Annotated in this window: 51 protein-coding genes and 1 tRNA gene (1 of these 52 running past the window's edge); 27 read left to right on the plus strand and 25 right to left on the minus strand. The window is 35.0% G+C overall.

The window, feature by feature from the left end:
* Window positions 1-3,432 (minus strand): Ig-like domain-containing protein (locus BUC23_RS09610; protein ID WP_139259821.1); only part of this gene is annotated, 3,432 nt, incomplete at its 3' end.
* A gap of 1,026 nt (window positions 3,433-4,458) precedes the next feature.
* On the opposite strand from BUC23_RS09610, the gene BUC23_RS09620 reads away from it, so the two are divergent.
* A complete protein-coding gene (locus BUC23_RS09620; RefSeq protein ID WP_073208919.1) occupies window positions 4,459-5,529 on the plus strand; it encodes a glycosyltransferase in 1,071 nt (356 codons plus the stop codon).
* A gap of 131 nt (window positions 5,530-5,660) precedes the next feature.
* Here the strand turns inward: BUC23_RS09620 and phoU are convergent, their stop codons facing one another.
* The 9 genes from phoU to BUC23_RS09665 all read right to left on the minus strand — a co-directional run bounded on the left by phoU (window position 5,661) and on the right by BUC23_RS09665 (window position 14,734).
* Complete coding sequence (gene phoU, locus BUC23_RS09625; RefSeq protein ID WP_073208921.1) at window positions 5,661-6,338, minus strand: phosphate signaling complex protein PhoU; 678 nt, start codon at window positions 6,336-6,338, stop codon at window positions 5,661-5,663.
* A gap of 116 nt (window positions 6,339-6,454) precedes the next feature.
* Window positions 6,455-7,213, minus strand: coding sequence for a phosphate ABC transporter ATP-binding protein PstB (gene pstB / locus BUC23_RS09630; protein WP_073208923.1), 759 nt, complete (start codon window positions 7,211-7,213; stop codon window positions 6,455-6,457).
* A gap of 48 nt (window positions 7,214-7,261) precedes the next feature.
* Window positions 7,262-8,206 (minus strand): phosphate ABC transporter permease PstA, encoded by a 945-nt coding sequence (pstA, locus tag BUC23_RS09635; RefSeq protein ID WP_084538327.1) that lies wholly within the window; start codon window positions 8,204-8,206, stop codon window positions 7,262-7,264.
* Between the two features lie 2 nt (window positions 8,207-8,208).
* On the minus strand, window positions 8,209-9,471 hold the full coding sequence (gene pstC / locus BUC23_RS09640; protein WP_073208924.1) for a phosphate ABC transporter permease subunit PstC: 1,263 nt from the start codon (window positions 9,469-9,471) through the stop codon (window positions 8,209-8,211).
* A gap of 77 nt (window positions 9,472-9,548) precedes the next feature.
* Window positions 9,549-10,382: a phosphate ABC transporter substrate-binding protein gene (locus BUC23_RS09645; RefSeq protein ID WP_073208926.1), complete on the minus strand. Its 834-nt coding sequence runs from the start codon at window positions 10,380-10,382 to the stop codon at window positions 9,549-9,551.
* 99 nt (window positions 10,383-10,481) lie between these two features.
* The gene (locus BUC23_RS09650; protein ID WP_073208927.1) at window positions 10,482-11,315 is read right to left on the minus strand and encodes a phosphate ABC transporter substrate-binding protein; all 834 of its coding nucleotides are present in this window, start codon (window positions 11,313-11,315) and stop codon (window positions 10,482-10,484) included.
* A gap of 38 nt (window positions 11,316-11,353) precedes the next feature.
* Window positions 11,354-12,709: a porin family protein gene (locus BUC23_RS09655; RefSeq protein WP_073208929.1), complete on the minus strand. Its 1,356-nt coding sequence runs from the start codon at window positions 12,707-12,709 to the stop codon at window positions 11,354-11,356.
* A 143-nt stretch (window positions 12,710-12,852) separates the two neighbouring features.
* The gene (locus BUC23_RS09660) at window positions 12,853-13,980 is read right to left on the minus strand and encodes a sensor histidine kinase (RefSeq protein ID WP_073208931.1); all 1,128 of its coding nucleotides are present in this window, start codon (window positions 13,978-13,980) and stop codon (window positions 12,853-12,855) included.
* A 70-nt stretch (window positions 13,981-14,050) separates the two neighbouring features.
* Window positions 14,051-14,734, minus strand: a complete 684-nt coding sequence (locus BUC23_RS09665; protein ID WP_073208933.1) for a response regulator transcription factor — start codon at window positions 14,732-14,734, stop codon at window positions 14,051-14,053.
* A 224-nt stretch (window positions 14,735-14,958) separates the two neighbouring features.
* Here BUC23_RS09665 and BUC23_RS09670 point away from each other — a divergent pair, with 224 nt between their 5' ends.
* The 5 genes from BUC23_RS09670 to BUC23_RS09690 all read left to right on the plus strand — a co-directional run bounded on the left by BUC23_RS09670 (window position 14,959) and on the right by BUC23_RS09690 (window position 21,450).
* Complete coding sequence (locus BUC23_RS09670) at window positions 14,959-17,760, plus strand: TonB-dependent receptor (RefSeq protein ID WP_073208935.1); 2,802 nt, start codon at window positions 14,959-14,961, stop codon at window positions 17,758-17,760.
* Window positions 17,761-17,958: 198 nt separating this feature from the next.
* Window positions 17,959-19,149: a hypothetical protein gene (locus BUC23_RS09675; protein WP_073208937.1), complete on the plus strand. Its 1,191-nt coding sequence runs from the start codon at window positions 17,959-17,961 to the stop codon at window positions 19,147-19,149.
* A 115-nt stretch (window positions 19,150-19,264) separates the two neighbouring features.
* Window positions 19,265-19,603 (plus strand): T9SS type A sorting domain-containing protein, encoded by a 339-nt coding sequence (locus BUC23_RS09680; RefSeq protein ID WP_073208939.1) that lies wholly within the window; start codon window positions 19,265-19,267, stop codon window positions 19,601-19,603.
* A 124-nt stretch (window positions 19,604-19,727) separates the two neighbouring features.
* Window positions 19,728-20,708, plus strand: coding sequence for a LuxE/PaaK family acyltransferase (locus BUC23_RS09685; RefSeq protein ID WP_073208948.1), 981 nt, complete (start codon window positions 19,728-19,730; stop codon window positions 20,706-20,708).
* Between the two features lie 55 nt (window positions 20,709-20,763).
* Window positions 20,764-21,450, plus strand: a complete 687-nt coding sequence (locus BUC23_RS09690; protein ID WP_139259823.1) for a hypothetical protein — start codon at window positions 20,764-20,766, stop codon at window positions 21,448-21,450.
* 54 nt (window positions 21,451-21,504) lie between these two features.
* Here the strand turns inward: BUC23_RS09690 and tyrS are convergent, their stop codons facing one another.
* Complete coding sequence (gene tyrS, locus BUC23_RS09695) at window positions 21,505-22,797, minus strand: tyrosine--tRNA ligase (RefSeq protein ID WP_073208952.1); 1,293 nt, start codon at window positions 22,795-22,797, stop codon at window positions 21,505-21,507.
* 128 nt (window positions 22,798-22,925) lie between these two features.
* Here tyrS and BUC23_RS09700 point away from each other — a divergent pair, with 128 nt between their 5' ends.
* Window positions 22,926-23,927 (plus strand): NAD-dependent epimerase/dehydratase family protein, encoded by a 1,002-nt coding sequence (locus BUC23_RS09700; protein WP_073208954.1) that lies wholly within the window; start codon window positions 22,926-22,928, stop codon window positions 23,925-23,927.
* 15 nt (window positions 23,928-23,942) lie between these two features.
* Here the strand turns inward: BUC23_RS09700 and BUC23_RS09705 are convergent, their stop codons facing one another.
* From BUC23_RS09705 to BUC23_RS09715, 3 genes are read right to left on the minus strand one after another with little or no spacing between them, the layout of a single operon-like run.
* Window positions 23,943-24,365 (minus strand): DUF4296 domain-containing protein, encoded by a 423-nt coding sequence (locus BUC23_RS09705; RefSeq protein WP_073208956.1) that lies wholly within the window; start codon window positions 24,363-24,365, stop codon window positions 23,943-23,945.
* Between the two features lie 6 nt (window positions 24,366-24,371).
* Window positions 24,372-25,712 carry a dihydroorotase gene (locus BUC23_RS09710; protein ID WP_073208958.1) on the minus strand — a complete coding sequence of 447 codons (1,341 nt, stop codon included), beginning with the start codon at window positions 25,710-25,712 and terminating at the stop codon, window positions 24,372-24,374.
* Window positions 25,713-25,724: 12 nt separating this feature from the next.
* The gene (locus BUC23_RS09715) at window positions 25,725-26,450 is read right to left on the minus strand and encodes a polyprenol monophosphomannose synthase (protein ID WP_073208960.1); all 726 of its coding nucleotides are present in this window, start codon (window positions 26,448-26,450) and stop codon (window positions 25,725-25,727) included.
* Window positions 26,451-26,555: 105 nt separating this feature from the next.
* On the opposite strand from BUC23_RS09715, the gene BUC23_RS09720 reads away from it, so the two are divergent.
* The 3 genes from BUC23_RS09720 to BUC23_RS09730 all read left to right on the plus strand — a co-directional run bounded on the left by BUC23_RS09720 (window position 26,556) and on the right by BUC23_RS09730 (window position 28,626).
* Window positions 26,556-27,227: a DUF4271 domain-containing protein gene (locus BUC23_RS09720; protein WP_073208962.1), complete on the plus strand. Its 672-nt coding sequence runs from the start codon at window positions 26,556-26,558 to the stop codon at window positions 27,225-27,227.
* Window positions 27,228-27,241: 14 nt separating this feature from the next.
* On the plus strand, window positions 27,242-27,991 hold the full coding sequence (locus BUC23_RS09725; protein WP_073208964.1) for a uroporphyrinogen-III synthase: 750 nt from the start codon (window positions 27,242-27,244) through the stop codon (window positions 27,989-27,991).
* 164 nt (window positions 27,992-28,155) lie between these two features.
* The gene (locus BUC23_RS09730) at window positions 28,156-28,626 is read left to right on the plus strand and encodes an Lrp/AsnC family transcriptional regulator (protein WP_073208966.1); all 471 of its coding nucleotides are present in this window, start codon (window positions 28,156-28,158) and stop codon (window positions 28,624-28,626) included.
* Window positions 28,627-28,706: 80 nt separating this feature from the next.
* Here the strand turns inward: BUC23_RS09730 and BUC23_RS09735 are convergent, their stop codons facing one another.
* Together BUC23_RS09735 and leuS are read right to left on the minus strand one after the other, a co-directional pair.
* Window positions 28,707-29,396: a zinc metallopeptidase gene (locus tag BUC23_RS09735; protein WP_139259825.1), complete on the minus strand. Its 690-nt coding sequence runs from the start codon at window positions 29,394-29,396 to the stop codon at window positions 28,707-28,709.
* A 181-nt stretch (window positions 29,397-29,577) separates the two neighbouring features.
* A complete protein-coding gene (gene leuS / locus BUC23_RS09740) occupies window positions 29,578-32,439 on the minus strand; it encodes a leucine--tRNA ligase (RefSeq protein WP_073208968.1) in 2,862 nt (953 codons plus the stop codon).
* Between the two features lie 231 nt (window positions 32,440-32,670).
* Here leuS and BUC23_RS09745 point away from each other — a divergent pair, with 231 nt between their 5' ends.
* The 4 genes from BUC23_RS09745 to truB are packed head-to-tail and all read left to right on the plus strand — an operon-like array spanning window position 32,671 to window position 35,337.
* The gene (locus BUC23_RS09745) at window positions 32,671-33,546 is read left to right on the plus strand and encodes a cell division protein FtsX (RefSeq protein ID WP_073208970.1); all 876 of its coding nucleotides are present in this window, start codon (window positions 32,671-32,673) and stop codon (window positions 33,544-33,546) included.
* 49 nt (window positions 33,547-33,595) lie between these two features.
* Window positions 33,596-33,838 carry a DUF3098 domain-containing protein gene (locus tag BUC23_RS09750; protein WP_073208972.1) on the plus strand — a complete coding sequence of 81 codons (243 nt, stop codon included), beginning with the start codon at window positions 33,596-33,598 and terminating at the stop codon, window positions 33,836-33,838.
* Window positions 33,839-34,639 (plus strand): undecaprenyl-diphosphate phosphatase, encoded by an 801-nt coding sequence (locus BUC23_RS09755; protein WP_073208974.1) that lies wholly within the window; start codon window positions 33,839-33,841, stop codon window positions 34,637-34,639. It abuts the gene before it with no gap.
* Window positions 34,639-35,337: a tRNA pseudouridine(55) synthase TruB gene (gene truB / locus BUC23_RS09760; RefSeq protein ID WP_073208976.1), complete on the plus strand. Its 699-nt coding sequence runs from the start codon at window positions 34,639-34,641 to the stop codon at window positions 35,335-35,337. The genes BUC23_RS09755 and truB overlap by 1 nt, the downstream gene beginning before the upstream one ends.
* Before the next feature lie 946 nt (window positions 35,338-36,283).
* Here truB and BUC23_RS09770 read toward each other — a convergent pair.
* Complete coding sequence (locus tag BUC23_RS09770) at window positions 36,284-36,883, minus strand: thioredoxin family protein (protein ID WP_073208977.1); 600 nt, start codon at window positions 36,881-36,883, stop codon at window positions 36,284-36,286.
* Between the two features lie 105 nt (window positions 36,884-36,988).
* Here BUC23_RS09770 and BUC23_RS09775 point away from each other — a divergent pair, with 105 nt between their 5' ends.
* The 3 genes from BUC23_RS09775 (at window position 36,989) to frr (ending at window position 39,173) form a co-directional block, all read left to right on the plus strand.
* Window positions 36,989-37,768 carry a patatin-like phospholipase family protein gene (locus tag BUC23_RS09775; protein ID WP_073208979.1) on the plus strand — a complete coding sequence of 260 codons (780 nt, stop codon included), beginning with the start codon at window positions 36,989-36,991 and terminating at the stop codon, window positions 37,766-37,768.
* 68 nt (window positions 37,769-37,836) lie between these two features.
* Window positions 37,837-38,544 (plus strand): UMP kinase, encoded by a 708-nt coding sequence (gene pyrH / locus BUC23_RS09780; protein WP_073208981.1) that lies wholly within the window; start codon window positions 37,837-37,839, stop codon window positions 38,542-38,544.
* A 65-nt stretch (window positions 38,545-38,609) separates the two neighbouring features.
* Window positions 38,610-39,173 (plus strand): ribosome recycling factor, encoded by a 564-nt coding sequence (frr, locus tag BUC23_RS09785; RefSeq protein ID WP_073208983.1) that lies wholly within the window; start codon window positions 38,610-38,612, stop codon window positions 39,171-39,173.
* Between the two features lie 83 nt (window positions 39,174-39,256).
* Here frr and BUC23_RS09790 read toward each other — a convergent pair whose 3' ends face one another.
* Both BUC23_RS09790 and BUC23_RS09795 read right to left on the minus strand, forming a co-directional pair.
* Complete coding sequence (locus BUC23_RS09790; protein WP_073208985.1) at window positions 39,257-39,586, minus strand: DMT family transporter; 330 nt, start codon at window positions 39,584-39,586, stop codon at window positions 39,257-39,259.
* Window positions 39,587-39,588: 2 nt separating this feature from the next.
* On the minus strand, window positions 39,589-41,859 hold the full coding sequence (locus BUC23_RS09795; protein WP_073208987.1) for a cation:proton antiporter: 2,271 nt from the start codon (window positions 41,857-41,859) through the stop codon (window positions 39,589-39,591).
* Window positions 41,860-42,054: 195 nt separating this feature from the next.
* Here BUC23_RS09795 and BUC23_RS09800 point away from each other — a divergent pair, with 195 nt between their 5' ends.
* The 3 genes from BUC23_RS09800 to rpoN all read left to right on the plus strand — a co-directional run bounded on the left by BUC23_RS09800 (window position 42,055) and on the right by rpoN (window position 47,795).
* Window positions 42,055-44,421 (plus strand): efflux RND transporter permease subunit, encoded by a 2,367-nt coding sequence (locus BUC23_RS09800; RefSeq protein ID WP_073208989.1) that lies wholly within the window; start codon window positions 42,055-42,057, stop codon window positions 44,419-44,421.
* A gap of 387 nt (window positions 44,422-44,808) precedes the next feature.
* Window positions 44,809-46,245, plus strand: a complete 1,437-nt coding sequence (asnS, locus tag BUC23_RS09805) for an asparagine--tRNA ligase (protein WP_073208991.1) — start codon at window positions 44,809-44,811, stop codon at window positions 46,243-46,245.
* Between the two features lie 83 nt (window positions 46,246-46,328).
* Entirely contained in the window at window positions 46,329-47,795 is a 1,467-nt protein-coding gene (gene rpoN / locus BUC23_RS09810; RefSeq protein WP_073208993.1) for an RNA polymerase factor sigma-54, read from the plus strand.
* Between the two features lie 79 nt (window positions 47,796-47,874).
* Here rpoN and BUC23_RS09815 read toward each other — a convergent pair whose 3' ends face one another.
* On the minus strand, window positions 47,875-48,465 hold the full coding sequence (locus BUC23_RS09815; RefSeq protein WP_073208995.1) for a thymidine kinase: 591 nt from the start codon (window positions 48,463-48,465) through the stop codon (window positions 47,875-47,877).
* A gap of 246 nt (window positions 48,466-48,711) precedes the next feature.
* Here BUC23_RS09815 and BUC23_RS09820 point away from each other — a divergent pair, with 246 nt between their 5' ends.
* The 6 genes from BUC23_RS09820 to BUC23_RS09845 all read left to right on the plus strand — a co-directional run bounded on the left by BUC23_RS09820 (window position 48,712) and on the right by BUC23_RS09845 (window position 54,991).
* A complete protein-coding gene (locus tag BUC23_RS09820; RefSeq protein ID WP_073208997.1) occupies window positions 48,712-49,713 on the plus strand; it encodes a hypothetical protein in 1,002 nt (333 codons plus the stop codon).
* Between the two features lie 58 nt (window positions 49,714-49,771).
* Window positions 49,772-50,485: a 16S rRNA (cytidine(1402)-2'-O)-methyltransferase gene (rsmI, locus tag BUC23_RS09825; RefSeq protein WP_073208999.1), complete on the plus strand. Its 714-nt coding sequence runs from the start codon at window positions 49,772-49,774 to the stop codon at window positions 50,483-50,485.
* A 2-nt stretch (window positions 50,486-50,487) separates the two neighbouring features.
* Window positions 50,488-51,540, plus strand: a complete 1,053-nt coding sequence (locus tag BUC23_RS09830; RefSeq protein ID WP_073209001.1) for a flavin monoamine oxidase family protein — start codon at window positions 50,488-50,490, stop codon at window positions 51,538-51,540.
* Between the two features lie 15 nt (window positions 51,541-51,555).
* Complete coding sequence (locus BUC23_RS09835; RefSeq protein WP_073209003.1) at window positions 51,556-51,900, plus strand: HopJ type III effector protein; 345 nt, start codon at window positions 51,556-51,558, stop codon at window positions 51,898-51,900.
* 116 nt (window positions 51,901-52,016) lie between these two features.
* Entirely contained in the window at window positions 52,017-53,705 is a 1,689-nt protein-coding gene (gene recJ / locus BUC23_RS09840) for a single-stranded-DNA-specific exonuclease RecJ (protein WP_073209005.1), read from the plus strand.
* 14 nt (window positions 53,706-53,719) lie between these two features.
* Entirely contained in the window at window positions 53,720-54,991 is a 1,272-nt protein-coding gene (locus tag BUC23_RS09845) for an MFS transporter (RefSeq protein WP_073209006.1), read from the plus strand.
* On the opposite strand, the gene BUC23_RS09850 is transcribed toward BUC23_RS09845, so the two are convergent.
* The 4 genes from BUC23_RS09850 to BUC23_RS09860 are packed head-to-tail and all read right to left on the minus strand — an operon-like array spanning window position 54,992 to window position 57,195.
* Complete coding sequence (locus tag BUC23_RS09850) at window positions 54,992-55,744, minus strand: UDP-2,3-diacylglucosamine diphosphatase (protein ID WP_073209248.1); 753 nt, start codon at window positions 55,742-55,744, stop codon at window positions 54,992-54,994.
* Between the two features lie 4 nt (window positions 55,745-55,748).
* On the minus strand, window positions 55,749-56,213 hold the full coding sequence (locus BUC23_RS09855) for a 6-pyruvoyl trahydropterin synthase family protein (RefSeq protein WP_073209008.1): 465 nt from the start codon (window positions 56,211-56,213) through the stop codon (window positions 55,749-55,751).
* A gap of 34 nt (window positions 56,214-56,247) precedes the next feature.
* On the minus strand, window positions 56,248-56,421 hold the full coding sequence (locus tag BUC23_RS17505; protein WP_167365571.1) for a hypothetical protein: 174 nt from the start codon (window positions 56,419-56,421) through the stop codon (window positions 56,248-56,250).
* A gap of 6 nt (window positions 56,422-56,427) precedes the next feature.
* Window positions 56,428-57,195 (minus strand): enoyl-CoA hydratase/isomerase family protein, encoded by a 768-nt coding sequence (locus BUC23_RS09860; RefSeq protein ID WP_073209010.1) that lies wholly within the window; start codon window positions 57,193-57,195, stop codon window positions 56,428-56,430.
* 127 nt (window positions 57,196-57,322) lie between these two features.
* Between BUC23_RS09860 and BUC23_RS09865 the strand changes: the two genes are divergently transcribed.
* Window positions 57,323-57,396: transfer RNA gene (locus BUC23_RS09865), tRNA-Ala, on the plus strand.
* A gap of 74 nt (window positions 57,397-57,470) precedes the next feature.
* Here BUC23_RS09865 and mtgA read toward each other — a convergent pair.
* Window positions 57,471-57,671, minus strand: partial view of a monofunctional biosynthetic peptidoglycan transglycosylase gene (gene mtgA / locus BUC23_RS09870; protein ID WP_073209012.1) — the final stretch only. The gene runs 540 nt beyond the window's last position; 201 of the gene's 741 nt are visible here — the last part of the coding sequence; its start codon lies beyond the right edge, outside the window — the gene reads right to left on this strand; its stop codon occupies window positions 57,471-57,473.

Here is a 57,671-nt window from a genome sequence, read left to right on the forward strand (position 1 = left end):
ACCGCCTGTTACCGTTGAACTGTATGTGGTGTTCCCAGAGATGCAAATGTTTTGGGTTCCCGAAAGCGTTCCTGCACTTGCTGGAGCCGTTACCGTTACCGTTCTTGTCGCCGTTGCGTCTGAACATCCGCCCGTTCCTGTTACGGTATACGTGATGGTGGCCGTTCCTGAAGCAACTCCTGTTATTACGCCAGTTGATGGATGAACTGTCGCTTTTGAAGTATCGCTACTTGTAAATGCACCGCCTGTTACCGTTGAACTGTATGTGGTGTTCCCCGAGATGCAAATACTTTGAGTTCCAGAAAGCGTCCCTGCACTTGCCGGAGCCGTTACCGTTACCGTAACATCTTGGCATGCTGAATAACATAATCCATCCTCCCAACGCGCATAATAAGTTGTTGTTACAGCAGGTGAGGCAATAATCAAAGGATTTCCTGTTCCTACGGCCGTTCCGCCGCAACTTGATGTAAACCAGGTAACTAACGAGCCAGAACCTCCAGTCACGCTTAAATTAATTGTTCCCGCATCATCCGAACAGAAAGTATTTCTACTACTATTTGCAGATGTTGCCACTGTAGGTGCTGCTATCACATTAATTGTTTTAGTAGCGGTTAATTGCCCTGTACAATTGGAGGGCGCAATTCCTGTAGCCGTAATATTGAATGTCGTTGTTGTTGAAAGTATTCCTGTTGGTAAACTAATGGTGCCCCCTATTCCTGCAATTACAGAACCAACATTGGAGTTATCAGAATTATTTCTTAATTGATAATTAAAACCTACCTGAGAAAGAGCTACCCTAATATTTGTCGAAGTGTTACCGCAAATTGAAGTGGCATCAGAACCTACTGTTAAGGACAAGTTTGGAACGGCATTTACGGTAACGGTTACCGTTTCATCAAGCGTTTCTGTACAAGAACCAAAAGGAGTCTTTATAGCTCTTACTGATAATGTTGCATTTGCAGTAAGTACGGCTGAACTCAAAGTTATGGTTCCTCCTGTTCCCAAAACTGAAGATCCTGAATTAGCAGAAAGCGTGTTGTTAAATATTTGGTATATCACGCCCGCTTGAGAAGATACAACTTGAACATTTGCAACAATGCTTCCTGAACAAACAGTCGTATTATCTGGATTTACAGTTAAATTTTTTAACGGAAGCAAACAAACTATAGGTGTTGGATCAGACAATACCCCTTCACAATTTGTACCACTTGTAGCAGTTGCAGTTAAGGTTCCTCCAGCATATAATGATTTATTGAAAATCGTAGAAATTGTCCAGTCTCCAGAACCATCAACGGTCCCAGTGGCTAAAATTGTTTCTGCTAGATCCTGAAATACCGGATAGCCATCGATGTATAATTTAATCGTATTTCCGGCTGTCCCCTTACCGGAAACAGATGTTGTGTTTTCTATTATTGGATTTGGTGTTATTGTGACCGCATTCGTAGTTAGCGTACCAACCAAAACAGAATTGGAAGCATCACTTAATGAAAGGCATGTTCCCAGCGCTTTTGCCGAAATTGTACTACCTATAGCAATACTGATCCCTGATGATACGGACCATGTACTGTTTGCGGCAACGGTAGTAGAACCTTCTAATATTCCGTTTTCAAATACTTGAATTGTTGTCCCAGCAACTTCATTTGAAGACCCTGAAACACTAGTAATGGCAACAGTAGAGCAAATTGGTCCGTTAATTACAGGAGCATATGCCTTTCTAGTTATAGTAGCATTTACGACCCCTGTAGAAACACATTTACCAGTAGCTACTGCAGTTACAGATAAAGTTTGGCATTCACGGCTTGATAAAGACAGACCACTTATAGTCCAGTTTCCACCTGTTGTAGTTGTTGCAGTTCCAATTTGTGTTCCATTTGAATTAAGATAAATTGCAATCCCTGATACGTTATCTGGCGAAGCTACTGTTCCAGAAATTGAAGTTGTAGCTGTTGTTATAGTACTTGAAGTAAAACTTGGGTTGCCTGTAGTTCCACTTACAGCATACAAACATGAGGAAAGATAACTGGAAACACATTTATTAGGCTCTTTGAAAGTAAAATAATACATCCCGCTATTAAAACATTGCCCCGTTTTACATTCAAAAGAAACCAATTGATTCGCGGTAGTAATTGTCACTGGATTTGGAATGTTGCCTCCGAAGCCACTTGCTATTTGTGCTACTGTAAAATCTGAATTATACCATGTAAATATTGTCCCTATTGGAAAACTATTTACAATGTCAAATCCCTTACCGCCTGAAATTTTAGAAATAGTTACTGTTGTACTTGTTTGCGAAGTACAGCTAGGAGCAACGGTAATTGGGTTACAATTAGCTATAGAGACTCCTTTTCCAGGAGCAGTTGCAGTAGCACTTATAACTTGACCTGAAGCAAGAGCAGGAGCTATTCCAGATAAGGTCCAAACCCCGGCACTAACCGCAGTCGTTCCGATAGAAACCCCATCTTTATATACGGTTATCACCGTTCCATTAGCTTCTGTTGAAGTACCAGATACCGATGTAGCTCCAATATTAACACTGGAGATTCCAGGGCAAAGCGAACGATCTGGACATATTACACCAGGTGCACAAGGAGTGTAGTTATCAATAATATCTCCAAAGCAATTCTCTAGGTTATTCCCACAACTGGCATCATCTATACCTGCCAGATCCGAAGCAGAATTAAAATTACATATGGTAGATTTATTGGCGGCCATATTATCTACAATAGCCATACGAACCGGAGTTGTATTGGTTATTGAAAATTGGGATGCTAAATCGCTAAAATTCACATAGAAATCATAAAAATAATCTGGATCGCCGCAATTTGTTGTAAGTGCAATCGATTTCTGGTAATGCAAATTTAAAGGGTCATTATACGAAATAACCGGACTACAATTCATATTGTTCACATCATAAACAAAAACTCCAAACTTGGTAGCCAGCACAATTTCAATTTCAAAACCTGGATTAGAACTTGAATACTGTGGATCCTTATTTGGCCCCGTTCCACCAAATTTGCCATCGGTATCAATCAAAATACTATAACTTTTTGCATTGGGTGCAGTTTTCCCCATTCTCATTCTAAAAAGCCAATTATTCCCATTTAAATACGCCTGGACTGGATCTTCATCGCCCTGATCAACAAAATCGGTAAATCCGCAATCCGGACCAGGTCCGAGATCACTTGTAGGCTCCACCATAGGAAAAACTAAAGATTTATATGGAATTTCACTTTGAGCCTGATCATCAGTTGCAAAACCAGCTGTTGTAGCAGAAGTAAAACCGTCACCATTAGGATCTAGCACTGTAATTCCAGCCCCTGTTGCAGGTTCATATATTAGTCCTGGAGTTTGCCCATTGACATTGTTGAAAGCCAGAATAAAAAGTAGTGTAAGAAAAGAAATGCTTTTGGTTATAGAGAATTTTGTTTTCATGCAGGTGGTATTTCGGAAAGAAGTTTTTGGGGACAAATCAAAAAAATAAGGGGCTTGTTTATAATAAATAAGCGCAAATCAAGGAAGATAAAAATAACTAACCTTCTGGATGGAATATCTCTCTAAAGAAGAAACACTCATTTTGTTTTGTGCTTCTGAGAAATTATAAAAAACCATTTCATTCCAGTTTAGAACTTTAGTAAAACTTGAAATTACAAATAGGTGAGATTTGCCAAACTTGGCTTTGAGTGGAGATGTTATCATTAAATAAATACCTTGTAGCATCCTACCAAAAGGCATCAAAAAGAAAGATAATATTTTGCAACAAATTAGTATTAATTCCATGTGTTTTTACATTCAAGACCTGACTACATAGTTGCAGCAAAAATTACCTTATTCAGTTTGCAAAATATATAAATTTGTAGGAACAAAAAACCGTAACCTCGCTTAATTTTAATTACTCGATTAAATACGCTTTTCATAGATTAAGTGCATTTTAGTTTCCAATAAAAAAAAAATTGTAAGATGTTCGCTTCTAATATATTCAAAAAAAACTACCCTGTTATTAAGTGTTATCGAAATAATTGTGAAAAAAAAGAGAAAAATGCCGATAAACCGCTTTTTAAATTGACATCCGTTGTTGTATTTGTTAAAAAAAAAGGAAATAAATTCAAAAAAAATAACAGTGCAAAATCTGACTAAAAAAATTTGGTTGAATTTCCTTCAAAAAATAAAGAATTATATTTCGAAGGATCTTACAAAATATTTTATAAATTTCACCATCAAACATATTTGCGAAGAAATCTTTTTTCGGCATTTAAAACTTCCCGAATTTTGATATTTAATGGTTAAAGTGTAATTAAAAACCACTAATTTTTTATCAAGAAAAGACTTTATAATAAGCGGTGACGTTCAAACCACTAAAACATTGCATAATAATTTAATAGTATGGTAATACAATGAAAACATCAATAACGAACCAGTTAATGTATCTTTCAGAATAAAAAACAATTAGAATTACCAAATATGGATTTAGATGTTACCAATAAGACGATTCTGATTGCACCATTAAATTGGGGTTTGGGACATGCTACGAGATGTATTCCAATTATTAAGGCTTTACAGGAGAATAACTACATCCCCATAATTGCTTCTGATGGGATTGCCTTAGAAATATTACGAAAAGAATTTCCATATATACAGTTCCTTGAATTACCGTCCTATCATATTGAATATGCCAAAAATGCAAAGAATTTTAGATGGAAACTATTGAAAAATTCTCCAAAAATGATGGAAGCGATTTGGAACGAGAAAAAATTGGTCAAAGAATGGATTAAGAAATATGGTATTGAAGGAATTATATCTGATAATCGTTTGGGCGTTTTTAGTAGAAAAATACCTTCTGTTTTTATTACCCATCAGTTGAAAGTGATGACCGGAAATACGACATGGATTACTAGTAAATTACATCAGCATATTATAAAAAAGTATACCGCTTGCTGGGTTCCTGACTTTGAGAAAAACCCAAACTTAACCGGCGAATTAGGACATTTACCTAAAAATAATTTAAATCCCACTTACATTGGACCTTTAAGCCGCCTGCATAAAAAAGACACGGAAATAAAATACGATCTAATGGTAATCCTTTCGGGTCCTGAACCGCAACGAGGAATATTGGAAGAAAAATTAAAAATAGAAATTTTACGATACGATGGAAAAGTCATCTTTGTAAAAGGCATTGTAGAGAAGATTCAAAAAAAGGAGCAAATAGAAAATGTCACGTATTACAATTTCATGAATACACGACAACTAGAACAAATATTTAACGAAAGTGATTTGGTATTATGTAGATCTGGTTATACGACCATAATGGATTTGACAAAACTGGGCAAAAAAGCTTTTTTTATTCCTACTCCCGGCCAATACGAGCAGGAATATTTAGCCAAAAAGCTAAAAAAAGAAGGATTAGTTCCTTACGTAGAACAAAACGATTTTAAAATAGAACATCTCATTGAAACAGGACAGTACAAAGGACTTCCACAAATAGAAACGACGTTAGATTGGAAATCATTATTTCAGGTTTTTGAAGAGAAATAAAGGATTATTAATTGTATCAAATGCCTCCTTTGTACCATTTCTCTTTTAAACAAAAAACACACTAACACTACTTTAAAAGCCAGTAGTTAGTGTGTTTTTATTTGCATTTATTGTTGTTTAACCAGAAGCAATTAATTATCGGATTTCTTCTCACCAAATTTTTCGTGTTTGATTATTTTAGCATTAATCATAAAATAAACATATTCAGCAATATTAGTACAATGCTCTGAAATACGTTCTAAATGTTTTAAAACAATTACCAGATTTGTACCTGAAACAACCGTCTTAGAATTAGACTTCATCTCGTTGATTATATTGTGAATCGCATCATCACAATCATTTTTTATCGTATTGTTTAAAATAAAAATTTCTCCAATAGTATTTTCACTGCGAGTCAAGAAACATTCATTTGTTTTAATGGTAACAATCTCCACTTGTCTGGCAAGATCCGCAATATTAAACTTAACAATTAAGTCGTGCTTATCTTTAATGTTTTTGGATTTTTTTATAATGCTAATCGCCAAATCCCCTATACGTTCAATCTCATTACTAATTTGCATTGCCGACATAATAAAACGTAAGTCAGAAGCAACAGGCTGTTGCAAGGCAAAAATACTTTGACAAATTTCATCGATTTTTACATCTAATTTATCAATCTTATTTTCTACTTTTTTTACTTCTTTTCCTTCTGAAACAGGTTCTGACAGTAAAGCTTTTACAGATTCTTTTACTTGATTCTCTGCTAAAACACCAATTTTTTCAATTATATTTTTAAGTTTTTCTAATTCTATTTCAAAGTGTGACGCCATTTTTTTTCTCAATTTAAGTATTAAAAGATTAAAGAATTTAAAGATTCCGGAATTTGCATTTAAGACTTTTTTAGGCCTTAAAAATCTTTCCTTTTTACAATTTTTAAATTATTTTTTTATCCAAATCTACCTGTGATATAATCTTCGGTTTGTTTTTGCTCTGGTTTTGTAAATATAGCATTAGTTTTACCCATTTCAATCAACTCTCCCAGATAAAAGAACGCGGTATAATCACTTGTTCTTGCAGCTTGTTGCATATTATGCGTAACAATAATTATAGTGTACTGCTCTTTTAATTCATGAACTAATTCCTCTATTTTTGAAGTAGAAATTGGATCCAACGCACTTGCAGGCTCATCCATTAAAATAATATCCGGACTAACCGCCAACGTTCTTGCGATACACAAACGTTGTTGTTGTCCACCGGAAAGACCCAAAGCAGAATCATCCAGTCTGTCTTTTATTTCGTCCCAAATAGCAGCTTTTCGTAAAGAAGTTTCCACTATTTCATCTAATTCTGTTTTGTTTTTTATTCCATTTATTTTTGGACCGTAAGCGATGTTCTCATAGATAGATTTTGGAAAAGGATTTGATTTTTGAAAAACCATTCCAATTTTTTTTCTAATATTAACAACATCTACATTTTTGTCATATATATCAACTCCTTCAACCAGCATTTCACCAGTAATTTTTACATCAGGAATAAGGTCATTCATTCTATTGATACATCTTAAAAATGTCGATTTACCACATCCGGAAGGACCAATTAGAGCTGTTACTTTATTAGCCGGAATTTGCATCGAAATTTCCTTTAATGCCTTTTTTTCCCCATAGTATAATGATAAATCATTAACGTGTATTTTTATATCTTTCATGTTTCTTTATGTTATATCTAAAGTATAATTTATTAGTCAGATTTCAAATTATTTCGCTCTTCTTCTAATTCTGGATCTAATAATTACGGCTACTAAGTTTAATGATAAGGTAAGGATTAACAATACTAGTGTTGTAGCAAACTGAATAGGCATTGTTTTTTCGACATCTGAAGATTGAGTTGACATAATATAAATATGGTATCCCAAATTCATAAACTGATCACTCAAAGATTCCGGCAAAGTAGCTAAATAATAAGCCGCTCCAGTAAATAAGATAGGAGCTACCTCTCCTGCACCTCTGCTTACTGCCAGAATTGTCCCAGTCATAATTCCAGAAATAGACCCTGGAAGCACTACATTTTTAATGGTTTGCCACTTTGTTGCTCCTAAAGCTAAACTTGCCTCACGCAACTCACGAGGGATTGTTTTCAATGCTTCTTCAACAGAAACAATAATCACAGGCAGCGTAAGTAATGCCATAGTAAGACTTGCCCAAAGAATATTGGGTTGTCCCCAATGCAATTGTCCTGCATTAAACGTCTTATCTATTCCTCCACCAACAAACTGAATAAAAAATCCAAGTCCAAATAAACCAAAAATAATTGAAGGCACAACGGCTAATGTTCGAATAGAGAATCGGACCGCAGCTGCAATTTTCGAGTTTTCTTTAGCGTATTCCGTTAAATAAATAGCCGTTATAGTACCAAAAGGAACAGCTGCAATTGACATTACAATAACCAATATAAAAGTACCAATCAAAGCAGGAAATATTCCTCCTTCCGTCATTCCATTTGTAGGGAACGAGCTGATAAATTCCCATGAAAATTTTTCACGACCTTCATAAATAATAATACCTAAAATAATAAAAAGAACGGCTATAATCAAGAGCACTGCAATTTGAGTAATCCCAATAATGAATTTTCCTTTTACATCTACACCCTTTTTTTTGTTTGAAAAAAAGTGGTTTTCTGTTTCGTTGATAACTGTATTCATGATTATTTACCTTGAAATTTTTTGATTAATTTACCTTTTACATAAAACTCTGCAACGGCATTTAATGCAAACGAAAAGATGAAAAGTAATGATCCGATGAAAAACAAGACACTGTAATGGGTTTCTCCAAAAACTGTCTCCGCCATTTCTGAACCAATAGTCGCAGCAAAAGTACGCACACTCTCAAAAGGATTTGCTGACAATAGTGCAGCATTACCGGTTGCCATAAGTGCAATCATCGTTTCTCCAAAAACCCGACCAACTCCTAAAAGTAATGCGGCAAAAATCCCCGGCGTAGCAGCAGGTAAAATCACAAAAAAAGCAGTTTGCCATTTGCTGGCTCCCAGTGCTAAACTTGCCTCAGTAAATGTTTTGGGTATTGCTGAAAGTGCATCTTCTGATATGGTATATATAATAGGAATTGCAGCCAAGGCCATAGCAACTCCCCCAATGAAAGCATTTAATCTTGACTCATATCCAAAAACATCTTGAAAGAATGTCGCTAAAACCATCAATGCAAAAAAACCAATAACAACTGATGGAAACGCCGCCAGCATCTCAATGATAGGCTTAATGATTTCTTTGGCTCTTTTTGATGCAAAACAAGAAGTATAAATCGCCGCTAATATTGCAATAGGTCCGGCAATCAACATAGCGATTATCGTCACTTTTAAAGTTCCTATTAATAATGCTATTAAACCAAATCTGGGATGTTCAGAAACGGGCACCCATTCTGTAGTAAAAAAAGTGCTCCATGTTTTATCTGCACCTTCATTATTACTTCCTACTACTTCTTTCATTTCATCTGAAGAGGCTGCAACAGTTGGCTCCGCTTTTACATCACCGTATGTTTCTGGTTTTAAATCCTCATTAGTCACAGGTTCTGAACCGTAAGTTTCAGGCTTCAGGTCTTCATTGGTCACAGGTTCTGAACCATATGTTTCCGGTTTCAACTCTTCGTTTGCTACTGGTTCTGAACCGTATGTTTCAGGTTTTAATTCCTCCGTTGGTTCTGAACCATAAGACTCTGGTTTTGCACCTGAATCAGGAGCTGCCTCCATTTCGGTTTTTGCCTTCTCGGATGTACCAAAATTAAAAATAGGCAGTGACTCTTTAAAAACAAAAACAAAAATAAGAACAATGATAGCTATCGATAAAAAAGCAACCGATGAGATAATTTTTTCAGCTAGAAACTCAGAAAGTCTAAATTGTTTTTTCAGGCTTTCTTTAGTGAAATTTTGCTTATTTGGAAATTCGGAATTCATTTATTTTATTTAAGAATTCATAAGTTATTTATTAAAAAACACTCACCCAAAAACTGTGAATGCGACAAAAGCTAATATTATTTTAAAGGATAATACCCTACTTCTTCCACCATTTTTTGTCCTTCTGGACTCAATATCCAATCGATAAAAGCTTTAGCTTCTCCTGTTGGTTGCGACTTCAAATACATATATAAATATCTTGAAATTGGGTAGGTTTTATCTTTTATAGTTTCAGCAGTTGGCAAAATTCCTGCACTTTTAGCGTCTACTTTAATTTTACAATCTTTTACCCCTTCTGCATAAGCAGCACCGCCGTATCCAATACTGTATTTGTCCTTTTTAACTGCATTTACAATTGCAGCTGTACCCGGCAAAGTTTGACATGTTTTTGAAAAGTCTGTTTTTACTACATGCTCTTTAAAAAACTCAAAAGTACCAGAACTGCTTTCTCTACCGTACAATTGGATTTTTTCATCGTCACCACCTACCTCTTTCCAATTCGTAATTCTGCCAGAAAAAATATCGCTTAGCTGCGCTAGTGTAAGTTCTGCTACGGGATTTTCTTTATTTAGAAAAACGGACAAACCATCCTTGGCGCAAGCAATTTCTAAACCACTAGTTTTATATTTTTCCTTTAATTGATCTACTTCAGATGGTTTCATAGGGCGACTTGCATTTGCAATATCCGTTGAACCATTGATCAATGCCGCAATACCTACACCAGAACCTCCTCCAGTTACCTGAATTGTAGTTTTAGGATTTTTTTTCATAAATGCCTCAGCCCATTTTTGAGATAAGATCACCATGGTATCTGAACCTTTTACAGTTACCTTTTTCGATTCGCTAGAAGTACATCCTATTACCATAACGGCCAATAAGATCGTTACAATTTTTAATTTACTTGTTTTCATAATTTTCTATTACTAGGGTAAACATTAAATCTATTTAGGTTTTAAAATACAAAAGTATCCCTCACTGGAAAAACCAGTAAGGGATACTAAAAGCCTTAATTATTTTACAGGAAAATAACCTACTGATGTAATGATTTTTTGACCTTCTGCACTTAAGATCCAATCGATAAACGCTTTAGTTTCACCTGTTGGTCTTGATTTCAAATACATGTATAAATATCTTGTAATTGGATACGTTTTGTTCTTGATAGTTTCTGCAGTTGGTGCAATACCTGGACTTTTATCGTCTTTTTTTACTTTACAATCTTTTACACCTTCAGCGTAAGCAGCACCACCGTAACCTATTCCTAATTTGTCTTTCTTAACTGCATTTACAATAGCTGCAGTTCCTGGCAATGTTTGACAACTTGGAGAGTAATCTGTTTTTACCACATTGTCTTTGAAAAAAGCAAACGTACCTGAACTACTTTCTCTACCATATAATCTAATATTTGCATCTATACCACCTACTTGTTTCCAGTTTGTAATTTTTCCGGCAAAAATTTGACCAATTTGTTTTACTGTTAGTTCCGAAACTCCATTCGCTTTGTTTAAATAAACAGACAATCCATCTTTTGCACACGGAATCTCAACACCTAAAGTACTATATCTTGATTTTAATTTATCTACCTCAGATGATTTCATAGGACGACTAGAATTTGCGATATCTGTTGAGCCATTAATCAATGCAGCAATACCTACACCTGAACCACCACCTGTTACTTGAATCGTTGTTCCTGGATGTTTTTGCATATACACCTCAGCCCATTTTTGTGACAAAATAACCATGGTATCAGACCCTTTAACTGTTATTTTATTCAATGATGTAAAAGAAAATCCTATTGCTATAACAACTAATAGAACAGCTACTAATTTAATTTTTGTTGTTTTCATTTTATTTTATTTTGTGTTTTAAAGTCTAATCTATTGAATTAAAATCCAGCTTGAATTCTAATTGTAAACGTGTTATCTAATTTGTCTTTTATATAATCGCCACCCACTGTGGTACTTTTTTCATTAATTGGTAAACTATAACCAGCAACGATTTTTACATTATCATCGTAAAAGTATTGCCAAGAAAATGACCAGTTATTGTATTTCAAATCTTCTTTAATAGTCACCGCATCTCCTGCTAGATGTCTGTTTGGATCCCAACTGTCATATCGAACTGCAATTTGATTGCTCTTTCCAATATTTTTTACCAAAGTAGCATAGTATCCTGAAAAATCTCTAATCCCATTAAAATTAAAACTAGGATTGCTATTTGCTACAGGCAACGCTGTAGTTGATTTTTCGCCTGATATCTTTCCAGAAATATATTCTCCTTTAAGAGACATTCCTCCAAGAAAATCATAATAAACTCTCATCTCACCACCGAACCATCTTTTTTGAAAACTATCCCCAACTTTAGCCGTGAAATTTTTATTATTTACATCGCTAAAAGTTCCAGCCTGTAAAACTGCAGTGTTACCTAAGTAAGTATGAGCTCCTATATCAATTCCCAAACCTTCTGATGGAAACTTGAAAGAATAAACTCCTCTCATCATTACATCTTTCTTATTATCGACATCTCTAAGATTATTTGTCAAAGAACCTTCTCCATAATTTCCGTTAAAAACAGCTAACTGAAATTTAAATGGGATCTCATATTTGGTTTCTAAATCCATTTCAATTTTTGCTCCCAAGTCTCTCTCTTGCGGGTACAAAATTCCAGACATTCTGCTTCTTTCTAACAATTCTCTTGAGCGTGAAGAAAACTCCACTTCGTAACTCGTTCTGTTGAATTGTCCTAAAAACAACTTAAATGTTTGCAGCCATTTATCATTTAACTGAACATAAGCATCTCTTAAAGTAACTTTATCAAATGCATAATCCGGTTGAATAACAAATACCGCACCAGTAACTGGCTCATATGTTAATTTTACACGTGCTCTTCTGATAAAAAAAGTGTTTTTTATAGGCACAGCAGTAGTAGAAGGCCCTGGTCCAATATTGTCTTGATAATTATACATCTCGTATTGCGCTTGGATGTATCCAGAAAATTTAATTTTGGTTAATTTTCCCAAATCACTATCCATCGTAGCCAGTCTTTCATCCAAACCTGAAAATTTCATAGAATGCTCATCTACAGATTCTTTCAAAGATTCTATTGTTACCGTTTTAACGGAATCAACACTCATTGTTTCTAAAGAATCAACAGCTACTGCTTTAATTGTATCACTCTTGACATCTTGTGCATTAGCCAACACTGAAGTCATAACTAAAACTGCAAATAAAATTTTTTTCATCGTTGTTATATGATTAATTTTTTTGCAAAGGTGAACCTGTTATGTTAAGCGAATGTTAACACAATATTATGTTGATGATAAATTATTGTTTAGTAAAGGTTTTCAATCTTTTTTGTAAGATTTACTCATGTTAATTTTAATATTTACTTTTTATTTAACTTATTGATACTAAGACTTTTATTATAAATTTGTTCGAGATTCAGTTCTGGCTTTCTTAATCTGGCTTTCTCGATTGTAAAGGAAAACTCAGACCCAATGCCAAACTCACTCTCTACATATATTTTCTCCTTGTGCGCTTCTATTATGTGCTTCACAATTGCTAACCCTAGCCCTGAACCTCCTTCTGCACGGGAGCCGCTTTTATTTACTCTGTAAAAACGTTCAAAAAGCCTTGGGATATTTTGTTTTTCTATTCCTTCACCATTATCCGTTATTCGAACTAAGACCTTTTTCTTTGTCAAATTGACAATAGCAACTTCAGTAAGGCCGCCTTCTTTTCCGTATTTTATGGAGTTTACAATTAAGTTCTCGACAACCTGCTGAATCTTATCTTTATCTCCATGCACTAGAATAGGTTGTATATGATAATTTTCAAAGGCCAATGTGATTTTCTTTTTATCTGCTTTCATTTCCAATAAATCGAAAACATTTTGCACTAATTCAACAATATCAAATTCAGAAAACTCGAGATTCAAATCACCAGACTCCAATTTTGTAATCATATCTAAATCTTCGACGATGTAGATTAATCGCTCTACTCCTTTCTCGGCACGTTTTAAATATTTTTTACGAACTGTTTTATCATCCATCGCACCATCGATAAGCGTAGATAAATAACCTTGCACAGTGAATAAAGGCGTTTTCAATTCATGAGAAACATTACCAAGAAATTCTCTTCGATATTCTTCTCGAACCTGCAACATTTCTATTTCCAATTTTTTGTCCGTGGCAAATTTCTTAACTTCTCGGGTTAAGGTTTCCATATCAGTAGTAATGGGCTGATTTATAAACGAACTGGATTCCAATAAAGATACATCGTCGTATATTTTTTTTACTCGTCTGTAAATAAACCGTTCAACCCTATATTGCAAAACTAGAAAAGAAAATAAATAAATGATGAAAAGACAAACAAATCCAAACAATAGTAAATCATTACCTTTCGAGCCAAAGAATAATGACACCATTATCACAGCAAATCCAGCAGCAAAAAGGCTAATGAATAAAGCTGATTTTATGGCAAATTTATAGGTTTTTTTAAAATTTATTTTCATTGATTTTACATCTCGCCGTCACAGCAATTTGATTTTGCATTTTGTTATTCTTATAAAAATGTACGTCTGATTACACTTCAAATTTATAACCAACTCCTTTTATAGTTTTAAAAAAATCTTCTCCAATTTTTTCTCGTAATTTTCTAATATGGACATCTATTGTTCTTCCGCCAACAACAACTTCATTTCCCCAAACTTTGTCTAGAATTTCGTCTCTTTTGAATACTTTTCCAGGCTTTGAAGCCAATAAATAAAACAATTCAAATTCTTTTCTAGGTAAAGCTATTTCAACATCGTCTTTTCTTATTTTATATTCTTCACGATTTATTTCGATCCCACCTACATTAAGCGTTTCACTATTTTGCTCTTGCTCTTTTAAGCGTCTTAACAATGCTTTTACTTTACTTACTAATAGTTTTGGCTTGATTGGTTTCGTAATATAATCATCGGCACCGGCATCAAAACCGGCAACTTGAGAATAATCTTCGCTTCTTGCTGTTAGGAAAGTAATAATCACATTATTCAGTTCCGGGATTTTTCTAATGTTTTCACAGGCTTCCATTCCGTCCATCTCTGGCATCATTACATCCATGATAATTAGATCAGGTAATTCTTTCTTAGCCTTTACAATAGCTTCTTTTCCGTTTGCTGCGGTAAATATCTGATATCCTTCCTGAGTAAGATTGTACCCGACAATTTCCAAAATATCCGGTTCATCATCTACTAATAGAATCTTCGTGTTTCTTTTTTTCATAAATAGAAAAATTATATTAATCTGATAGAATTTACGCCTGAAATGCTCAGTGATTTTCAATTCCGATTGTAAATATAGCAATAAAAGAACCGTTTAAAAATCACATTAACCGTAATTTAATATGTTAACGATTTATTAATATTCACGAAACTAAATGGTAATAGCCAAGTAACTTTCACTTTACAAAACGGCCATTACTTTGCATAAAATTAAAACACACTAAAATGAAATTTAGAATATTGTTTATAGCATTATTAATTACAACCGTTTCTTTTTCACAGAACAAAGGTAGCGTTGCTGGAATACTAACAGATAAAGACGCTAACAATCAATCATTACCTTTTGCAAACGTACTTATAAAAGGAACTAATATAGGAGCCAATACTGACATTGATGGTAAATACACCATTGCTATTGCACCTGGGAATTATACTGTGCAATTCAGTTTCGTAGGTTATGAATCCGTAGATGTTCCGGTAACTGTGGTTGCAAACGAAACCGCAACTATAAATCAAGCGCTTGGTTCAGGAAGTTACAAACTGGAAGATGTCGTAATAAAATCTAATTTCAGCAGAGAAAAAGAAACAGTCTTATTACTTGAACAAAAGAAAGCAGTAGTAATTAAACAAAGTATTGGTGCCCAAGAAATGGCTCGTAAAGGAGTTAGCGATGTGGAAGAAGGACTTACCAAAATAACAGGAATTACTAAAGTAGGTTCAAGAGGCTTATTTGTGCGTGGATTGGAAGACCGATACAATAACTTATTGATAAATGATCTTGCTGCTCCAACAAACAATCCTTTCAAAAAAATCATTCCATTAGACTTGTTTTCTACTGATATTGTAGGTGTTATTGAAGTGTACAAAACATTTAATCCCAATATTTACGGCGATTTTGCAGGAGGAACTTTTAATATCCAAACTTCTAAAGGTTCAAAAAGCATAACCAAATTAAATGTTGGAGTTGGGTACACAGTAAATAACAACTTAGAAAAGTTCTTAATTTCTAAAGACGCTAATTCTACCAAAGGATTCTTTGGCTTGACCGGAACTGACAGAAAACTTCCAGCACTTTTAGGAAATGCTCCTTCAAGCTACACTCTTACTGCAGATGAATCTTTGAGATCTTTTAAAAGTGGATTTGATGTTTCAAAAATCAACAGTCCTTTGAATTCAAGTATTGGCTTTCTTCACTCAGAGAAATTCAACCTGAATGATGACAAAACTTTTTCTTACTTACTTTCTATCAATTTTGACAATAATTATTCGATAAGGAACGGAGTAGAAAGAACTTTCACAAATAATCCTTCCGGCTTTACATACAGAAATGATTTTGATAATACAGAATACAGATACAAAACATCCCTATCTTCTTTGGTTGGATTGAATTACACAACTGATAGATTAAAACTTTCTTACAATACTCTTTTCATCAGAACTACTGAAAACTTAGTTAAAGATCAATTTGGCGTGGCGGATTCGAACTCTAGCAACAACAACACTTTAATCAGAACCAATCAATTAGACGAATCTAATTATTTAAACAATCAGTTATTGGGAGAGTATGCATTGAACGAAGACAAAACTCAAAATGTAAAAGCGGCTGTTTCTTATGCTATCACTAAATATGCACAACCGGACAGAAAGTTCTTTTCAGGAACAAAATCAGGAACGGATGATATAATAGTTTCTGTTGCAGGAAATAATTTCATCAAACAGTATCTAGATATTTCTGGTGATTCTTATTTTTCAGGATTAGGAGAATACAGTTTAAAATTTGGTAAAACAGAAAAAAATAATATTTTCACTGCCGGTTACAATGGAAACATGTCTGACATGACCTCATCTTACCGCTTTGTTACCCCAATAAACAATAGTGCACCAAATAGTTTTACAACATCTTTGAATTCCGTAGACGCTCAATTAAATAGTTACATAGCCTCAAATGCGGTTAGCTTTAGAGAAAGTTCTAATGCTACTTATCAGGCAAAATTAAAGGAAACTGCTAATGCCGGTTATGCTAACTTACTTTATAAGTTTGGAGAAAAATGGGAACTAAACGGGGGAATTCGTTTAGAAAGTACCATGAGAGAAACAAAGTACAGAACTCAAGGTTCATTCTCAGATCCATTTAAAACTTTAAAATACGACAACTTGTATGTTTTACCTGCTTTAAATGTGAAATATGGTTTGAATGAAAAATCAAACCTTCGTTTTGCAACCGGAAAAACATACACAAGACCAGTTGTAATGGAATCTTATCCTATTGAATACATCAATGCTGACGGAACTTCAACGAAAGGGAATCCATTTTTGAAAAACAGTAATAATTATAATGTTGATTTAAAATATGAATTATTCCCATCATCAAAAGAAGTTTTTGTACTAGGATTATTCGGTAAAAAAATCGACCAGCCTATCGAAAGAACATTCATTTCTAATGCAGCAAATTCAACTATTACCACTTACTTAAATTCTGACAATGCGGTTTTATACGGAGCTGAAATCGAATTTATCTTTGACTTTGAAAGAATCAACAAAAGCTTATCTGATTTCTCTTTTGGGTTTAATACTTCTTTAATGCATACAAAAGTAGACGTAAAACCAACGACTACTGATAGTGAAGGCAATGTAACAACATCTATTGAAACTTTCAAAAATAGAGAACTTCAAGGAGCCTCAAAATGGTTAATCAACTCTGATTTAAAATACCAATTTGACTTAAGCGAATCTTGGAGTAATACAGTTTCATTAGTATATTCTGTATTTGGAAAAAGAATTTACGCAGTAGGAACTGGAGGATTAGATCATATTTATGAGCTACCGGTTCAACAATTGGATTTCATTTGGAGCAGCAAATTATCAAATCATTTTGACCTGAAATTTAGTGCTGACAATCTACTTGATCCGATACGCAAATCCGAACAAGGAAATAATGGAACTTCTTCTATTATGGAACAGTCAAACATAACAAATAGCTATAAAAAAGGAAGAGGGTTCTCCGTTAATTTAGGATACACTTTTTAATATCTAATAAATCCTCCTATCAACAAGGCCCTATTTATTTAGGGCTTTTTTTATGCTTAAAACTTCCGTAACACCCTTAACATTCGCTTCACATTTTGGTGTTTTTTTGGTAACTGTATTGTAATATTCCCCTAACACTCTTTACGAAGTAATCTTATAATTTTGACAAAAATAAAAACAATAAATAATACAACTATTATGAAAACTAAATTTTTTGCTTTAGCACTTGCTACAGGGTTATTTCTAAATTCTTGCACTAGCAGTGATGATCCAACTCCTGTTACACCAGCAGCAACTGGCGAAATCACAGGTACAATAACTGCAAATAAAACTTTTGCATACGGAAATTACACTTTAAAAGGTATTGTTAAAATTGCTTCAGGAGTTACAGTAACTTTCGATGCAGGTTCAACAATTACAGCAAACAAAACCACAGGAGACAACGCATTAGTTGTTTTGAATGGAGGAAAATTAAATATTAACGGCACAGCTGATAAACCAGTTGTATTTACAGAAGCATCTGCAACTCCAGGTTCTTGGGGAGGAATCATCATGTACGGTGATGCGCCAATAAAAGCAATTGGTGGTGTGACTACTTCTACTTCAGAAGATGGAAATGCATTACCTTACGGAGGAACAAATGCAACTCACAACGGAGGTTCATTGAACTACGCAAGAGTTGAATATGCTGGAGCAAAACTAGCAGATGGAACAAAAGAAAATAATGGATTTACATTCTATTCAGTAGGTTCAGGAACAACATTAGACCACTTAGTTTCTTACAAAGGTGCTGATGATGGATATGAATTTTTTGGAGGAACAGTAAGTATGACAAACGCTATTTCTTATGGTAACTATGATGATGCTTTTGACTGGCAAGACGGATGGCAAGGTCAAAACAACTCTAACTGGTATGCTTACCAAACAGGTAAAGGAAATTTCGGAATGGAAATTGAGTGTTCAAACAACAATAATGCATTCTTTCCAAAAGTTACTAATATCACTTTAAAAAGAGAAGCTGGATGTGTACCAGAAGTTGCTGGTGATGTTCAAGTAGATGCTTTCCAATTCAAAAAAGAAGGAAATGGAGATTACAGTAACATCATTATCTCTGGATACGGAGATTACACTGAAGGAACCACCGTTTACAAAGGTGCTGCAGTAAAAATTCAAGATGCTACTACAAACACAAATCAAGTTGTTGGATCTAAAATAAAATTAACTAATGTAACAATCTCTTCAACTACACAAACTGTACCTGTAGGAGCTACGTCTGCCATCGTAGTTAGTTTTCCAGTTGGGAATTTTACAGCAACTACTACTGCTACAGGAGCTTCATTGACTGCCGGTGCATGGGCAACTGTTGGTGGTGCTACTTTGATAAAATAGTTTTTATTAAAAAACCCATAAATGCATTTACTAAACACCTTTCTTTTGAAAGGTGTTTTTTTTGGTATAGTATTTGAAATATTTTTTATATCTTTACTAATAACAATCAGAACTAATGAAAAAAAACTACTTTTATATTATTACTTTATTGGCCTTTTTCTTTTCCTTGAGCCTCACCGCTCAGGAAATCAAACAGCAACCAAGGACGCAAGAAACTACCTCAATTGAAGGTTTAAGTTTGTACCCAAATCCTGTGAGTAATGGCAAAGTGTACATTACATCAAAAAATGATTCTGATAAAGAGGTGATTATTTTTGATATATTAGGAAAAAAAGTACTTCAAACAATGCTAAGCTCCAGAGAATTAAATGTTTCCAATCTTTCTCCCGGTGTTTACATCATAAAAATTAACGAGGAGGAAGCTACGGCCACAAGAAAATTAATCGTAAGATAATCCTTTAAACAAAAAATCAAAAGCTCCAATTAATCTTGGGGCTTTTTTTATGAAAAAACATTTCTCCCGCTTCATGTTTGTAAGAACTCCACCAATTTTTTAATTACTTTTGTAAAAAAAAATCTTGATCCCAACTACCGATATATTTGCCATTTCGTCTCAAAAACAATTTGAAAAAGCAGCTTTACAGACGTTTCGTTTTCAATATGAAAACAACTTAGTATATCAGGAATTTTGTGATTTTTTAAAAACTGATCCTCACAAAGTAAAATCTTTACAGCAGATTCCGTTTTTGCCTATTCAGTTTTTCAAAAGTCATTCTGTGGTTTCTAATACAAATCCGATTCAGGCTACATTTACAAGTAGCGGAACCACAGGAATGATAACCAGTAAACATTTGGTCACTGATACTTCCATTTACGAAGAAAGTTATCGCAAAGGATTCTCTCAATTTTATGGCAACATAGAAGATTACGCTGTTTTGGCTTTACTCCCATCCTATCTGGAGAGAGAAGGTTCTTCACTGATTTACATGGTTGAAGATTTGATTAAATTGTCAAATCATCCAGAGAGTGGCTTCTATCTGCACAATCATGATGAACTCATTGCTAAACTCATTGCTTTAGACCAATCAGGACAAAATGTCATTTTGATTGGCGTTACTTTTGCTTTATTGGATTTAATTGAAAAACACCAGTTTCAATTAAAACATACCATAATTATGGAAACGGGCGGCATGAAAGGAAAACGCAAAGAAATGATTCGCGAAGAACTGCATGACCAATTGTGCAAAGGATTTGGCGTTTCAGCCATACATTCAGAATACGGAATGACCGAATTACTTTCGCAAGCTTATTCTCTTGGTGAAGGCGTATTTGAATGCCCTTCTTGGATGCAAATCCTCGTACGGGACACAGAAGATGCTTTGACCTACATTCAAGACGGAAAAACGGGCGGAATCAACGTAATCGATCTGGCTAACATTAATTCTTGTTCGTTTATTGCTACGCAAGATTTAGGCAAAAAAAATCCCAACAACTCTTTCGAGGTATTGGGACGTTTTGATAATTCTGATATCCGAGGTTGTAATTTGATGGTGCTTTAAACCAATCAAGTCTTTACTTAAAAGAAAGTAGACCATAAAAAAACTTAACAAAACTATGCGTAAAATCTGCTTCATATTGTTCTTTTTTTCTATTTCTAGTTTTGCCCAAGACACTTCTTTGGCAATTATTATTGATTCAATTGTCTATAATGATTCAACTCCAAATCAAAGAAAATTTACAATAATTTACCACCTTCAAAACCTTACCAATAATCCTATTTCATTTATTTTAAATACAAACAATATTAGACCAAATGCAACGAGTTCTATGTCTTATTCTCCAGCTTATAGATTATACCAAGGTGACGAAATCATTAATACAGTAAGCATTTTTAATACCAAAACAGCCAAAGAAAAATTTGAAAAGATAAAAAAAGACATCGATTCTAAAAGTGCACAGTCCAAAAATGACGCAAGAACCAATGTTTATGATTACATCGAAAAAAGAAAAAAAGAAATAAGTCAAAATATACTTAATAGTATTATCAAATTAGGCCCTAAAGAAATTAAAAATTTCTCAATAACCTTAGACTGGGACAAAAACAGATATTCTGAATACTTTGATAATGAATATTATTTAGACGAAAAAGAAACTCATTATTTTGATTTATCGGTAAATCTAATGAAAGAAGAATTCAAAGAAAGAGTAGCATCTGAAGATTTTAAAAAAATAATTGAAGACAAAAGCATTATCAAAGGGTGGGTCCAATCCAATAAAATGAAAATCAATTTTAAAGAATAAAAAAGTCCGCAAGAAACCTTGCGAACTTTGCGATTATCTTTATGAACTTTGCGGTTAAACCACTCTCACCACAAAATAATTTTTCTTACCACTTTGTAACAAAACAAACTGATTATTGATTAAATCTTTGGTCGAAAGCACAAAATCTTCGGCAACTTTTTCTTTATTTACTGAAATAGAATTAGCTGTCAAAGCACGTCTTGCTTCACCATTCGATTTCATAAAACCTGTTTTTTCGTTTAAAACATCAACAATATTTATTCCTGCTTCGATTTCATTTCTGCTGATTTCCGCCTGAGGAACACCATCAAAAACATCTAAGAAAGTTGCTTCGTCTAATTGTTTCAAATCATCTGAAGTCGAATTTCCAAACAAAATATTCGATGCTTTTATCGCATTTTCTAAATCTTCTGCTGAATGTACCATTACCGTAGTTTCTTCGGCTAAACGTTTTTGCAACAAACGTAAATGCGGTACTTCTCTATGTTTTTCGGTTAAAACTTCAATTTCTTCTTTAGATAAAAAAGTAAAAATCTTAATATATTTTTCAGCATCAACATCCGAAGTATTCAACCAATATTGGTAAAATTTATACGGAGAAGTTCTAGCCGAATCCAACCAAATATTCCCACCTTCAGATTTTCCAAATTTAGTCCCATCCGCTTTTGTAATCAACGGACAAGTCAATGCGTATGCTTTTCCACTGGCAATTCTACGTACCAATTCAGTTCCTGTGGTGATATTCCCCCATTGGTCGCTTCCGCCCATTTGCAGCGTACAATTCTTTTCTCTGTACAAATGCAAAAAGTCATATCCTTGAACCAATTGGTAGGTAAACTCCGTGAAAGACATTCCTTCCGCAGCTTCTGAGGACAAACGTTTCTTCACAGAATCTTTTGCCATCATATAATTAACCGTAATATGTTTACCTACATCACGAATGAAATCCAGAAAAGAAAAGTTCTTCATCCAGTCGTAATTATTCACTAATTCTGCCGCGTTAGCTGCATCGGAAGTAAAATCCAAAAAACGGGACAATTGTCCTTTTATAGCTTCCTGATTGTGACGCAATGTTGGTTCGTCCAATAAATTTCTTTCATTCGATTTTCCTGACGGATCACCGATCATTCCTGTTGCACCACCCACTAACGCTAATGGTTTATGTCCTGATAGTTGAAAATGTTTCAATAACATAACGCCAACTAAATGTCCTATATGCAATGAATCGGCAGTTGGGTCAATCCCCACATACGCCACACGCATTTGTTCCATCAAATGTTCTTCTGTGCCGGGCATAACATCGTGGAGCATTCCTCTCCAAGTTACTTCTTCAATAAAATTCTTCATCTTTTTAATCAATTTACTTTCGTCAGTTCAGCCTTTAAGGCTTCCTGTGCACAAAGATAAAATTTATTGCGGATTAGGTTATTTGTTTATTCGGTTATTCGAAAAAAAATTATTCGTATTTTCGTAGCATGATTTTAGTCACAGGAGGAACCGGTTTAGTAGGCGCACATTTATTGTTTCATTTGATCGAATCCCGAAGTATCGGGAATGAAAAAGTGCGTGCCATTTATCGAAATGCAAAAAGTATAGAAAAGACAAAAAACCTGTTTAGTTTATACCAGAAGCCGGAGCTATTCGATGCTGTCGAATGGTTTCAGGCTGATATAACTGACATTCCTTCATTAGAAAAGGCTTTTATGGGAATCGATTACGTATACCATTGTGCCGCTATGATTTCTTTTGATCCAAAAGACGAAGATCTAATTCGAAAAACGAACATTGAAGGAACCGCAAATATTGTCAATTTTTGTATTGCCAACTCCATACAGAAACTCTGCTTTGTAAGCTCTGTTGCCGCACTTGGTGATTTAGCACCACACGAAAAATTCATCACTGAAGAAACCGAGTGGAATCCCGAAAAACCGCATAGCGACTATGCTATATCTAAATATGGCGCTGAAATGGAAATATGGCGCGGCCAACAAGAAGGATTAAAAGTCATCATAGTAAATCCTGGAATTATTCTCGGTCCTGGCTTTTGGGAACAAGGAAGCGGAGTTCTTTTTACAAAAGTAAAAAAAGGATTGTCATTTTACACTATGGGAAATTTTGGTTTTGTTGCCGTGACCGATGTCGTTCGAATTGCAATACAATTAATGAAAAGTGAAATCCATAACCAGCGATTTATCCTTATAGCTGAAAATATTGTTTTTCAGAATTTATTAAACGCCATCGCCGATTCCTTAGCAGTAAAAAAACCCAGCATTCACGCAAACCCATTGTTAATGAAAATTTTGTGGAGGATAGACTGGATACTCTCTGTTGTTTTCCAGCAAGAAAGAAAATTGACAAAAGCTACCGCAAAAGCATCCTATTCCAAGAAAAAGTACTCGAATGAAAAAATTACAAGTACTTTGAACACGCAGTTTTTAGATATCCATCAATACATTAAAGAAATCTCCCGTTTGTAACTAAAACCTTTTTCTTTACTTAGTTTTCACGGAATCTATCACTTTACTTTTGGGCAAAATTGGTTTCTTTATTGGATTCTTTTTCTTTGCCTCAGCCTTAATCAAGCTAGTTAATCCTGCTTTCGTTGCAACTAATCGAGTATTTATTTCATCCACAATTGCTGAATATTCTTCATAATTAGAAGCATAATAAATATTGCTTTGCGCAAATTGAAGACTATCCACTTTATACTTTTTATAAATATATTTGTTTGGATTTATTTTAAAAGAGTCCAAAGAAGCCGGATTTTGATATTTGATACCGTCTAAAACTGACAAATCATACATAATGTTGATCATTGTCTCTTTCTCTATAAGGCGATTTGGTTTTTTGACAACCTCATCCTTACAGCTAACAAACACAACTACAATCGCTAAAAGTATAATTATTTTCTTCATTTTTTTCTATCTATCAAACAACAATCGTTTCCCTGCACGGATGTCTTTCACTTTAAAAGAGTTGTAAACCAATTGTCCGTTTACAAAAGTATGCGTAATTCTGGATTTAAATGTAAATCCTTCAAAAGGTGACCAACCACATTTAGCTATAATATTTTCTTTCTTTACACTCCAAGGCAAACCTGAATTTACAATAACTAAATCGGCATAATAGCCTTCTCTTATGAAACCACGCTTCTCAATTTTGAAAATCTTGGCTGGATTATGACACATTTTTTCAACAATTTTTTCAATGCTAATTTTCCCTTGATGATGTGCTTCAAACATAGCTATCACAGCATGTTGTACTAATGGACCACCAGAAGGAGCTTGCAGATATGGGAGTTTTTTTTCTTCAAGTGTATGTGGCGCATGATCCGTTGCTATTACATCAATTCTGTCATCAAGCAATGCTTCCCATAAAACCTTTCTATCATTGGCTGTTTTTACTGCAGGATTCCATTTGATCAAATTTCCTTTGGTCGCATAATCATCATTGGTAAACCATAAATGGTGAATACAAACTTCAGCGGTAATTTTTTTGTCTTCCAATGGTATTTTATTGGTAAACAAATCCATTTCTTTGGCAGTAGAAAGATGAAAAACATGCAAACGTGCACCGGTTTTTTTAGCCAGTGCCACTGCTTTTGAAGAAGAGATATAGCAAGCCTCTTCACTGCGAATTAAATGGTGAGCAGTTACTGGAACATTCTCTCCAAATTCTTCTTTGTATTTTGCTAAATTATTTTGAATTGTCGTTTCATCTTCACAATGCACAGCGATAAGCATTGGAGTACTTGAAAATATTTTTTCTAAAGTCGATTCATTATCGACCAACATATTACCGGTTGATGATCCTAAAAATATTTTTATTCCCGCAACATTCTTTGGATTTGTTTTTAGAACTTCTTCCAAATTATTATTTGTCGCGCCCATCATAAAAGAATAATTCGCATAGGATTTCTCTGCAGCGATTTGGTATTTTTCTTCTAAAATTTCTTGAGTTACAGCATTTGGTACCGTATTCGGCTGCTCAATATAAGAAGTGATTCCCCCTGCAACTGCCGCTTTCGATTCTGATTCTATATCGCCTTTATACGTAAGTCCAGGCTCTCTAAAATGCACTTGATCATCAATAGCTCCAGGCATCAAATAATTCCCTTCTGCATCAATAATCACACATTGAGAAGATTTGGCACTGATACTTTCTGAAATTTCAACAATTAAGTCATTTTCAATTAATACATCGCCCTCAAAAATTACTCCTTCATTTACTATTTTGGCATTCTTAATTAAAACCCTGTTCATCGTATCTTTTTCTTATAATGTGTTAATTAATTTTTTTAATCTAAGTGAAATAACTCCAAAAACCGCTTCAACAATAATAGAATTACTCATTTTTGACTGTCCTTTAGTCCTATCCGTGAAAATAATAGGCACCTCAACAATTCTAAATTTATTGCAGTACGTTCTGTATTTCATTTCAATTTGAAAGGCATAGCCAACAAATTTTATTTTATCTAAATTGATTTGTTCCAATACATTTCTTTTGTAACAAACGAATCCTGCCGTGGCATCGTGAATTTTCATTCCCGTTATCAATTTCACATAAACCGATGCAAAATATGACATTAAAACTCTACTTAAAGGCCAGTTTACAACATTCACTCCGGTAACGTATCTGGAACCTATTGCCAAATCAGCATCGCCTAAATGGCAGGCTTTATACAATTTTTCTAAGTCATTAGGGTTGTGCGAAAAATCAGCATCCATTTCAAAAACATACTCGTATTTTCGTTCCAAAGCCCATCTAAAACCATGTACATAAGCCGTTCCTAAACCCGATTTTTTGGCTCTTTTTTCTAAAAATAATCTGCCTGCATATTCCGATTGTAGTTGAACTACCTTATCAGCTGTATGATCTGGTGAGTTATCATCAATAATAAGAACATGAAAAAATTTGTGTTGGGAAAGCACCGATCGAATAATGCTTTCTATATTTTCAATCTCGTTATAGGTTGGGATTATAACAATGGAATCGTTCATATTTTAGAGTAATTTCACCGCAAAAGTAAACTTTTTATACGATTTGATTCATAATAAAATTATAATAAAAAGAATGATATAAAAAATTAGTAATTTTGCATCGCTATGACGGAACATGTACTTCAACTGAGAACAATCGAAAATAATGACTGGGCAACACTTTTATTTGTGTTGTCGTTTGCTACCATTGCATTCACTAAATCCGTATTCGAAAATCGTTTTGGTGATTTTGCAAATTTAATTTTCTCTGATAAATACACAAAAGTTTACAGAGACAGTAGCCACCTCAAAAGTGGTTTTACCATCTCCTTGTTTTTTGTTCAGGTAATCTCATTTGCTTTTTTTATTCAGCTTTCGCTGAGCAATTTTGGCAAAGCGCTAAAAACAGATTGGATCTTATACATTCAAATAATCACCTTTCTTATTTTCTTTATTTTATCGAAATATTTAATCGAAAAAATAATTGCCACTGCTTTTGATATTGAAGAATTTGTTGAACAATTTAATCTTCAAAAGGTTACTTATAGAACTTATATTGGTTTATTTATACTCCCAATCAACATTATTTTGTTCTATTATGACTCCTTATCAAAAAATATGGTTTTACTATTTATAGCTATAGTAATAGGTGCCAACGTTATAAGCTATTTAATTTCAATAAAAAACTATCAAAATTTAATATTAGGTAAGTTGTTTTATTTTATTTTATATCTTTGCACTCTTGAAATAGCTCCCTATTATTTTATGTATTATTGGTTTACAAAAGGGAGTGCTTAGAAACCGTTTTAAATATGAAAGTGAAAACAATTTTGGTGTCACAACCCGAACCTAAAGTGGAGAATTCCCCATACTTTGAGCTTCAACAAAGGCATAAAGTGAAAATTGATTTCAGACCTTTTATTCACGTAGAAGGAGTAAATGCAAAAGAGATTAGACTTCAAAAAATCGATCTCAATCAATATACTGCTATTATTTTGACGAGTAAAAACGCTGTTGATCACTTCTTTAGAGTTGCTGATGAGATGCGTTATAAAGTCCCTGAAGGATTAAAATATTTCTGTCAATCTGAAGCCATTGCGTTTTACCTGCAAAAATATGTAGTGTATCGAAAACGTAAAATCTATGTTGGACCTAAAGATTTTGCCGATTTGTCCCCACTAATAAAAAAATACAAAGACGAAAAATTCTTATTGCCTGCCTCAGATCAATTAAATGCTGACGCGCCAATAACGCTGAACGCATTGAAAGTGGACTGGACCCCAGCCGTTTTTTACAAAACAGTGATGAGTGATTTATCTGATTTAGCCGATGTATATTATGATGTTTTGGCTTTCTTTAGCCCAACCGGAATAAAATCATTATTCATGAATTTTCCAGACTTCGAACAAAACAACACTCGAATTGCAGTTTTTGGAAGCACAACCCAAAAAGAAGCGTTGGATCATGGTTTAAGAGTAGACATACTTGCTCCTACACCTGCTACTCCTTCGATGACAATGGCTTTGGAAAAATATATTATTGAAGCAAACAAAACAAAATAGATTTAAATTTATTTCTAAATCATATAAACCATCCGCCAAAACGGATGGTTTTTTTTATGCAACAATCACAAAAATATTGTTATTCATTACTATTATTCGTTTTTTACTTAAATTTGATTTTAAATTAAAACTAACTTTTATATTTTAATTACAAATAGCAATTTATGAAAATCAATTCCTTAGTAGTAGAAATAGACGGTATCGACAAAGAAATTTTACGTTTCCTGATGGAAGATGCTCGAATGCCAATCCTTCAAATCGCTAATAAAATAGGGATTTCAGGAGCTGCGATTCATCAACGTTTGCGAAAACTGGAACAATCCGGAGTGATTTCGGGCTCCAAGTTTACGGTAAACAACAAAATTCTGGGATACAACACAATGGCATTTGTTGGAATTTACTTAGACAAAGCCGCAAGAAATCCAGAAGCCGTTAGAGATTTAAAAAAAATTCCAGAGGTTCTGGAATGCCATTATACCACAGGAAACTGGTCAATACTGATAAAGATTATTTGTCGGGACAATGAACATTTAATGCAATTGCTCAACACAAAAATTCAGGCTATTGAAGGCGTTTCCAGAACGGAAACTTTCATTTCATTAGACCAACAAATTGACAGACAGATTCAACTATAGATTTTTAGATGTATATGAACATAAAAAAGCCGTTTGGATTACAAACGGCTTTTTTCTAATTTATCTAAAAATCCAATAATCTAATCTCTTCTATTCCCTCCCATGTAAATAGAAATGTAATACAACAACGTCGCGATAGAACCCAAAGCAGCCACCACGTAAGTTCTTGCCGCCCATTTCAGAGAATCCTTGGCGCCAGCCTGCTCTTGTTGCGTTAACATATTTTTATTTTCTAACCAAGCTAATGCACGATGGCTGGCATCGTATTCCACAGGCAAAGTAATTATTGAAAACAAAGTCGTTGCAGCAAAAATTACGATTCCAATCAACAATAACTGAGGAAAGGTTTTAATCATCAAGATTCCCGCCAGTAAAATCCATTGCATGTACGTCGAGGCAACATTTACAACCGGAACCAACTTAGACCGCATTGTCAACCACTGATATCCCACAGCATGCTGCACCGCGTGACCGCATTCGTGCGCAGCAACAGCCGCAGCAGCAGCATTTCTTTGATTATAAACTGCTTCACTCAAATTCACCGTTTTATCCAATGGATTGTAATGATCAGTTAATTGTCCCGCAACCGAGATTACTCTCACATCGCGAATTCCATTATCAGCTAACATTTTTTCGGCGATTTCAGCGCCAGACATTCCGTTTTGCAAATGCAATTTAGAATAATGTTCGAATTTACTTTTCAGTCTTGAACTCACCAACCAGCTAAAAAGCATAATTACTCCGGCTAGTACTATATAACTCATTCCCATATTTTCTTGTTTTAAAATATAAATCTACAACTTATACATCAAATTTAGCACCAATTTTTCACAATGTCAATTTGGCATTTATAAAATGGAACCACGATTGAATTATGATTTGAAACAAAAAATCCAAATCCCAAAAATGATTTTGGGATCTGGATTTTAATATATTTATTACGTCACGATATTACCCCACCAAATTGATGATTTTTCCTGGAACAATAATTACTTTATTCGGTGTTCTTCCTTCTAATTGTTTGATGGTTCTTTCATCTTTCATTACAATTTCCTCGATTTGTTCCTTGGTTAAATCCAAAGGTAAAACCATAGTAAAACGCATTTTCCCGTTGAAAGAAACTGGATATTCCTTTTCGCTCTCTACTAAATACTTAGCTTCAAAAACTGGAAAATCAACCGTCGCAATCGAACCTGTATTTCCTAATAACGACCATAATTCTTCGGCGATGTGTGGTGCATAAGGCGAAATCACAATCGCTAAAGGCTCCAAGATTGCACGACAATGACAATTTTGAGTTGACAATTCATTCACACAAATCATAAACTGAGAAACCGAAGTATTAAAAGAGAAACCTTCAATATCTTCCGCTACTTTTTTGATCGTTTTGTGCAATGATTTCAAGTTATCTTTTGTTGGCGCGTCATTGGTAACAATCAAACTGTTGTCATCAAAATACAAACGACACAGTTTTTTCAAGAAACCAAAAACACCAGAAATTCCTGCCGTGTTCCAAGGTTTAGCTTGTTCCAATGGTCCTAAGAACATTTCATACAAACGCAGGGTATCAGCTCCGTATTCGTTACAAATATCATCTGGGGTTACCACATTGTATTTAGATTTCGACATTTTTTCGACCTCGCGACCTACAATGTATTTTCCGTTTTCTTCGGTGATGAAATCTGCATCAGCATAATCCTCTCTCCAACTTTTGAATCTTTCAATATCTAATTCATCTGAAGAATTAATCATTGAAACATCAACGTGGATAGGTTGCACTTTTTGTCCGTCAATTTTATTTTTAGAAACATACGTATTTGTTCCGTCTAATCTATATACAAACGCACTCATTCCCAAAATCATTCCCTGATTAATCAGTTTTTTGAACGGTTCTTCCGTTGGTGCAAAACCTTTGTCTTTTAGGAATTTGTTCCAAAAACGAGAATACAATAAATGTCCGGTGGCGTGTTCGCTTCCGCCAATGTATAAATCCACGCTTTCCCAATACGCCAATGCGTCCTTGCTTGCAAACTCTTTCTCGTTGTGCGCATCCATATAACGCATCCAATACCATGAACTTCCTGCCCAACCTGGCATCGTGTTCAATTCAAGAGGATAAATTGTTTTATTGTCGACTAAATCAGTATTAACTACTTGATTCGTTTCTGTATCCCAAGCCCAAACCAAAGCGTTTCCTAAAGGTGGCAAACCGTCTTCGGTTGGTAAATATTTCTCTACTTCCGGCAAGATGATTGGCAAGTGTTGCGTATCAATCATTTGCGGCAAGCCATTCACATAATATACAGGAAATGGTTCTCCCCAATAACGCTGGCGAGAGAAAACGGCATCACGCAAACGGTAATTCGTTTTTCCTTTTCCTTGGTTTAATTTTTCTAATTCCTCAATTACTTTTTGAGTTCCTTTTTTATAATCTAATCCATTTAGAAAATCAGAATCTACCAATTGAAAACCTTCTTTGGCTCCAAAAGCAGCTTCAGATATATCTTTATCAAAAATGTTCTTAATGGCTGACATACCTTGTTGCCCTTTGAAGAAATTAGCAAAAGCATAATCTCTTTCATCGCCACAAGGAACCGCCATAACTGCGCCTGTTCCATAACCTGCCAAAACATAATCCCCAATCCAAACCGGAATTGGTTCTTTGGTAAACGGATGTTCCGCATAAGCTCCCGTAAATACACCTGAAATAGTTTTTACGTCGGCCATACGTTCTCTTTCGGAACGTTTTGACGTTTTTTCTATGTAAGCTTCTACTTCCGCTTTTTGTTCTGCAGTTGTAATTTGCGAAACCAATTCATGTTCCGGAGCCAATGTCATAAACGTAACCCCAAAAATGGTATCAGGTCTTGTCGTGAAAACCGCAAGTTTAAAATTAGAATTCTGAACATTGAATTCCACCGTTGCTCCAACAGATTTTCCAATCCAGTTTCTTTGGCTTTCCTTGATGCTTTCACTCCAATCGATATCATTTAAACCTTGTAACAAACGTTCTGCATAAGCCGAAATTCGCATGCTCCACTGCGTCATTTTTTTGCGCACTACCGTAAAACCGCCACGTTCCGAAACGCCATTTACGATTTCGTCATTTGCCAAAACTGTTCCTAATCCCGGACACCAGTTCACCTCAGTCTCGGCTAAATAAGTCAATCTGTATTGCAGTAAAATTCTCTCCTGCTGTTCTTTTGCGAAAGCGTTCCATTCATTTGCTGAAAAAGCTTCAATATTTTCATCGCAAACCGCATTGACACTTACATTTCCTTCTGTTGAAAAAATGGAAACCAAAGTCGAAATATCTTCGGCTTTGTCGCTGTTTTTATTGTACCAAGAATTGAATAATTGGATAAAAATCCATTGTGTATGTTTGTAATAATCTGGATTTGAAGTGCGGACTTCTCGGCTCCAATCGAAGGAGAATCCAATTTTATCCAATTGTTTTCTATATCCCGCAATTTTATTTCCTTCTTTATCCGTTCCTCCGTCAATATTTACCGAAGTGGTATCTTCCGGACGTTGACCTGTTTGAATGGCGTATTGTTCCGCAGGCAATCCGAAACTGTCATAACCCATTGGATGCAAAACATTAAATCCCTGGTGTCTTTTGTATCTTGAATAAACATCAGAAGCGATGTAACCCAGCGGATGTCCTACGTGTAATCCCGCTCCAGATGGATAAGGAAACATATCAAGTACGTAATATTTAGGTTTTGTTGAGTTGTTTTCGGCTTTAAAAGTTTGGTTTTCTAGCCAATATTTCTGCCATTTGGCCTCTATTTCGTTCGGATTGTATTTCATTCCTGTTTTTTATTTTTATTTTAATGGAGTCATGCTTTCGCATACTCAAGTCATTTTTATAAGCTTCCGAGCAACTGAGTAACTATCCCGAAACTTCGGGACTAAGTTTTTTTGCGATGGATATTTCAGGTGCCAAATTTACGTTTATTGTACGAAAGTTAAAACTTTGAGCGTTATTAACTTTAAATAAAGAAATTCTTTATTATTTTTACCCAATAATTTCAATAAACTATGAGTTCTTCCTTTGATAAATTTCAAAAACGCAGGTTAATTTCTTCTTATTTTTCAGTAGTGCTAAGTATATTCTTGGTTTTATTTCTATTGGGAATGCTAGGCTTTTTTATCATAAATTCTAAAAAACTGGCCGACGATTTTAAAGAAAAAATTGCCATGACGGTATTTTTCAAAAATGAAGCGAATGACACCATTCTAAAGGCTTTTGATGCAGAATTAAAAAAATCTCCTTTCGCTAAATCATACGTTTACGTGACTAAAGAAGCTGCTGCAAAGCAACATACCGATATTATTGGTGAAGATTTCTTGGAGTTTTTGGGTGAAAACCCACTGCAGAATTCCTTTGATATTCATCTAAAAGCAGATTATGTTGTAAAAGACAGCATCTCAAAAATCGAAAGCAACTTACGCAAAAACGCTATGGTTTCGGATATTGTATATGACAAACAATTAGTGAATTTAGTCAATGACAACATCAAAAAAGTAAGTATGTGGATTCTAATTGTTAGTGTCTTTCTAACTTTTATAGCCGTTTTATTAATTAACAGTTCATTGCGTTTATCCATCCATTCTCACCGATTTATCATCAAAACCATGCAAATGGTTGGAGCAACAAAATCATTTATCAGAAAACCATTTGTAACGCGAAGCTTAAAACTGGGTCTTTTGGGTGCTGGTTTGGCTATTCTTGCACTTATTGGTGTTTTAATTTATGTTCAGACAAATTTCCCGAATCTTGGTATTCTGGATGACAAACTACTTATTGGATTGGTATTATTAGCAGTACTGGGAGTAGGTATATTAATCACTTGGTTGAGTACTTATTTTGCTACTCAACGTTTCCTGAATTTGAGAACAGACGACCTGTATTAGTTTTCAGTGTTCAGTCGCAGTGTTCAGTAAAAAATAATAGAACATAAAAATGAAAAATAACGAACAAAACCACGAATTCCTTTTTGAGAAAGTAAATTATAAAATTCTATTAATTGGAATTGGGGTAATTGCTTTGGGTTTTATACTCATGTCAGGCGGTGGAAGTGACGATCCAAAAGTATTTAGTGAGGCGATTTTTGATTTTAGAAGAATTCGTTTGGCTCCAACAACTGTTTTAATTGGTTTTGGAATCACCGTTTTTGCTATTCTTAAAAATCCAAAAAAAGCATAAATGAATACAGTACAAGCTATTATTCTTGCCATTATTGAAGGAATTACTGAATTCTTGCCCGTTTCTTCAACAGGCCATATGATTATCGCCTCTTCATTTTTTGGAATTGCCCACGATGATTTTACTAAGCTTTTTACAATTGTAATTCAACTTGGTGCAATCCTTTCAGTGGTAGTTTTATATTTTAAACGATTTTTTCAATCATTCGATTTTTATTTCAAATTATTAGTCGCTTTTATTCCAGCGGTGGTTTTTGGATTGCTTTTCAGCAAAAAAATAGATGCTCTGCTAGAAAGTCCCGTTACTGTTGCCGTTTCGCTTTTGATAGGTGGAATCATTTTATTAAAAGTTGACGATTGGTTTGCAGTTCCTGAGGTTTCTTCTCCTGTAAGCAAAGAAATCACTTATCTGCAAGCTTTTAAAATTGGAATGTTCCAATGCCTTGCCATGATTCCGGGTGTTTCACGAAGTGGGGCCAGTATTGTAGGAGGAATGTCTCAAAAATTATCTCGAACTACTGCTGCAGAATTTTCGTTTTTTCTTGCCGTTCCAACGATGTTAGGCGCAACTGCGAAAAAATGTTATGATTATTATAAGGATGGTTTAGTACTAGATCACGACCAAATCAACTTACTTATTATTGGTAATATTGTAGCTTTTGTAGTGGCACTTTTAGCTATAAAATCATTTATCGGTTTTTTAAGCCGAAAAGGATTTAAACTATTTGGTTATTACCGAATTATTGCTGGAATTGTTCTTTTGATAATCCACTTTTTCATTCATCCATTGACTATTATTTAATGACAACCGAAGATTTTATAGAAGGACAAATTATACTCATTGACAAACCTCTGAATTGGACTTCCTTTCAGGCGGTGAATAAAATGAAATGGGCTTTAATAACCAAAATGAATCTTCCAAAAAAATTTAAGATTGGTCATGCCGGCACTTTAGATCCGTTGGCAACCGGATTATTATTAGTTTGTACCGGAAAATTCACCAAAAGAATTACCGAACTTCAAGGTCAAGCCAAAGAATATACCGGAACTTTTTATATTGGAGCCACTACGCCTTCCTACGATTTAGAAACCGAAATCGACCAAACTTTCCCAACGGAACATATTGACGACATTTTAATTCACGAAACTGTCAAACAGTTTCTGGGTGAAATAGACCAAAAACCACCTATTTATTCCGCAATAAAAAAAGACGGCGTTCGCTTATACGAGCATGCCAGAGCGGGAGAAACAATTGAAATTGCGACGAGAAAAACTACGATTCACGAATTTGAAATTACAAGAATCGCACTTCCTGAAGTCGATTTCAGAGTAGTCTGCAGCAAAGGAACTTACATTCGCTCCCTGGCTTTTGATTTTGGGAAGGCCATGAATTCAGGTTCGCATTTAACCGCTTTACGCCGAACAAAAATTGGTGATTATGACGTAAAAGATGGCATAGATGTTATTGATTTTGAAGACAGTTTAGAACTAAATAATTAGTGTTTTGAGGCTTTCAGGAATCTTAACTCTTTTGCTATCTCTGCTTTTTCTGCTTTTTCCCAAAACAAAAAATTCACTTACACACAATTTGACGTAACCGTTTCTATAAAAGGAAATCCCGACAGAGACGAAGAAAATCCCTATACACACGAAAAAGGAACTTGGTTTCTACCTGACGGCCTGGGATCTAAGTTTGGATATGGAATCCATTACGAGAAATGGATTGGATTAGGAATTCATTCCGGTATTAACTGGGAATGGACAGACAAACTGGTTGTAGTTCTAGTTTTTGCAAATTTTAGATTGAGCCCAATCGTAGGCGACAACACCAGAATTACTCTGCAACTTGGTATAGGAAAAGCTCTGGGTCTAGGGCGAGGAAATTTAACGGCCATTATAAAAAAATAAGCGTGGGCATACAAAACGCTGATGATCTAATGCTTTTTATTGAATTAAACCATTATTCATTCCCCATAAATAATCAAAGAGATTCTGGAAATATAAGTTTGGGACTTTCTTTAATTACTTTTTAAATCTAAATCTTTTAAGACATCAAAAAAATAGCATTGAACACTTTTACATTCTTACTTCTAATATAAAAAGCAAAAACACATGATAAATACAAAATTGAATTTACTATGTGTTTTTTCTAAATTTAAAGTATTGTTACTCCATACTCTTTTTTCTACTTGGCTTCGCCAAATTAATTTAATAATGAGGGATATTTTCATCTCCAAATAGAAAATTGGACAAATAATCATAAATCCTTTCAAATAGCTTTTTCATAGTGATGTAATTTAAATTGTGAAACAATAAATCTAAACACCAATAAAAAAGTAAATCAAATAGCAGACTTGGTTTAACGTCACTAATTTACAATTTTTTTTAATATAAAAAGATCAATTATTTGTTAAATAGAAACTAATCACAAACAACACTTTTTATCTTAAAGATTTTCCATCAAAGTAATTAGTTCTTCCTGAGTACTCAATCCTTTATCATGCAAATACCACAATTGCAAATCTGTTTTCGCAGTTTCATCAATGGCACCAAATTCTTTTTTATAGTTCTTGATTAAGTCTGCTGCACCTTTTGGTCTTGGCCCCCAACTCACCAATACATCTCCTGTAGCTTTATCGATAACAATTACTATTGGAATTGCTTTAGCCTTCTTAGTTAAAAACAAATTCATCAAATCTTCATTTTCATCTCTCAAGACGATTTTAAGCTCTATTTTTCCAGACTCTTCTGCCATTTTATGGACAATAGGCAAGATTTGAGCGGCATCACCACACCAGCCTTCGGAAATAACTAACCAAATATATTCTCCTTTTAGAGACTTTAATTTAAGACTGTTTTCATCTGTTATTTTCATCGTTTTATCTAAACGATTCATGCGGGTTTCGTTTAACGTGCTATAAAGTGTCAGATTATCTGATTGCTCATTACCAGTAGATTTTCCTTCCAACAATAAATCAGAAACTAGTTTTCTATATTCACCATAGGAATGGCTGTTAAATAATGCTTTAGCTACAGAAGTTTTCATATTGAATAGTTTATTTATACAAAGTTACCATAAAAACGGGGTTTAAATATGACATATATCACCTTCAATTCGACAAAAAGTGTAATTTTATAACAAATTGTAAAGATGGATTTAAAAACAAAATCGATAGGCTTAGTACTTTCTGGTGGAGGATCAAAAGGAATTGCCCATGCCGGAGTCATTAAATTTTTGGAAGAAAAAAAAATTCACCCCTCTAGAATGGCCGGTACAAGCGCAGGATCCATAGTTGGTGCGATGTATGCCTGGGGCAAAACACCCGCAGAAATATTGGAGTTTTTTAAGTCCATTTATCTTTTTCACTGGAAACACATAACCTTTAAAAAAGCGGGTTTAATCGATTCGGAGTCCTTCAAAAGCTACTTTCATTCTGTTTTTAAAGATGCTGTATTGGGTGATTTAAAAATCCCGATTCAGATTACAGCAACGGATATGATTAGAGGAAAACTAAAAGTTTTTGGCCCCGAAACAAAAATAACCGATGCCATTTTAGCATCATCAGCATTTCCCGGAATATTGTCCCCTTATGAAATCCATGGAAAAATTTATAGCGATGGCGGTATATTAAACCACTTCCCTACTGATATTTTACAAGGACAATGTGAAACTGTAATTGGTGTTTATGTGAGTCCGATACAAAAAATAGAAGCTAAAGATTTAAGTTCTATAAAAGCGGTAACTACCAGAGCATTTGATATCCTCTCCGCAAACTCGAATATGCATAAATTTAATATTTGCGATTGGGTAATAGAACCAAAGGATTTATGTCTGTATAGCACTTTCGAAACTAATAAAATTAAAATGGACGCAATCTTCAACATTGGCTATGAAGCAGCAAAAAAATCCTACGAAAAACTAAATTTATAAAATTTAAGCAACACTTTTTTTAAAAAACAGAATATGTCTATATTTGCACCAATCAACGCAACACAAAAATGAAATACAACAGAATTCTTCTAAAACTAAGTGGCGAAGCTTTAATGGGCGACTTGCAATATGGAATTGACCCAAAAAGACTAGCTGAATATGCTGATGAAATTAAGCAAATTCATGAAAAAGGAGTAGAAATAGCCATTGTAATAGGTGGTGGAAATATTTTTAGAGGAGTTGCCGGAGCGAGTGCGGGAATGGATAGAGTACAAGGTGATTACATGGGAATGCTGGCTACTGTTATTAATGGAATGGCATTGCAAGGCGCACTAGAAGATAAAGGTATGAAAACCCGTTTGCAAACGGCCTTAAAAATGGAGTCAATAGCGGAACCATATATTAAAAGAAGAGCCGTTCGTCATCTTGAAAAAGGTAGAATTGTGATTTTTGGAGCAGGAACAGGAAATCCTTATTTCACTACGGACACTGCAGCTGTTTTACGCGGTGTAGAAATCGATGCTGATGTAATCCTAAAAGGAACGCGTGTCGATGGTGTTTACGATTGTGACCCGGAGAAAAACGCATCGGCTGTGAAATTTGATTTTATCTCATTTGATGATGTCCTTAAAAAAGGATTAAACGTAATGGATACCACCGCATTCACTTTGAGCCAGGAAAATAAACTACCAATTGTAGTTTTTGACATGAACAAAATAGGAAATCTATTGAAAATCTGCGAAGGAGAAAACATAGGAACCGTAGTAAATATATAAATTAGATTGTTAGACTTTTAGACTATCAGAAAGTCTAAAAATCTAATAATCCAAAGATCTAAATTATGACTGAAGAAATTGAATTTATATTAGATAGTACTAAAGAATCAATGACTGGCACTATTGCCCATTTAGAAAAAGAATTCTTGAACATTCGTGCAGGAAAAGCATCACCGGCAATGCTAGGAAGTGTTTTTGTTGATTATTATGGTTCTGCAACCCCGCTTTCACAAGTTTCGAAAATTAGTGTTCCGGATGCTAGAACTATCACATTACAGCCTTTTGAAAAAAACATGTTGCATCCTATCGAGAAAGCGATTATGATTGCCAATATTGGTTTTAATCCAATGAATAATGGTGATGTAATTATCATAAGCGTTCCTGCATTAACGGAGGAAAGAAGACGCGACCTTGCTAAACAAGCGAAAGTGGAAGCCGAAGACGCTAAAGTTGGAATTCGAAATGCTCGTAAGGATGCCAATACAGAGATTAAAAAATTGGAAAAAGAAGGAACATCCGAAGACATTTGTAAAAGTGCAGAAGAAGAAGTTCAAAACTTAACCAATAATTACATCAAAAAAATAGATGAACTTCTTGTTCATAAAGAATCTGAAATCATGAAGATTTAAGTTTCTTATAAATCCACAAAAAAATCCGTCTTGTTAGTTAACAAGACGGATTTTTTGTTGTTTTTTTAAATTGAAAAAGTTTTTTAATGGCTCGACACGAATTTCAGTCCAATAATCGAGGCTATTAAAGTTGTAATAAAGAAAACCCTCCAGAAATCAGCGGGCTCTTTAAAAATAAAAATTCCTACCAAAACTGTTCCCACCGCTCCTATTCCTGTCCATACTGCATAAGCTGTTCCAATAGGTAATGTTTGTGTGGCTTTATACAGCAAGACCATACTTATCGTCAAACAAAGCAAGAATCCTCCCAACCATAAAGTAGCTGCCATTCCGGTGCTTTCTTTGGCCTTGCCTAAACAAGTTGCAAATCCCACTTCAAAAAGGCCGCCAATAATCAATAAAATCCAGTTCATTTTTAATGTTTTAAAATCAAAACAGACGGAACTTCACTTAACCATTCGCTTCTTGAATCTACTAAGGCTTTCCAGCTTTCGAGACTGATTAGCATTAAATTCTGTTTGTCTAAAAATTCTTTTTTGACATTCTCGTCGTTTATTAGACCTATATTATTTGGGTATTTTTGTTTTAAAGAATTTATAGCACTCTCCATCACAAAATTGGTATTGACAATTCCGTTTACATCCAAAATCATTATTTTAGAATCGTTATTGTAAATTAATTTTTGGACATAATCAATCAAGAATGAATCTTCGGGACTAAAAATGGGAATAAAAACCTGATTTACATTTTGCAGGTCTTTGTCAATCAAAATCCCCAAAGGCATTTTAGTTTTGGCAATAATCTGTCTTGTCCTTTCATCAAATGGGGAGTTTTCAAAAAGCCCTTCTTTTCCGGTAAACTTATCAATCAATCGATCCGGATTGATAATTCTTGTGGTAAAACCAATTACTTTCCCAAGTATAGTGCCTTCAAAAATGGATTTTCCTAAACCTACCAATAATAAGTCATAGTCTCCTTGATTAGCAATATCAGCAATCTCGGTTTCTATGTCCATGGTAACTTTAAAAATAGTCGTAATATCCTGATTCAATAATCGCGATTCTTCTACAACAGGATAGAAACTGTTTTTTTCTTTGTCTTCCATATTAAATTGATGCATTTCATCACTCAACGATAAATGCATAGCAGTAATGCTTGACGAATCTTTTTGTTTTTTTATTAAACTATGCGCCAATCTCAAAAGTGACCTCCCCTTTTCGTTGTTTCCAAACGAAAGTAAGATTCTGTACTTATTGTGATTCTGCATTACTTCTAAGTCATTTACATCCTTAGTTTTAAAAATATAGTTTATCAAATCCAGAGCCGGGCCTGTCATAAAAGTGGTGACTAAAGCCATAATAACCATCATCGTAAAAACTTCCGGTGTCAAAACTTTAAGCTCTAATCCAATATTTAATACAATAAGTTCCATCAACCCTCTGGTATTCATCAAAGCACCAATGGTCAAACTATCACGCCAGTTTTGGCCTACAAATTTAGCTGCCAAAGCGCTTCCTAAAAACTTACCAACTACTGCTACCAGAATAATAAAACCTGTCACTTTCCATAAATAAGGATCATTAATAAGACCAATTTCTGTTTTTAAACCGGTGAATACAAAAAACAGCGGCAGTAAAAGTATCACAGAAACATCTTCGACTTTATCGATAAATATGGTTCGGAATTTAGGAACATCCGGCATAATAGCACCTGCCATGAAAGCACCAAAAAGTGCATGAATACCAATGACTTCAGTAGCGTAAGAAGAAAGTATTAACACCAGAAAAAAGATAGCTACAACCGGTTTTATAATACTGTCTTTAGTACCGTATAAATCACCAATTCTCTTCAAAAAGGGTTTTACGATAAAAAGCATCGCAACAACATAAATTAACGCCAACGAAATAATGTATAAAGAACTGACGAAAGTTCCCGCTTTTACAATCGCAATTACCACGGCAAGAATACACCAAGCGGTAATATCATCAGCGGCGGCGCAAGTAATTACAATAGCACCCAATCTGGTTTTATGAATTCCCCTTTCCTGAACTATTCTTGCCAAAACAGGAAAAGCGGTTATACTCATGGCAATCCCCATAAACAAACTGAAAGAAAGGAATTTCACACCCTCGGGAGCAAATCTATTGTAAACAAAATAAGCCAGCCCAATACCCAGAGCAAAAGGGATCACAATACTGGCATGACTTATAACTACAGCTTCATTAGCCTTGTTCTTCAGCACTTTTAAATCGAGCTCCATACCTATGACAAACATAAACAGTATCAACCCTATCTGACTCAAAAACTTCAAATTCCCTAAAGATTCTACTGGAAATAAAGCCCCTGAAAATTCAGGAAAATACATCCCCAACAATGAGGGCCCGAGAACAATTCCTGCAATAATTTCCCCAATAACGGAGGGCTGCCCGATTTTTTTAAAAACCCACCCAAAAAAACGGGCGACAAGGATTATCGTTATGATCTGTGCTAACAAAATCGCTAATGGATCTTGAAAATTATGTTGCATAGAAGAGACAAAATCATTCCAGGAACCATTCTCAATTCCTGAAAGTGCAATTTTTTTACTTACTTCTAAGTGCTTTCCTTTCTTAATAATCCAATAGATTAATGCGGTGAAACCTCCCGTTACCCCAAAATAAAATAATAGATTTTTATAATTTTTCATACATGTATTTAAATAGACAATCTCTTCTTTGTAAAGCAAAGGTGAGAAAATCAAATGTATAATTTATATCGCACAATATTATGCTATTGTAAAATAAAAAAAACCGTTTTTTTCCTGTATACAGAACCAAAAATATCCGTAAATCTTTATAATTCATGTCAGTTTGATTACATTTGCACCCATTTTAATTCATATATGAAAAAGAAAATAGCAGTAGGGTTTTGGGAATCAATAGCCCGAATTGTACTTAAAAACAGAATAGTAATACTGGGAGTTATACTTGCAATAACCATTTTTCTGGCACTGCAATGGAAAAACCTGGGCATGACGTATACTGAAGCCAATTTACTTCCTAAAAAACATATTGTAAATCAACAATACGAAGATTTTCTAAGCAAATTTGGCGAAGAGGGCAATTTGATTGTTATTGGCTTCAAAGACAAAGAATTTTTTACTCCAAAAGCTTTTGCTGCTTGGAATGAATTAATGACTGGTTTAAAAAGTTCCAAAGAAGTGGAACTGGTTGTTTCTTTAAATGATCTAAAAAAATTAGAGAAAAATGAAACCGAAGAAAAATTTGAGCTAGTCCCTCTTATCGATCAAAAGCAGACCGTAAATCCCGCTTATTTACAGAAAATAAAAAACGAACTTTTTAATAATTTGCCTTTTTACGAAGGATTATTGTTCAATAAACAATCAGGAAGCATTCGCTCAGCGATTTATTTAAATAAGAAAATTGTAAATACTGCTGCTCGAAAAACCTTCATCATTGAAAACCTTGTTCCAAAAATCGAAAAATTCGAGAAAACTACCGGAATTGACCTTCGCGTTTCGGGAATGCCATACATTAGAACGATAAATGCCGAGAATATGAAAGGTGAGATTGGGCTATTTATTGGCGCGGCTTTATTTATCACTTCATTAATATTCTTTTTATTCTTCCGTTCGTTTAGAGCGACATTTATATCCATCTGTATTTTACTTGTTGGAGTAATGTGGTCTTTTGGAACGCTTGGTTTATTCCATTATAAAATCACCATTTTAACGGCTATTATTCCCCCATTAATTATTGTAATTGGAATTACAAACTGTATTTTCCTGATAAATAAATACCAGCAGGAAATAAAAATTCATCATAATCAAGCCAAAGCTTTGCAACGGGTAATTTCTAAAATCGGGGTTTCTACGCTGATGACGAACTTAACGACAGCTGCAGGTTTTGCAACTTTTATGATTACGGGGAACGATTTGCTTTTCGAATTTGGACTAGTCACTTCCATAAACGTTATTTCAGTTTACCTGCTTACCTTAGCCGTTGTGCCAATTTTTTACAGTTTCATGCCTTTACCAAAGGAAAAACACCTTTTTCACTTGAGTAAAACCTACATTTCAACTTTATTGGATTGGGTGGAGAATATTGTAAAATACAAACGAAAAACCATCTACATCATTTATGCTTTGCTATTGGTATTCAGCGTAATTGGGGTTTCGCAAATGAAAGTTTCGGGAAGTTTAATTGGCGAAATGCCAAAAAGTGCTTCTTTCTTTAAAGATATTGTCTTTTTCGAAAAAGAATTCAACGGAGTAATGCCATTAGAGATTATGATTAACACCAAACGCAAAAAAGGGGTTATGAAATTATCCACGATGAAAAAAATGGATGAATTACAAAAGACCATTTCCGAGATTCCAGAATTGTCAAAACCGATTTCTATTGTAAATTTGGTTAAATATTCCAAGCAAGCCTATTACAATGGCAACCCGGAATATTACGAATTACCCACTTCGCAAGAACAGGCATTCATTCTTTCGTATGCCAAAAATGCCACCAAAAACACCAAAGAGAATTTAATGAAAAGCTATGTTGATTCAACGGGACAATACGCCAGAATCACTACTTTCATGAAAGACATTGGAACGAAAGAAATGGCAAAAGTAGAAAGTAAACTGCATCAAAAAATTGATAAAATTTTTCCAAAAGACCGTTATGAAGTAACCCTTACTGGAAAAGCATTGGTTTTCCAAAAAGGAACTTCCTACTTAATAGACAACCTTATTGAATCACTTATTTTTGCTATTTTATTGATTGCAGGATTAATGACGTACTTATTTAGATCGGGGAAAATGGTACTTGCATCAGTAATCACCAATATTTTACCGCTTTGCATCACCTCCGGATTGATGGGTTATTTTGGGATTCCGTTAAAACCTTCAACCATCTTGGTTTTCAGTATTGCTTTTGGGATTTCGGTGGACAATGCGATACAGTTTATGGCAAAATACCGTTTGGACTTACTGCAAAACAAAGGAAAGGTCAAAAAATCCGTATTCAGTGCCTTACGAGAAACGGGAATCAGTACGTTCTATACTTCGGTGGTATTAATTCTTGGATTTGCGACGTTTACACTTTCCAGCTTTAGCGGTACCATTGCCCTTGGCGGCTTAATTTCCTGTACTTTATTGTTTGCTATGTTTGCTAATTTATTGGTTTTACCAGCATTAGTGTTGACATTTGAGAAAAAAAGAGCTAAAAAAGAAGATCTTATTGAAGAACTTAATTAAGGTTTTTTAGGAGCTATTCCCGCTATTCATTGCAATCTTTTTCAATCCTGTCAGGGTTTAAAACCCTGACAGGATTTAGAAAAAGGATTTTCATTGCTATCGGGGCTAAAGAATTGTGGTGAAAAGAATATAATTACTGGAAACTCTTCCAACTAATTTGTCATTTCAAAAAAGCAGAATAAATCCAAAAATTCTAAATGTTTCCATTCGTTTAGCCCCGATAGCAGCGGCATCCTTTTACTTTTTTCCTTTAAAAAGTAAAAGATATAGCGAATAGCGGGAAATAGCTCCTGATTACCCTATTTCTGGCAATGACAATTACAAACAAATGATTTATATTTGCATTTCGACAACAAGACAATTTTCAATATCAATTATATAATTAAAATGAGACATACAAAAGTTAAAGACTTACTAAACAGTACCACGACGCTTCATGAAGTAAATGCAAAAGGATGGGTGAGAACTTTTAGAAACAATCAATTTATTGCCTTAAACGATGGTTCGACCATTGATAATATACAATGTGTTGTCGATTTTGAGAACACGCCTGACGAAACCTTGAAGAGAATTACAACTGGTGCTGCGATTTCAGTAACAGGAACTTTGGTAGAAAGTAAAGGTGCCGGACAGAAATTTGAAATTCAGGTGGCTAAACTGGAGATCCTTGGAGATTCAGATGCGGAGAAATTCCCGATACAACCAAAAAACAAACCGAGCTTGGATTTCTTGCGTGAAAATGCGCATTTAAGAGTTCGTACTAATATGTTTGGAGCAATCATGAGAGTACGTTCGGTATTGTCGTATGCGGTTCACAGCTATTTTCAAGAGAAAGGTTTTGTGTATGTAAATACGCCAATCATTACAGGATCTGACGCGGAAGGTGCCGGTGAAATGTTTAAAGTTACCGCTTTGCCATTTGACGGAACGCCAAGAACCGAAGACGGAAAAGTGAATTACAAGGAAGATTTCTTTGGAAAAGAAACGAATCTAACGGTTTCGGGACAACTGGAAGGAGAAACTTTTGCAATGGCTTTGGGTCAGATTTATACTTTTGGACCAACCTTTAGAGCCGAAAACTCGAATACTTCACGTCACCTTGCGGAATTTTGGATGATTGAGCCGGAAGTGGCGTTCAATGATTTGAATGACAATATGGATTTGGCTGAAGATTTTATTCAATATGTAATCAAATACACGATGGACAAATGTCCAGAGGATTTGAAATTCTTGGAAACAAGATTATTGGACGAAGAAAAATCGAAACCAGTCGCAGAAAGAAGCGAAATGCCACTTTTGGAAAAATTAAACTTTGTTTTAGAAAACAATTTCAAACGTGTTTCATACACGGAAGCAATTGACATTTTAAGAGATTGTACGCCAAATAAAAAGAAGAAATTCAACTATATCATCAACGAATGGGGTGCTGATTTACAATCAGAACATGAGCGTTATTTGGTGGAAAAACACTTTAAATGTCCGGTAATCTTGTTTGATTACCCGGCAAATATCAAAGCATTTTACATGCGTTTGAACGAAGACGGAAAAACGGTTCGCGCAATGGACATCCTTTTCCCTGGAATTGGAGAAATCGTGGGAGGTTCTCAAAGAGAAGAACGTTTTGATGTTTTGGTTGAAAAAATGAAAGCCTTAGGAATTGCTGAAGAAGAATTATGGTGGTATCTTGATACACGAAGATTCGGTTCAGCGGTTCACTCCGGTTTTGGACTTGGATTCGAAAGATTGGTATTATTTGTAACAGGAATGACAAACATTCGTGACGTAATTCCTTTTCCAAGAACGCCAATGAATGCTGAATTCTAAAAATTCGTTTTAGGTTTAAAGTTTAAAGTTGTTGAAAGTTCTGCAACCTTAAACTTTAAACCTTAAACTTTTAAACAATAAAAATGCTAAAGCAATTCTTAAATTTAAAATTATCCCAGAAATTATCTCCTCAACAAATACAGTTGATGAAGTTAATTCAATTGCCAACGCAAGCCTTTGAACAACGTTTATTGGAAGAAATGAACGAAAATCCAGCTCTTGAATCTGGAAAAGATGAAGATGAGTATGAAAAGGATGAGTTCGAAAACGAAGATTACGATGATTATGATGATGCCGAATCAGAGAGAATAGATGCCGAAGATATTAATATCGATGAATATTTAAGCAACGACGACACACCCGATTATAAAACCCAAGCCAATAATTACAGCGACGATGACGATGATCGCGAAACGCCTTTTGCGGCTCCGGTAAGTTTTCACCAGGATTTAATCAATCAGTTGAATACATTCATCTTGAATGATGAAGAGCGTGAAATTGCCGAATTTTTGGTAGGAAGTATTGACGATATGGGTTATATCCGTCGCAGTGTTCCTGACATGGTGGATGATATGGCATTTACGCAAGGTATTTATACCGATGAGAAAACGGTAGAAAGAATGCTGCAAGTCATTCATGAATTGGAACCATCGGGCGTGGGTGCACGTGATTTACAGGAATGTTTATTGTTGCAATTGAAACACAAAACTCCCACCGAATATGTGGAATTGGCAACTGATATCATCGAAAATCAGTTTGATGCGTTTACCAAAAAACATTACGATAAGTTAATTCAGAAATACAATGTTTCGAATGAGCAACTCAAAAAAGCCATTCACGAAATAGAAAAACTGAATCCAAAACCAGGCGGATCTTTTACGGGAAACAACAAAGTTACTGAAAATGTAGTCCCTGATTTTGCCATCAGAATTGTGGATGGTGAACTAGAACTGACTTTAAACGGACGAAATGCTCCTTCGCTGCACGTTTCCAAAGATTATCAGGAAATGATGCAGACCTATAAGAGTTCTAAAGATAAATCAACACAGCAAAAAGATGCGGTGCAGTTTATCAAACAAAAACTGGATTCGGCTAAATGGTTTATCGATGCGATTCGTCAACGTCAAGAAACGCTTTATGTGACGATGAATGCGATTATGCATTATCAGGAAGAATATTTCCTTGAGGGCGACGAAACAAAATTGAAACCGATGATTCTAAAAGACATTGCCGATATGGTAGGTCTTGACATCTCAACGATTTCTCGTGTAGCCAACAGCAAATATGTTGAAACACCTTACGGTACAAAATTGATAAAAGAATTCTTCTCGGAAGCGATGAAAAATGATCAAGGTGAAGATGTTTCTACACTGGAAATCAAGAAAATCCTTCAGAATACTATTGAAGAGGAAGACAAGAAAAAACCACTTCCAGACGATCAACTGGCTGAAATTCTTAAAGAAAAAGGCTATCCAATCGCGAGAAGAACGATTGCAAAATACAGAGAACAGCTCGATATTCCGGTAGCGAGAATGAGAAAGAAAATGTAAATCGAGGATTTAAAATACTAAAAAAGGGGAGATTTGTTTTGAAACAAATTTCCCCTTTTTTAGTATTCTATTTTCGAATCTATTTCTCTTGATCTTTTCTCATCGCGTGATAATACGCGGCACGGCTCAACGGTTCGTATTCTTCGGTTTCTCCTAACATAACGAGTTTGTCGTTGTCGGTTTTTCGGAAACTGTAATTAGCGAGATTTCCGGTGCGGGTACATACCGCGTGAACTTTGGTAACATATTCGGCAGTAGCCATCAATGCTGGCATCGGACCAAAAGGATTTCCCTTGAAATCCATATCCAATCCGGCAACAATTACACGGATTCCTTGGTTGGCCAAATCATTACAAATTTTGACAATTTCGTCATCAAAAAACTGTGCTTCGTCAATTCCTACAACATCACAGCCTTGCGCCAAAATAGCAATATTTGCGGCAGCGGGAACGGGCGTAGAACGAATTTCATTGGCATCATGAGACACTACCATATTATCATGATAGCGCGTATCAATTTCCGGTTTGAAAATTTCAACTTTTTGCTTGGCAAATTGCGCTCTTTTCAAACGACGGATCAGTTCCTCGGTTTTACCCGAAAACATGGAGCCACAAATGACTTCGATCCAACCAAATTGTTCTTTATGATTTACTGTATTTTCGAGAAACATTTTGTATTTTTCTGACTTAAAAAATGAATAGTTTTTATTACTTTGTAACAGATAAAATCGAGTTGAAAATTTTATACTTTTACGTCGTTTCAAAAGTATAACATTTTTATTAAATCGAAGATTCACGAACACTTATTTGCAAAATAATAATGTTGTAAGTAAAGATTACTTCTTCCTTAGGCCAAATAAAACTCTGGAAGAAATTTATTGAAAAACACCCGCCAAAAACACTATAATTTCAAAGTCATGAAAAAAAAATTGGAAGCCGATTTAATCAGCATTGCACACAGAATATTACAGCTAAAAAATAAATCTGATATCAATCAATTATATCTGGAAACGCAGAAATTATACGAAAAACTTTCTGTCTTGCGATTTGTAGAGGAGCATTTTGGTGATGTAAAACCAACTATTGGCACTATTGAAATTGAAAAACAAATAGAACAGGCTTTCGCCAAAGAGGAATTGACACAACCCGAACCGATAATAGTAATTGACGAAGTAAAGGAGGAAGTTGCAGTTGAAACCCCTTTGGAACAAAACACAGAGATTACAGGAATATTACAACCTGCAACAAATATAGTTGTAGATGATGTAATTTCGGAAGAAGAAGAAGTTACTGAGACTCCGATAGACGAAGAGGAAGAAATTGAGGAATTAGTTACAGACGGAGAAATCCTAACTGATGAAGCAACAGAACCTGAAACTGCTCCATTCATTCCTGCTTTTAATTTAGAACCGGAAGAGGATACTGAAATTGAGGAACCAAAGAAAGAAGAAATTCAACTTGAAGCGCCTAAGAAAAATGAGGTAGTTCAAATTTCTTTCGAAGACTTATTAGGTGGAAACTATCATGATACCCAATTTGTCAAAGTGCAGCAAATTGAAAATATACCAACTACGATAGTAATTGAAACTCCTAAAAAAATTGATTCTGAGGCAGAAATAACAGCTAGAATTCCCGAAGAAACTCCAGATAATAATGAACCAAAAGCAGCTTCATTAAACGAAAAATTGGCGAAGAACATCAATATAGATTTGAATGATCGCATTGCATTTACAAAACATCTTTTTGGCAATAGCAGCGAGGATTATAATCGTGTTTTAAATCAATTAATAACGTTTGACACATTCTACGAAACCAGAGATTTTATTCTGGATATGGTAAAACCGGATTACAATAACTGGGAAGGAAAACAGGATTATGAGGAACGTTTTATGGATATTATTGAGAAAAAATTCCTTTAAAACCTTCAGATAAATTTAGCACTGTTATTAAATAATAGTACAACATCGGTTACATTTTATGTCAAAATTATATATAGTTCCCACGCCAATTGGCAATCTCGAAGACATGACTTTTCGGGCCATTCGAATTCTTAAAGAAGTCGATTTGATTCTTGCCGAAGATACTCGGACGAGCGGTAAATTACTGAAGCATTTCGAAATTGGCACCCACATGTACAGCCATCACATGCATAACGAGCATAAAACGGTGGAGAATTTGATTTCCCGTTTAAAAGCCGGTGAAAATATTGCCTTAATCTCGGATGCTGGTACTCCTGCTATATCTGACCCTGGATTTTTATTGACTCGCGCTTGCGTAGAAAATGGAGTTGAAGTAGAATGTTTGCCAGGAGCGACAGCATTTGTACCTGCATTAGTGAACAGCGGTTTGCCCAATGATAAATTTGTTTTCGAAGGTTTTTTGCCTGACAAAAAAGGGAAACAAACGCGTTATTTGGCTTTAGCCGAAGAAACGAGAACAATGATTTTATACGTTTCTCCCCATAAATTACTAAAAACTTTAGCGGAATTTATCACTTATTTTGGAGAAGATAGACCGATTTGTGTTTGTAGAGAATTATCAAAATTGCATGAAGAAAATGTTCGAGGAACGGTACGGGAAGTTTTGACTCATTTTGAAAAAATAGCTCCCAGAGGAGAAATTGTTGTGGTTGTAGGTGGTAAACCAATAACAAAAGAACCTAAAAAATCTAAATTCTCACCCGAAGAATAAGCATGAAAAAGGAAAAAGTTATTCTAATTGGAGCTGGACTTTGTGGACTGTACACAGCTTTTTTACTTCAAAAAAAAGGGATTGAAGTCCTAGTTTTAGAAGCCAATACTCGAATTGGAGGCCGCATAAAAACTTTAACAGGCACAACTGGTGTCACGATGGAAATGGGCGCCACTTGGTTTGGAAACCAACATCGTCATATTTTGGAAGTACTCTACACTTTAGAACTTCCTTATTTTAGACAACATACACAAGGTGTTTCACTATTTGAAACCATGTCCTTTGTACCACCACAAAAATTTGAAATCGCAGATTCCGAAGAACCTTCTTTTCGTATCGTAGGTGGAACGGCAACTCTAATTGAGAAATTAGCTTCTGAAATTGGGATGCAAAATATTAAAACAGGGAGTAAAATAACGACTATAAAAGAAGAAAATAACCAGTTAATTGTAATGGATACAGCTGGAAATAGCTATTCAACTGATAAAGTGATTAGCACTATTCCGCCTAATTTATTGGTAAACTCAGTGGTGTTTGAACCCAATTTACCCGAAACTTTTTTACAGTTAGCCAAAAAAACGCATACTTGGATGGGCGAATCCATAAAATTCGCTGTGGAATACAAAACTCCTTTTTGGAAACAAAAAAACTACTCCGGAACGTTATTCAGCCAAGCGAGTATCATTCAGGAAATGTACGACCACAGCACCGCCGATAATTCTGGTTTTGCCTTGAAAGGGTTTCTAAACGGTGGTACTTCTGTCCTTTCTCGTGAAGAACGCAAAGAAAAAGTAATCGCACAACTGGCTACTTTTTTTGGGCCAGAAGCTACGGATTACGTTGCCTATTATGAAAATGTTTGGAGAGAAGAACCCCTAACATTTCAACCTTACGAACAGCTAGTATTAGCACATCAAAACAACGGACATTCCTCATATAAAAACCCATTACAAAAGGGAAAATTATATGTTTCTGGAGCAGAAACAGCCACTCAAAATCCAGGTTATATGGATGGAGCTATTTTTGCCGCGAAAACTCTTGCTTCTCAATTTTAACAATAAACATCTATTATGACTATAGTCAATTTTTTAGAAAAATTAAAACACACACCAGAATCTATTGCCTTTGCAGAAACCATTGCAATAATTGAAGAAAACTACGAATTTTCTCCAACTGCTTTTGAGAACGGTTTGCAACACAATGCTGCTGGAGAAAATTCAGGATCCTGCAAATTATTTGCTTTCGCAGAAATTCAAAACCTATCAGAAGAAGCTACACTGACTTGTTTTGGAGCGTATTATTATGAAGATGTTTTAAAAAATCCAAAAGGAACAGATCACCAAAACATTCGTAATTTCATGAAAACTGGTTGGGATGGAATTGCATTTTACGGAACCCCATTAGTATTGAAATAAAATAGTTAAATCACTAATTCGAAAATTAAATCGACAGAACTAATTGGCGAATTAGCGGTTATTCGTTTTTAAAGTTTCAAAAATCCTAATTTCAAAATCTAAAATCACAAAGTAATATGCGTTGGACCATCAAATCAAAACCTTCCGAAGTTACCGTTCAACATTTGGCGAAAGCTTTGAATGTGGAAAATTTCGTGGCTACGTTACTAGTCCAGCGCGGCATTGAAACATTCGACGATGCTAAAGCTTTTTTCAGACCTTCACTAGACCATTTGCACGATCCGTATTTGATGAAAGATATGGACAAGGCAGTGGAACGGATAGAAAAAGCGATTGAAAACGATGAAAATATACTCGTTTTTGGCGATTATGATGTTGATGGGACAACCGCGGTTTCTTTAGTTTCTTCGTATTTAAGAACCTATTATCCAAATGTGGCGACTTATATTCCGGATCGTTATCATGAAGGGTACGGGATTTCTTTTAAAGGAATTGACTTTGCTGATGATAATGGATTTCCCCTTATTATTGCTTTAGATTGCGGTATAAAATCTATAGATCATGTGGCGTACGCCAAAGAGCGAAACATTGACTTCATTATTTGTGATCACCACAGACCTGGTCATTTTTTACCCGAAGCAGTTGCGGTTCTTGACCCAAAACGAGACGATTGCAATTATCCTTACGATGAATTATGTGGTTGTGGAATTGGTTTCAAATTGATTCAGGCTTTAGGCCAAAACAGAAATCAGACAATTGATGATTTAATACTCTATTTAGATTTAGTGGCTGCCGCGATTGCTGCCGACATCGTTCCCATGACAGGTGAAAACAGGGTTTTGGCTTATTTTGGTTTACAAGTAATCAACTCCGAACCAAGACCAGGAATCAAAGCGCTAATCCATCAAGTAAAAAAACAGACCTTAGATATTACCGATGTTGTATTTATCATCGCACCAAGAATTAATGCTGCGGGACGAATTAAACATGGGAATCATGCAGTAGAATTATTAACCGAATTTGATTTTGAGCAAGCCCAACAATTTGCTTCCGAAATTGAAGCGTATAATTCAGAGCGAAAGGATTTAGATAAATTAATCACTAAGGAAGCGTTGTTGCAAATAGTTGAAAACCAAGAAAAAGAACGATTTACTTCTGTGGTTTTCCAAGAGGATTGGCACAAAGGTGTGATTGGAATTGTAGCTTCAAGATTGATTGAAACGTATTATAGACCAACTTTAGTTTTTACCAAAAGTGGTGATAGATATGCTGCGTCAGCACGTTCTGTAAAAGGTTTTGACGTTTATAATGCGCTCGAAGCCTGTTCTGAACATTTGGAACAATTTGGTGGTCATATGTATGCCGCCGGAATGACTTTAAAAAAAGAAAACTATCAATTATTCAAAGACGCTTTTGAAAAAGAAGTCGAAAGAACCATTCATCCTGACATGCTGACTCCAGAAATTTCAGTGGATGCTGAAATTAACTTTACTGATATCACTCCAAAATTGACACGAATTCTAAAACAATTCGAACCTTTTGGACCCCAAAATATGACGCCCATTTTCCTGACAAAAAATATAAAAGACACCGGTTACGGAAAACCGATGGGTCAAGAAGAAGAGCATTTAAGACTTTTTGTAAAACAAAATAACTCTGAAGGCATTGCCGCCATTGGTTTTGGCTTAGGTGATAAATACGATTTGACTACTAACCAAAAAATATTCGATGCCGTGTATTGCATTGATGAAAATGAATGGAACGGAAAAGTAAGTCTGCAATTACGATTGAGAGATATTAAATAATTTAGGTTACTAAAATGAAGAAAACACACGATCCCTACGCAGCTTTGCGTTATAAAGAATTCAACACCTTTTTATTGTTGCGTTTTGCGATGGTTTTTGCCTGGTCGATGCAGTTTATTGTTATTGAATGGCAAGTGTACAGTTTGACCAAAAATCCGCTTTCGCTAGGAATCATTGGATTAATGGAAGTAATTCCTGCTGTCGCAATGGCTTTATTTGCCGGACATATTGTAGATCAAAAGGAAAAAAAAGGACTTCTTTTCAAGTGTATTTTAGGGTTTTCAGTAATCAGTTTCGGCTTGTTTTTATTAACATGGCCCTCAATTGTTAGCGAATATTCTACAAAAGCAATTTTGTACGGTATCTATTTTATGGTTTTTCTAGGGGGAATTGTTCGTTCGTTTCTTGGCCCAACGATATTTTCGCTTTTATCCTTAATTGTTCCTAAAAAAGTATACCCAAATGCTGCTACATGGAGTAGTTCAGTTTGGCAAATAGGATCTGTTTTAGGACCCGCAGTAGCGGGATTTTCTATTACTTTGATTGGCGTTCACTGGTCGATGTGTTCTGTCTTTTTATGTTCCATTTTTTCTTTAATCGCTTTATCTCAAATCTCTACTAAACCTATTTTGAATCCAAAAATAGGAGAACCCATAATGGATAGTTTGAAAGAAGGCGTGAAGTTTGTTTTCCAAAATAAAACCATTTTGGGTGCATTATCACTGGATATGGTGGCGGTCCTTTTTGGCGGAGCTGTCGCCTTGTTACCCATTTTTGCGCAAGACATTTTGAAAGTTGGCCCCGAAGGCTTTGGTGTGTTACGAGCTGCTCCAGCTGTTGGTTCCTTTTTAATACTGATTATTTCAGCGTATGTTCCTATGAATAAAAATGCTGGAATGAAGCTATTGTCAGCTATTTTTGCTTTTGGACTTTGCATTATTGTTTTTGGACTTTCCACTATTTTCTGGTTGTCCGTACTAGCACTATTTTTTAGTGGTGTCGTCGATGGAATTTCGGTAGTGATACGTCAAACTATTTTGCAATTGAAAACACCTGATCACATGCGAGGCCGAGTTTCGGCAGTGAATTCAATCTTTGTAGGTTCTTCTAATGAACTTGGTGCTTTTGAAAGTGGATTGACAGCAAAGTTAATGGGAACGGTAACTTCAGTTGTTTTTGGTGGAAGTATGACATTACTAATTGTACTTGGAACAGGAATATTCTCGCCAGGCTTTAGAAAACTAGACTTGCAAAAGGATATTGAGGAGCATGAAAAGGGAGAGTAATTAGTGTTTTTTAATCTCGAAAGTTTCGCCATCAAAAACACCATAAGTAAAATAAGTAATCCAGTCTCCTAGATTCACGTACTCGGAATTTTCACCCACGGTTACTTTCATAGGTAAATGACGGTGTCCGAAAACAAGGTAATTGTAGTGTTTGGTTTCCAGTTTTCTTTTGGAATAGAGAATCAGCCATTCGTTGTCTTCACCAAGGAAGGTTACATCTTCATCACCGGAAATTAATTTATTTTTTACGGAAAGATATTGTGCCAATCCTACTCCGATATCCGGATGAAGCCATCTAAAAAGCCATTTTGAAAATGGATTGGTAAATACTTTTTTCATTCGTTTGTAACCCATGTCGCCAGGACCTTTTCCGTCGCCATGACCAACCAGAAATGTTTTAGTACCAAAAGTATATTCTTGATTATCGTGATAAACCGGAATATTCAATTCTTTCTGAAAATAATCTTCCATCCATAAATCGTGATTTCCCACGAAGAAGTAAATAGGAATACCGCTGTCCCGGATTTCGGCTAGTTTGCCCAGAACCCGAACAAACCCTTTTGGTACAACTGTTTTGTATTCAAACCAAAAATCAAATAAATCGCCTAATAAAAAAATAGCTTCTGCATCTTTTTTTACCTCATCGAGCCAAGCCACAAATTTTTGTTCTCTGGGAAAACTCAATTCAGGAGTTGGTGCTCCAAAATGTTGATCGGAGGCAAAATATATTTTTTTGTTGTTCGGTAATTGCATGAAATTAAAGTATGGATTTGAAATTATCACTTGCATACCATTCTGCAAAAGAAGATTCTGTTTCTTGCAATTTTAAGGAAAAAAGAGTAATCCCTTCCGGCAATCGGCCGATGATTCTTTTAGAAAAATCTACTACCATATTTTCACTTGTTGGCTGATAATCCACCAAAATAACATGATGACCGCGGCTTATTAATTCTTTTGCCAATTCTATATGTGGTGTAGTTTCATTAAAAACCGTTGCATGATCAAATTGGTCCACAATTTCCTCTTTAACGATTTTTTTCAAATCTGTAAAATCGATTACCATTCCAAACTTAACGTTATTTCTATCCGTGATTGGAGTTCCAATTACGGTTACTGACAATTTATAACTGTGCCCGTGAACATTTTTACATTTTCCATCATAGCCGTATAAGGCATGACCGGTTTCGAAACTAAATTGTTTTGTAATTCTGATATTGCTCATCGGATTTTATTTTGATTGCAAATTTAGTGAATAATTAACCGTTTTTGTCTCTTTTTTTTGCACTGGAATACATCCAATAAGCCAATCCGATCAAAATTACAAAAGGTACAAAAGACCCAATAATTACGCCTGTTTGATAACTACTATCGGTTGCGTTTTTTAATTTTTCTGCAATATTTACCTGTTGTACAAGCGCTATAATTGTCATCTTGATTTATTTTTTAAATTGAGTCAATGCTTTTTTAGAATACTCTGAAAGCACTAATTTACCAGTGATTGCTGCACGTTCTAACAATAACGTTTCCCAATGATCTGTTCCTTCCCAAAGGACTTTCTTCATCTCGATCAAAGCTTCGGGATTGTAACTGGCCAATTTGGAACAGAAATTTTCTAATGCCGCATCAAGATCCTGCGTATTTTCAAAAGTATAGGCATACAATCCTTTCTCCTTTGCCCAATCAGCCGATTTCCATTCGTGAGCTGCCAAAGTCATTTCTGCCAATGCCGTTTTTCCAATTTTTCTTGAAACGGAAGGTTCTATAACAAATGGACCGATACCAATTGCCAATTCAGATAATTTTATTGCTGCATTATTCGTGGCAAATACATAATCACAAGCCGAAGCAATTCCTACACCTCCACCTACTGCTTTTCCGTGAACACGACCTACTATTAATTTTTTACAACTTCGCATTGCATTAATCAAATAGGCAAATCCTGAGAAGAATTTCGTTCCTTCCTCAAGATTCGAAACGGCCAAGAGTTCATCAAATGAAGCACCCGCACAAAAAGCACCAGTACCTTCACTTCTCATTACAATAACTGAAACATCCGGATTATCACTCAAACTATTAAGTGCATTTGTTACCAGATCCAATAATTCCCTTGGAAAGGAATTGCTGGCAGGATGCCCAAATTCGAGCATCGCGATTTTGTTTTCTATTGTTGTAGTTAGTGAACCCGTTGAATTTTGTGTTATCATAGCAGCTATTTTTATGTAAAGTTAAAAATAATAGAGGATGCTTTTGCTTTTTTTTCGAATAGAATCTATTTGTAATTTTGAAATTTGTTTTTTACTCTATTTATATGTTATATTTGCGATATAGTTTGGGGGATTAGCTCATTTGGCTAGAGTGCTTGCCTGGCAGGCAAGAGGTGATCGGTTCGAATCCGATATTCTCCACAAAACAAAACCGTAAATCCTTTTCATTAAGTATTTACGGTTTTTTATTATATTAAAAACTGCTACGAAGTTGATTAGTATTCCAGTTTTCCCACATGTCGCATTATTCGAACAATTTTAGCTTTTCTATTATTGATATAAGAAGAAGAACTTGTTGCTTTATACCTTCTTGGATTTGGTAAAATTGCAGCTATCCCTGCCGCTTGTTGTGGCGTGAGATTTGCCGCCTCTTTTCGGTACCAATGTTCTGCCGCAGCCTGTGCTCCATAAACGCC

Source organism: Flavobacterium xinjiangense, assembly GCF_900142885.1.
Lineage (GTDB): Bacteria > Bacteroidota > Bacteroidia > Flavobacteriales > Flavobacteriaceae > Flavobacterium > Flavobacterium xinjiangense.

Excerpts from the sequence above, each read along its gene's own strand:
- BUC23_RS09820 (WP_073208997.1), top strand. The coding sequence starts at position 48,712 with ATGAAAAAAAAATTGGAAGCCGATTTAATCAGCATTGCACACAGAATA.
- BUC23_RS09750 (WP_073208972.1), top strand. The coding sequence starts at position 33,596 with ATGAAAAATAACGAACAAAACCACGAATTCCTTTTTGAGAAAGTAAAT.
- BUC23_RS09700 (WP_073208954.1), top strand. The coding sequence starts at position 22,926 with ATGATTTTAGTCACAGGAGGAACCGGTTTAGTAGGCGCACATTTATTG.
- BUC23_RS09745 (WP_073208970.1), top strand. The coding sequence starts at position 32,671 with ATGAGTTCTTCCTTTGATAAATTTCAAAAACGCAGGTTAATTTCTTCT.
- pstC (WP_073208924.1), bottom strand. The coding sequence starts at position 9,471 with ATGAATTCCGAATTTCCAAATAAGCAAAATTTCACTAAAGAAAGCCTG.
- BUC23_RS09715 (WP_073208960.1), bottom strand. The coding sequence starts at position 26,450 with ATGAACGATTCCATTGTTATAATCCCAACCTATAACGAGATTGAAAAT.
- truB (WP_073208976.1), top strand. The coding sequence starts at position 34,639 with ATGACAACCGAAGATTTTATAGAAGGACAAATTATACTCATTGACAAA.
- recJ (WP_073209005.1), top strand. The coding sequence starts at position 52,017 with ATGCGTTGGACCATCAAATCAAAACCTTCCGAAGTTACCGTTCAACAT.
- pstA (WP_084538327.1), bottom strand. The coding sequence starts at position 8,206 with ATGAATACAGTTATCAACGAAACAGAAAACCACTTTTTTTCAAACAAA.
- BUC23_RS09725 (WP_073208964.1), top strand. The coding sequence starts at position 27,242 with ATGAAAGTGAAAACAATTTTGGTGTCACAACCCGAACCTAAAGTGGAG.
- BUC23_RS09755 (WP_073208974.1), top strand. The coding sequence starts at position 33,839 with ATGAATACAGTACAAGCTATTATTCTTGCCATTATTGAAGGAATTACT.
- BUC23_RS09670 (WP_073208935.1), top strand. The coding sequence starts at position 14,959 with ATGAAATTTAGAATATTGTTTATAGCATTATTAATTACAACCGTTTCT.
- rsmI (WP_073208999.1), top strand. The coding sequence starts at position 49,772 with ATGTCAAAATTATATATAGTTCCCACGCCAATTGGCAATCTCGAAGAC.
- BUC23_RS09710 (WP_073208958.1), bottom strand. The coding sequence starts at position 25,712 with ATGAACAGGGTTTTAATTAAGAATGCCAAAATAGTAAATGAAGGAGTA.
- leuS (WP_073208968.1), bottom strand. The coding sequence starts at position 32,439 with ATGAAATACAATCCGAACGAAATAGAGGCCAAATGGCAGAAATATTGG.
- BUC23_RS17505 (WP_167365571.1), bottom strand. The coding sequence starts at position 56,421 with ATGACAATTATAGCGCTTGTACAACAGGTAAATATTGCAGAAAAATTA.
- BUC23_RS09855 (WP_073209008.1), bottom strand. The coding sequence starts at position 56,213 with ATGAGCAATATCAGAATTACAAAACAATTTAGTTTCGAAACCGGTCAT.
- BUC23_RS09690 (WP_139259823.1), top strand. The coding sequence starts at position 20,764 with ATGCGTAAAATCTGCTTCATATTGTTCTTTTTTTCTATTTCTAGTTTT.
- BUC23_RS09850 (WP_073209248.1), bottom strand. The coding sequence starts at position 55,744 with ATGCAATTACCGAACAACAAAAAAATATATTTTGCCTCCGATCAACAT.
- BUC23_RS09660 (WP_073208931.1), bottom strand. The coding sequence starts at position 13,980 with ATGAAAATAAATTTTAAAAAAACCTATAAATTTGCCATAAAATCAGCT.
- BUC23_RS09705 (WP_073208956.1), bottom strand. The coding sequence starts at position 24,365 with ATGAAGAAAATAATTATACTTTTAGCGATTGTAGTTGTGTTTGTTAGC.
- BUC23_RS09830 (WP_073209001.1), top strand. The coding sequence starts at position 50,488 with ATGAAAAAGGAAAAAGTTATTCTAATTGGAGCTGGACTTTGTGGACTG.
- tyrS (WP_073208952.1), bottom strand. The coding sequence starts at position 22,797 with ATGAAGAATTTTATTGAAGAAGTAACTTGGAGAGGAATGCTCCACGAT.
- BUC23_RS09730 (WP_073208966.1), top strand. The coding sequence starts at position 28,156 with ATGAAAATCAATTCCTTAGTAGTAGAAATAGACGGTATCGACAAAGAA.
- BUC23_RS09655 (WP_073208929.1), bottom strand. The coding sequence starts at position 12,709 with ATGAAAAAAATTTTATTTGCAGTTTTAGTTATGACTTCAGTGTTGGCT.
- BUC23_RS09645 (WP_073208926.1), bottom strand. The coding sequence starts at position 10,382 with ATGAAAACAAGTAAATTAAAAATTGTAACGATCTTATTGGCCGTTATG.
- frr (WP_073208983.1), top strand. The coding sequence starts at position 38,610 with ATGACTGAAGAAATTGAATTTATATTAGATAGTACTAAAGAATCAATG.
- BUC23_RS09790 (WP_073208985.1), bottom strand. The coding sequence starts at position 39,586 with ATGAACTGGATTTTATTGATTATTGGCGGCCTTTTTGAAGTGGGATTT.
- BUC23_RS09620 (WP_073208919.1), top strand. The coding sequence starts at position 4,459 with ATGGATTTAGATGTTACCAATAAGACGATTCTGATTGCACCATTAAAT.
- BUC23_RS09795 (WP_073208987.1), bottom strand. The coding sequence starts at position 41,859 with ATGAAAAATTATAAAAATCTATTATTTTATTTTGGGGTAACGGGAGGT.
- rpoN (WP_073208993.1), top strand. The coding sequence starts at position 46,329 with ATGCTAAAGCAATTCTTAAATTTAAAATTATCCCAGAAATTATCTCCT.
- pstB (WP_073208923.1), bottom strand. The coding sequence starts at position 7,213 with ATGAAAGATATAAAAATACACGTTAATGATTTATCATTATACTATGGG.
- BUC23_RS09770 (WP_073208977.1), bottom strand. The coding sequence starts at position 36,883 with ATGAAAACTTCTGTAGCTAAAGCATTATTTAACAGCCATTCCTATGGT.
- BUC23_RS09665 (WP_073208933.1), bottom strand. The coding sequence starts at position 14,734 with ATGAAAAAAAGAAACACGAAGATTCTATTAGTAGATGATGAACCGGAT.
- BUC23_RS09650 (WP_073208927.1), bottom strand. The coding sequence starts at position 11,315 with ATGAAAACAACAAAAATTAAATTAGTAGCTGTTCTATTAGTTGTTATA.
- BUC23_RS09835 (WP_073209003.1), top strand. The coding sequence starts at position 51,556 with ATGACTATAGTCAATTTTTTAGAAAAATTAAAACACACACCAGAATCT.
- BUC23_RS09720 (WP_073208962.1), top strand. The coding sequence starts at position 26,556 with ATGACGGAACATGTACTTCAACTGAGAACAATCGAAAATAATGACTGG.
- BUC23_RS09800 (WP_073208989.1), top strand. The coding sequence starts at position 42,055 with ATGAAAAAGAAAATAGCAGTAGGGTTTTGGGAATCAATAGCCCGAATT.
- pyrH (WP_073208981.1), top strand. The coding sequence starts at position 37,837 with ATGAAATACAACAGAATTCTTCTAAAACTAAGTGGCGAAGCTTTAATG.
- BUC23_RS09815 (WP_073208995.1), bottom strand. The coding sequence starts at position 48,465 with ATGTTTCTCGAAAATACAGTAAATCATAAAGAACAATTTGGTTGGATC.
- BUC23_RS09735 (WP_139259825.1), bottom strand. The coding sequence starts at position 29,396 with ATGGGAATGAGTTATATAGTACTAGCCGGAGTAATTATGCTTTTTAGC.
- phoU (WP_073208921.1), bottom strand. The coding sequence starts at position 6,338 with ATGGCGTCACACTTTGAAATAGAATTAGAAAAACTTAAAAATATAATT.
- BUC23_RS09775 (WP_073208979.1), top strand. The coding sequence starts at position 36,989 with ATGGATTTAAAAACAAAATCGATAGGCTTAGTACTTTCTGGTGGAGGA.
- BUC23_RS09675 (WP_073208937.1), top strand. The coding sequence starts at position 17,959 with ATGAAAACTAAATTTTTTGCTTTAGCACTTGCTACAGGGTTATTTCTA.
- BUC23_RS09680 (WP_073208939.1), top strand. The coding sequence starts at position 19,265 with ATGAAAAAAAACTACTTTTATATTATTACTTTATTGGCCTTTTTCTTT.
- BUC23_RS09845 (WP_073209006.1), top strand. The coding sequence starts at position 53,720 with ATGAAGAAAACACACGATCCCTACGCAGCTTTGCGTTATAAAGAATTC.
- BUC23_RS09860 (WP_073209010.1), bottom strand. The coding sequence starts at position 57,195 with ATGATAACACAAAATTCAACGGGTTCACTAACTACAACAATAGAAAAC.
- asnS (WP_073208991.1), top strand. The coding sequence starts at position 44,809 with ATGAGACATACAAAAGTTAAAGACTTACTAAACAGTACCACGACGCTT.